Annotated in this window: 51 protein-coding genes, 1 tRNA gene and 1 other RNA gene (1 of these 53 running past the window's edge); 18 read left to right on the top strand and 35 right to left on the bottom strand. The window is 38.8% G+C overall.

The genetic code is table 11. The features are described 5' to 3' along the window. Positions 1-391 carry the 5' portion of a carboxy-S-adenosyl-L-methionine synthase CmoA gene (gene cmoA, locus V6W77_RS04450; RefSeq protein WP_334253908.1) on the bottom strand. Its footprint begins 338 nt before the window's first position, so only the first 391 of its 729 coding nucleotides appear in the window; its start codon is at positions 389-391; its stop codon lies off the left edge, out of view. Positions 392-394: 3 nt separating this feature from the next. Next, positions 395-1,177 carry an alpha/beta fold hydrolase gene (locus tag V6W77_RS04445; protein WP_334253907.1) on the bottom strand — a complete coding sequence of 261 codons (783 nt, stop codon included), beginning with the start codon at positions 1,175-1,177 and terminating at the stop codon, positions 395-397. A 118-nt stretch (positions 1,178-1,295) separates the two neighbouring features. Here V6W77_RS04445 and seqA point away from each other — a divergent pair, with 118 nt between their 5' ends. From seqA to V6W77_RS04405, 8 genes are all read left to right on the top strand, one after another. Further along, a complete protein-coding gene (gene seqA, locus V6W77_RS04440; protein WP_283385940.1) occupies positions 1,296-1,865 on the top strand; it encodes a replication initiation negative regulator SeqA in 570 nt (189 codons plus the stop codon). Positions 1,866-1,882: 17 nt separating this feature from the next. Beyond that, on the top strand, positions 1,883-3,316 hold the full coding sequence (gene menE / locus V6W77_RS04435; protein WP_334253906.1) for an o-succinylbenzoate--CoA ligase: 1,434 nt from the start codon (positions 1,883-1,885) through the stop codon (positions 3,314-3,316). Further along, positions 3,309-6,692 (top strand): mechanosensitive channel MscK, encoded by a 3,384-nt coding sequence (gene mscK / locus V6W77_RS04430; protein ID WP_283385942.1) that lies wholly within the window; start codon positions 3,309-3,311, stop codon positions 6,690-6,692. The genes menE and mscK overlap by 8 nt, the downstream gene beginning before the upstream one ends. A 2-nt stretch (positions 6,693-6,694) precedes the next feature. Next, positions 6,695-7,777: a chorismate synthase gene (gene aroC / locus V6W77_RS04425; RefSeq protein ID WP_334253905.1), complete on the top strand. Its 1,083-nt coding sequence runs from the start codon at positions 6,695-6,697 to the stop codon at positions 7,775-7,777. A 91-nt stretch (positions 7,778-7,868) separates the two neighbouring features. After that, positions 7,869-8,696: a penicillin-insensitive murein endopeptidase gene (gene mepA, locus V6W77_RS04420; protein ID WP_334253904.1), complete on the top strand. Its 828-nt coding sequence runs from the start codon at positions 7,869-7,871 to the stop codon at positions 8,694-8,696. 73 nt (positions 8,697-8,769) lie between these two features. Then, positions 8,770-10,689 (top strand): DNA topoisomerase III, encoded by a 1,920-nt coding sequence (locus tag V6W77_RS04415; protein WP_334253903.1) that lies wholly within the window; start codon positions 8,770-8,772, stop codon positions 10,687-10,689. A gap of 107 nt (positions 10,690-10,796) precedes the next feature. Further along, a complete protein-coding gene (secG, locus tag V6W77_RS04410) occupies positions 10,797-11,123 on the top strand; it encodes a preprotein translocase subunit SecG (RefSeq protein WP_025235881.1) in 327 nt (108 codons plus the stop codon). An 18-nt stretch (positions 11,124-11,141) separates the two neighbouring features. Then, a tRNA-Leu gene (locus V6W77_RS04405) sits at positions 11,142-11,227 on the top strand. A gap of 108 nt (positions 11,228-11,335) precedes the next feature. On the opposite strand, the gene V6W77_RS04400 is transcribed toward V6W77_RS04405, so the two are convergent. Next, positions 11,336-11,695 (bottom strand): hypothetical protein, encoded by a 360-nt coding sequence (locus V6W77_RS04400; RefSeq protein ID WP_334253902.1) that lies wholly within the window; start codon positions 11,693-11,695, stop codon positions 11,336-11,338. A gap of 221 nt (positions 11,696-11,916) precedes the next feature. Continuing rightward, positions 11,917-12,921, bottom strand: a complete 1,005-nt coding sequence (gap, locus tag V6W77_RS04395) for a type I glyceraldehyde-3-phosphate dehydrogenase (RefSeq protein WP_025235879.1) — start codon at positions 12,919-12,921, stop codon at positions 11,917-11,919. A gap of 219 nt (positions 12,922-13,140) precedes the next feature. On the opposite strand from gap, the gene msrB reads away from it, so the two are divergent. The 3 genes from msrB to cls all read left to right on the top strand — a co-directional run bounded on the left by msrB (position 13,141) and on the right by cls (position 15,986). Next, the gene (gene msrB, locus V6W77_RS04390; RefSeq protein ID WP_334229339.1) at positions 13,141-13,536 is read left to right on the top strand and encodes a peptide-methionine (R)-S-oxide reductase MsrB; all 396 of its coding nucleotides are present in this window, start codon (positions 13,141-13,143) and stop codon (positions 13,534-13,536) included. 85 nt (positions 13,537-13,621) lie between these two features. Continuing rightward, positions 13,622-14,476, top strand: coding sequence for an endonuclease/exonuclease/phosphatase family protein (locus V6W77_RS04385; protein ID WP_334253901.1), 855 nt, complete (start codon positions 13,622-13,624; stop codon positions 14,474-14,476). A 28-nt stretch (positions 14,477-14,504) separates the two neighbouring features. After that, positions 14,505-15,986 carry a cardiolipin synthase gene (gene cls, locus V6W77_RS04380; RefSeq protein WP_025235876.1) on the top strand — a complete coding sequence of 494 codons (1,482 nt, stop codon included), beginning with the start codon at positions 14,505-14,507 and terminating at the stop codon, positions 15,984-15,986. 66 nt (positions 15,987-16,052) lie between these two features. Here the strand turns inward: cls and V6W77_RS04375 are convergent, their stop codons facing one another. The 3 genes from V6W77_RS04375 to leuB all read right to left on the bottom strand — a co-directional run bounded on the left by V6W77_RS04375 (position 16,053) and on the right by leuB (position 19,593). Next, positions 16,053-17,426 (bottom strand): rhodanese-like domain-containing protein, encoded by a 1,374-nt coding sequence (locus V6W77_RS04375; RefSeq protein WP_334253900.1) that lies wholly within the window; start codon positions 17,424-17,426, stop codon positions 16,053-16,055. A gap of 8 nt (positions 17,427-17,434) precedes the next feature. Beyond that, complete coding sequence (locus tag V6W77_RS04370) at positions 17,435-18,427, bottom strand: YeeE/YedE family protein (RefSeq protein ID WP_334253899.1); 993 nt, start codon at positions 18,425-18,427, stop codon at positions 17,435-17,437. Between the two features lie 83 nt (positions 18,428-18,510). Then, on the bottom strand, positions 18,511-19,593 hold the full coding sequence (gene leuB / locus V6W77_RS04365) for a 3-isopropylmalate dehydrogenase (protein WP_334237352.1): 1,083 nt from the start codon (positions 19,591-19,593) through the stop codon (positions 18,511-18,513). A gap of 119 nt (positions 19,594-19,712) precedes the next feature. On the opposite strand from leuB, the gene V6W77_RS04360 reads away from it, so the two are divergent. Next, a complete protein-coding gene (locus V6W77_RS04360; RefSeq protein ID WP_334253981.1) occupies positions 19,713-19,943 on the top strand; it encodes a YceK/YidQ family lipoprotein in 231 nt (76 codons plus the stop codon). 42 nt (positions 19,944-19,985) lie between these two features. Here the strand turns inward: V6W77_RS04360 and V6W77_RS04355 are convergent, their stop codons facing one another. Genes V6W77_RS04355 through V6W77_RS04335 form a run of 5 tightly spaced genes read right to left on the bottom strand, consistent with a single transcriptional unit; the run spans position 19,986 to position 25,585 of the window. Then, positions 19,986-21,032 (bottom strand): peptide ABC transporter ATP-binding protein, encoded by a 1,047-nt coding sequence (locus V6W77_RS04355; RefSeq protein ID WP_025235871.1) that lies wholly within the window; start codon positions 21,030-21,032, stop codon positions 19,986-19,988. Between the two features lie 50 nt (positions 21,033-21,082). Further along, positions 21,083-21,976, bottom strand: coding sequence for an ABC transporter permease subunit (locus tag V6W77_RS04350; RefSeq protein ID WP_334229354.1), 894 nt, complete (start codon positions 21,974-21,976; stop codon positions 21,083-21,085). Continuing rightward, positions 21,963-22,928: an ABC transporter permease gene (locus V6W77_RS04345; protein WP_334253898.1), complete on the bottom strand. Its 966-nt coding sequence runs from the start codon at positions 22,926-22,928 to the stop codon at positions 21,963-21,965. The genes V6W77_RS04350 and V6W77_RS04345 overlap by 14 nt, the downstream gene beginning before the upstream one ends. A gap of 1 nt (position 22,929) precedes the next feature. Then, entirely contained in the window at positions 22,930-24,636 is a 1,707-nt protein-coding gene (locus V6W77_RS04340; RefSeq protein WP_334253897.1) for an ABC transporter substrate-binding protein, read from the bottom strand. Further along, positions 24,629-25,585 carry a sigma 54-interacting transcriptional regulator gene (locus V6W77_RS04335; RefSeq protein ID WP_334253896.1) on the bottom strand — a complete coding sequence of 319 codons (957 nt, stop codon included), beginning with the start codon at positions 25,583-25,585 and terminating at the stop codon, positions 24,629-24,631. Before V6W77_RS04335 ends, V6W77_RS04340 begins: the two co-directional genes overlap by 8 nt. Positions 25,586-25,784: 199 nt before the next feature. Here V6W77_RS04335 and lpcA point away from each other — a divergent pair, with 199 nt between their 5' ends. Continuing rightward, the gene (gene lpcA, locus V6W77_RS04330; RefSeq protein ID WP_025235866.1) at positions 25,785-26,369 is read left to right on the top strand and encodes a D-sedoheptulose 7-phosphate isomerase; all 585 of its coding nucleotides are present in this window, start codon (positions 25,785-25,787) and stop codon (positions 26,367-26,369) included. 36 nt (positions 26,370-26,405) lie between these two features. On the opposite strand, the gene V6W77_RS04325 is transcribed toward lpcA, so the two are convergent. From V6W77_RS04325 to mepM, 10 genes are all read right to left on the bottom strand, one after another. Further along, a complete protein-coding gene (locus V6W77_RS04325) occupies positions 26,406-26,861 on the bottom strand; it encodes a YcgN family cysteine cluster protein (protein ID WP_334253895.1) in 456 nt (151 codons plus the stop codon). A gap of 2 nt (positions 26,862-26,863) precedes the next feature. Further along, positions 26,864-27,184, bottom strand: a complete 321-nt coding sequence (locus tag V6W77_RS04320) for a YbjQ family protein (protein ID WP_025235864.1) — start codon at positions 27,182-27,184, stop codon at positions 26,864-26,866. Beyond that, positions 27,184-27,780, bottom strand: a complete 597-nt coding sequence (gene rdgB / locus V6W77_RS04315; protein WP_334253894.1) for an RdgB/HAM1 family non-canonical purine NTP pyrophosphatase — start codon at positions 27,778-27,780, stop codon at positions 27,184-27,186. The genes V6W77_RS04320 and rdgB overlap by 1 nt, the downstream gene beginning before the upstream one ends. 119 nt (positions 27,781-27,899) lie before the next feature. Beyond that, on the bottom strand, positions 27,900-28,418 hold the full coding sequence (locus V6W77_RS04310; protein WP_334229358.1) for a GNAT family N-acetyltransferase: 519 nt from the start codon (positions 28,416-28,418) through the stop codon (positions 27,900-27,902). A 41-nt stretch (positions 28,419-28,459) separates the two neighbouring features. Beyond that, complete coding sequence (narQ, locus tag V6W77_RS04305) at positions 28,460-30,151, bottom strand: nitrate/nitrite two-component system sensor histidine kinase NarQ (RefSeq protein WP_025235861.1); 1,692 nt, start codon at positions 30,149-30,151, stop codon at positions 28,460-28,462. Positions 30,152-30,154: 3 nt separating this feature from the next. Beyond that, positions 30,155-30,973: a pyridoxal phosphatase gene (locus tag V6W77_RS04300; RefSeq protein WP_334253893.1), complete on the bottom strand. Its 819-nt coding sequence runs from the start codon at positions 30,971-30,973 to the stop codon at positions 30,155-30,157. A 93-nt stretch (positions 30,974-31,066) separates the two neighbouring features. Continuing rightward, positions 31,067-31,927, bottom strand: a complete 861-nt coding sequence (locus tag V6W77_RS04295; RefSeq protein ID WP_428981773.1) for an OmpA family protein — start codon at positions 31,925-31,927, stop codon at positions 31,067-31,069. 117 nt (positions 31,928-32,044) lie between these two features. Further along, positions 32,045-33,766 (bottom strand): single-stranded-DNA-specific exonuclease RecJ, encoded by a 1,722-nt coding sequence (recJ, locus tag V6W77_RS04290; RefSeq protein ID WP_334253892.1) that lies wholly within the window; start codon positions 33,764-33,766, stop codon positions 32,045-32,047. An 82-nt stretch (positions 33,767-33,848) separates the two neighbouring features. After that, entirely contained in the window at positions 33,849-34,532 is a 684-nt protein-coding gene (dsbC, locus tag V6W77_RS04285; protein ID WP_334253891.1) for a bifunctional protein-disulfide isomerase/oxidoreductase DsbC, read from the bottom strand. 8 nt (positions 34,533-34,540) lie between these two features. Next, positions 34,541-36,073, bottom strand: coding sequence for a murein DD-endopeptidase MepM (mepM, locus tag V6W77_RS04280; protein WP_428981772.1), 1,533 nt, complete (start codon positions 36,071-36,073; stop codon positions 34,541-34,543). A 151-nt stretch (positions 36,074-36,224) separates the two neighbouring features. Between mepM and znuC the strand changes: the two genes are divergently transcribed. The 5 genes from znuC (at position 36,225) to sucD (ending at position 43,509) form a co-directional block, all read left to right on the top strand. Next, entirely contained in the window at positions 36,225-37,040 is an 816-nt protein-coding gene (znuC, locus tag V6W77_RS04275; protein ID WP_025235854.1) for a zinc ABC transporter ATP-binding protein ZnuC, read from the top strand. 157 nt (positions 37,041-37,197) lie between these two features. Continuing rightward, positions 37,198-40,008, top strand: coding sequence for a 2-oxoglutarate dehydrogenase E1 component (sucA, locus tag V6W77_RS04270; RefSeq protein ID WP_334253890.1), 2,811 nt, complete (start codon positions 37,198-37,200; stop codon positions 40,006-40,008). Positions 40,009-40,119: 111 nt separating this feature from the next. Then, positions 40,120-41,349: a 2-oxoglutarate dehydrogenase complex dihydrolipoyllysine-residue succinyltransferase gene (gene odhB, locus V6W77_RS04265; protein ID WP_334234386.1), complete on the top strand. Its 1,230-nt coding sequence runs from the start codon at positions 40,120-40,122 to the stop codon at positions 41,347-41,349. Positions 41,350-41,470: 121 nt separating this feature from the next. Beyond that, on the top strand, positions 41,471-42,631 hold the full coding sequence (sucC, locus tag V6W77_RS04260) for an ADP-forming succinate--CoA ligase subunit beta (RefSeq protein WP_334253889.1): 1,161 nt from the start codon (positions 41,471-41,473) through the stop codon (positions 42,629-42,631). 8 nt (positions 42,632-42,639) lie between these two features. Then, positions 42,640-43,509: a succinate--CoA ligase subunit alpha gene (sucD, locus tag V6W77_RS04255; RefSeq protein ID WP_283385971.1), complete on the top strand. Its 870-nt coding sequence runs from the start codon at positions 42,640-42,642 to the stop codon at positions 43,507-43,509. Between the two features lie 75 nt (positions 43,510-43,584). Here sucD and pepT read toward each other — a convergent pair whose 3' ends face one another. From pepT to V6W77_RS04190, 13 genes are all read right to left on the bottom strand, one after another. Continuing rightward, on the bottom strand, positions 43,585-44,835 hold the full coding sequence (gene pepT / locus V6W77_RS04250; protein WP_334253888.1) for a peptidase T: 1,251 nt from the start codon (positions 44,833-44,835) through the stop codon (positions 43,585-43,587). 304 nt (positions 44,836-45,139) lie between these two features. After that, positions 45,140-46,585 (bottom strand): alanine/glycine:cation symporter family protein, encoded by a 1,446-nt coding sequence (locus V6W77_RS04245; RefSeq protein ID WP_025236084.1) that lies wholly within the window; start codon positions 46,583-46,585, stop codon positions 45,140-45,142. 103 nt (positions 46,586-46,688) lie between these two features. Then, positions 46,689-47,702 carry a nickel/cobalt transporter gene (locus V6W77_RS04240; RefSeq protein ID WP_334253887.1) on the bottom strand — a complete coding sequence of 338 codons (1,014 nt, stop codon included), beginning with the start codon at positions 47,700-47,702 and terminating at the stop codon, positions 46,689-46,691. Continuing rightward, the gene (locus tag V6W77_RS04235) at positions 47,693-48,334 is read right to left on the bottom strand and encodes a DUF1007 family protein (protein ID WP_334253886.1); all 642 of its coding nucleotides are present in this window, start codon (positions 48,332-48,334) and stop codon (positions 47,693-47,695) included. Before V6W77_RS04235 ends, V6W77_RS04240 begins: the two co-directional genes overlap by 10 nt. A 57-nt stretch (positions 48,335-48,391) precedes the next feature. Next, positions 48,392-48,771: RNase P RNA component class A (rnpB, locus tag V6W77_RS04230), an RNA gene on the bottom strand. A gap of 122 nt (positions 48,772-48,893) precedes the next feature. Beyond that, positions 48,894-49,181 carry a 50S ribosomal protein L25 gene (rplY, locus tag V6W77_RS04225; RefSeq protein WP_025236087.1) on the bottom strand — a complete coding sequence of 96 codons (288 nt, stop codon included), beginning with the start codon at positions 49,179-49,181 and terminating at the stop codon, positions 48,894-48,896. Positions 49,182-49,322: 141 nt separating this feature from the next. Continuing rightward, positions 49,323-50,237, bottom strand: a complete 915-nt coding sequence (locus tag V6W77_RS04220; RefSeq protein WP_334253885.1) for a RimK family alpha-L-glutamate ligase — start codon at positions 50,235-50,237, stop codon at positions 49,323-49,325. After that, complete coding sequence (gene nfsA, locus V6W77_RS04215) at positions 50,234-50,959, bottom strand: oxygen-insensitive NADPH nitroreductase (RefSeq protein WP_112111044.1); 726 nt, start codon at positions 50,957-50,959, stop codon at positions 50,234-50,236. Before nfsA ends, V6W77_RS04220 begins: the two co-directional genes overlap by 4 nt. Before the next feature lie 15 nt (positions 50,960-50,974). Then, positions 50,975-51,748 (bottom strand): monofunctional biosynthetic peptidoglycan transglycosylase, encoded by a 774-nt coding sequence (gene mtgA / locus V6W77_RS04210; RefSeq protein ID WP_334253884.1) that lies wholly within the window; start codon positions 51,746-51,748, stop codon positions 50,975-50,977. Beyond that, on the bottom strand, positions 51,749-52,057 hold the full coding sequence (gene trpR / locus V6W77_RS04205) for a trp operon repressor (RefSeq protein WP_025236091.1): 309 nt from the start codon (positions 52,055-52,057) through the stop codon (positions 51,749-51,751). It abuts the gene before it with no gap. A 108-nt stretch (positions 52,058-52,165) separates the two neighbouring features. Next, positions 52,166-52,807 carry an outer membrane lipoprotein periplasmic chaperone LolA gene (gene lolA / locus V6W77_RS04200; RefSeq protein ID WP_025236092.1) on the bottom strand — a complete coding sequence of 214 codons (642 nt, stop codon included), beginning with the start codon at positions 52,805-52,807 and terminating at the stop codon, positions 52,166-52,168. Between the two features lie 119 nt (positions 52,808-52,926). Further along, complete coding sequence (gene polA / locus V6W77_RS04195) at positions 52,927-55,782, bottom strand: DNA polymerase I (protein WP_334253883.1); 2,856 nt, start codon at positions 55,780-55,782, stop codon at positions 52,927-52,929. Positions 55,783-55,902: 120 nt separating this feature from the next. Continuing rightward, a complete protein-coding gene (locus V6W77_RS04190) occupies positions 55,903-57,297 on the bottom strand; it encodes a YdgA family protein (RefSeq protein ID WP_334253882.1) in 1,395 nt (464 codons plus the stop codon). Positions 57,298-57,671: the final 374 nt, after the last annotated feature.

Genomic DNA, 57,671 nt, shown 5'->3' with positions numbered 1-57,671 from the left:
TTAACACTACCATTGAGGCATTCTTGATTTCAACTTGGCGAATATCATCAAGTAAAATCTCAACAGGAATATCAGACTGGTAAGCATTTAAATGCGTTTTGCAACGTTCAACCATCGGTTGTGAGTTATCCACCCCTATAATTTTTACATCTTGTGCTTTTATATTTCGGCGAATAGATAAAATTCCTGCCCCTCTTGAGCAGCCTAAATCATAAACTGTTGAATTATCTGTTACAAAGCGTTCCGCTAACATACCAATTGCAGTAATAATATTGGAATAACCCGGCACAGAACGTTGGATCATATCGGGGAAAACTTCCGCAACCGATTCATCAAAGGTAAAATCACCCAATTTTTCAATAGGTGCTGAAAATAAAGTATCTCTTTGCATTTTTTATTTCCCTAAAAATTTATTAATTGCTCGTACAACGGCTTCCGGTTTTTCAGCGTGAACCCAGTGATCGGCATTTGCCACAATAAAGGATTTCGCTTGCGGAAATTGTTTCAATATGGTTTCCGTATGCTCTGCCTGAATATAATCCGACAACGCTCCTTTAATAAAAAGCGTTGGTTTATCCACAAACACGCCATTCCAATCCATTAAATTTTGGTAATTTTGATGTAGTGCCGTTAAATTAAATCGGAAGGATTGTTCGCTTTGAGCATCAAAGGATTTCAGCATAAATTGCTGAACACCTTCATCTGGAATATGCTCTGCCATTATCAGTTTTGCTAGTTGCCGAGTTTGAGGCTTTGCCGCTTTTACCGCAAATAAGCCTTCAATAATCTGTTTATGGCGGTTTTGCGTATAGGTTACAGGGGCAATATCAATCACAATTAATTTATCAACCAATTCCGGAGCAAGATTAGCTAATGCCATCGCACTCTTACCCCCCATTGAATGCCCTACAATAATTGCATTTTGGATATTTTGTGCAATTAATAACGCTTTTAAATCTTGAGCAATCAAAGCATAATCCATTTCAGAGGAATGAAAAGATCCTCCGTGATTTCTGAGGTCCACTCTTAGCACAGCGTAATCTTCTGCAAACGATTTGGCAATAACACCTAAGTTATTCATATCACCAAATAACCCGTGTAAAAACACCATCGTTTGGGCGTTTGGTTTATTTGTAGGCGGTTGATAAAGAAAATTTAAACCTGATTTTTGTGTCATATAACTGTCTTTTTTAGCATAAATTTTCAAGCAAGATCCTCTATAAAAACGCAAAGAAATGCGTATAATAGCATACATAATTAATGCTATTTTATGTTTAAAAAGAATGAGGATCCCGATGAAAAGAATCGAAATTGATGATGAATTATATCAATATATTGCCAGTCGTACACAATCTATTGGTGAAACGGCATCAGATATCTTGCGTCGTTTACTAAGATTACCGCAATCGCCTCAGCCTTTTGTGTTAGTTCAAGAGCATATGATCAACGAGTTAAAAGAACTGGTTAAAACACCTTCTCGTGCAACAAGCAAAAAAGATGATTCAAATGCAGAGAAAACCGTCGCTAAATTGGAAGATATTTTAAAATCAGAACATTTTGTGAACGAAAATAAAAATGTTGTGCGTTTTATTATGTTATTAGCCGCATTATATCGCTCTAATCCTACCGCTTTTGCCAAAGCAACCGAAAATGTGCGTGGTAATGAACGCATCTATTTCTCTCAAAGTGAAGAAGAAATTTTAGCAACAGGCAGTGGTGTGAAAGCCAAACAAATTCCTGATTCGCCTTTTTGGGTGATTACCAATAATAATACGGCTCGCAAAGGGCTTATTTTAAAAGGCGTAATGGAATCTATGCAAGTGCCGACCAAACTGATTGAGCGTATTCAAGCCCTTTTTGTATAAAGCCTTTCATATAAGCAATGGTGCTTCACTCTTCTCTATTTCCTACTCAATTTTGGGCTGAAAACACAGCCCAAGATATTGCCGTTGTTAGGGAAAAGGGAAAAAACGATTATTTCCCCCACCTTCCGGCTCAACTGAGTTGGGCGGAATTTCAATATTTGCTTCAACAAGTTTGTTCTATTTTAAAAACTCAAAATGTTACTACTGAATGCTTAGTTGCTTACTGTGGTGTTAATCGTTTTTGCGGATTACTGACTTATTGTGCCACGCTTGCTCTAGGAGCAAAAATTTTAATGCTTAACCCGGCACAAACTCAACCACAACAGCAAGCTATCTTAGAGAAAACAAGCGTTGATGTTTTTATTACCGATGACACATTTGCAAATTTTCCAGCAAAAATGACCGCTTGTAGCCCGTTACCTCACCTTGATTTTGAACAACCTGCTACTCTCACCTTAACGTCTGGTTCAACAGGTATGCCTAAAGCGGTGGTGCATTCAATTTCTGCTCATTTATATAGTGCCGAAGGCGTGAGTGAATTGATGGAATTTGAAAAAACACATTCTTGGCTATTGAGCTTACCATTGTTCCACGTTTCAGGGCAAGGCATTGTATGGCGTTGGCTACTCAAAGGAGCAACGCTTTATGTGAATGAAAGCAAAGATGCCTTTTTTACTTTGCTTAAACAAGTCAGCCACGCCTCGCTTGTGCCAACACAATTACAACGCTATCTAGCTCAATTAGACTATCCGGTAAGTCAAAAATGTTTATTAGGTGGCACAGCTATTCCATCAGAACTTGTGGCTCAAGCCCAACAGAAAGGCATTACTACCTTTTCCGGTTATGGTATGACAGAAATGGCATCTACCATTTGTGCCGTAGAAAATGAGCTGGATAATGTGGGGTTCCCTTTAAAATACCGAGAAGTCAAACTGGAAAACAGCGAAGTTTGGGTAAGAGGTAAGCCACTGGCTTTAGGTTATTGGCAAAAAAGCCATTGTAAAAAAAATAGTAAAATTCGACCGCTTGTAAATGAACAGGGCTGGTTTGCCACCAAAGACAGGGGCGAATGGAACAGCAAAAAACAACTTGTAATAAAAGGGCGATTAGATAATATGTTCATTTCGGGTGGAGAGAATATTCAACCTGAAGAGATCGAACAGATCATTTTTCGATCTAATCTTGTGGAACAAGTGTTTGTTCTGCCGATTGATGATAATGAATTCGGGCAACGTCCGATTGCAATTGTACAATTCAAACAGCCTAATTTAGAACAAGAGGTTAATAAATTAAAAATTTGGTTGTCTGATAAGTTAGAGAAATTTAAACAGCCTGTTGCTTATTACTTGCTGGATATTGAACAATACCAAATGCAAGGGGCAATCAAAATTTCACGTAAACAATTACAACAAGATATACAGAATAAAAAAATAAAGGAAATCTATGCTTAAACCGATGTTAAAAACCGTTTTTCTCAGTTTGGGGCTGATATTCGCCACGAATAGCTCTGCCTTAGCTGAAATTCCGCTCCAAAAAGCAGTTCAAAGCCAACTTGATAATGCTAAAAAATTAGATCAAGCTGATGCAAACAATAAAGCCTTAGTTCAAACACTTGAGGATACCTTGTCGCTTCTCTCCCAAATTGAGAAACAAAAAGCGGACAATGAAGCATTGAGTAAATCTATTCAAGAATCTCAAAAAGCCTTAACTGCCAGTCAAAACAATCTTGAAAAATTGAAAGCGGTTGTCGTACCGAGCGTAGAAACTTTAACGCAAAAATCAACCACTGATTTACAAAAAGAACTCACTGCATCACAGGCTAAACTTGAAACGGTACAGCACGATTTAAGCCTAATCAATAATAATTTGGTCGCTCAAAATACTGCTCCTGACAAAGCTCAAACTGCATTAACTGAGATGGTAAAACGTAGGCAGGAAATTAATACCCAGCTTTCGACTGCCAATATTCAAAGCGAACTTCAAGCTAAGTTAGAAGCTGAGCTGGAACTCATTGAATTAAAAAACACCTATAACCAAGCATTACTAAATGGAAGTGATAGCTTAGCTGCGGTTTACTCTTCTCAACTAGAGGAAAAAAAGCAAGAACAGCAAAATCTACAAGCTGAAATTGCTAATTTACAAACAGCAATCAACAATCAGATTGTAGAAGAGTCTAAAAATAAATTAGAGCAAGCACAAGCGGTTCAAAATCAGCAAAATAATGCAACAGCTAACCCTATTATTTTGCGCGAATTGGATATAAACACAAAAGTTACACAAGAATTACTAAAACAAACGAAAGATATGACGCAATTATCACAAGATAATTTGCGTATTAAAAGTGTGCTTGATAACCTTCAACAAACCCAACGTAATATTGAAGAGCAAATTAGTTCATTACAAGGCACATTGGTGCTTTCTCGTATTATCAATAAACAAAAACAATCATTACCGCAAGATGAAATGATTTCGGGCATTTCTAAACAAATTACCGATTTGCGGGTGCGTGTTTTTGATATTACCGAGTTTAAAGATTCTTTCTCTAATATCAATGCCTATATTAGTAAATTGGAACAAGATGGTAAAACCACATTTACAGCTCAAGAAAAACAACAACTAACCACGATTTTGCAAGAGCGTTCAACAACTTTGTCTGAAATGATTAAGTCGTTAAACAATCAGCTTAATTTATTGATTAATATTGAATTGAACCAACAACAGGTTCAAACCATTAGTGATACGTTACAACAAAAACTGCAACAACAAAGTTTCTGGGTAAAAAGTAATAGCCCGATGGACTTAGAGTGGTTTAGTAAATTTATTGATGTCGTTCACTATCAAATTCTTGATATCGGTAAAAAACTCAACTTCTCAAATTGGCGTGATAATATTGTGCCGGCAGGTGTTTTAGTTACTATTTTATTATTACTTGCAACCTTTATTAACCGCCAAAAAGATAACATTAAGCAAAAGCTGCACCATATTAATAACCGATTAAAGATTGTTGCAACTGATAGCCAATGGAATACACCACTTGCTATTTTTTGGACTGTAGTGCTTTGCTTACCAAGTACATTTATTTTCTTAGCAGGGTTTATCGCCGTTACTTATATTTCATTAGAAAATCCACAAGAAGTCTGGGCTTGGGGATTAAAAATGGCGACTTATTGGCTTTACTTTGCTTTCTTAGTGGCGATGTTACGCCCTCACGGTATTGGGCATATCCATTTTAATATGCCGCAAAAAAGTAATGAAATTTTCCGAAATATTTTAAGACGCTCAGTTTGGTTAATTGCGTTATTGCTTAATACCTCTATTTTTACAAAATTAGAAACGGGTGTTTCTTACGATGTGCTTGGGCAAACAATGACAATCCTCGTCTTAATTTTAATGATCTGGATGATTGCCCCAGCCTTCAGGCAAGCTATTTCTACTTATGAAAATGTAACGCATCAAGAAACCAAAGAATCGAAAAGTATTCTTCTGACGATTGTGAAATTAGTCTTGCTCATTGCTCCGGTTGTTCTGATTATTCTTATTGTACTGGGTTATTACTACACAGCATTAGTGATTATTGAGCATTTAATTGCCTCCTATTTTGCAATTATTACTTGGATTATCGTCCGCAATGTTCTCTACCGTGCATTTTCTATTTCCGCACGTCGTCTTGCTTACAGACGTCTACAAGAAAAAAGAGAAGCGGCTGAAGCTAAAGCTCGTGCAAAGGCGGAACAAAATAATGAAAACCCGGATGGTGTGGAAATTCCGTTTGAGTTAAAAGAGGATTCTATTGCTGTAAGCGAAGTGAAAAACCAAATGTTGAAATTAACTGATTTCGTACTTTGGATTGGTTTATTCGTACTTCTCTACTGGGTGTGGTCAGATTTAATTACCGTTGCTCTCTACTTAGATGGCGTAACCTTGTGGCAGCAAAGTGTAACTACAGAAGCCGGCATTGTGATGGAATCTATCACGCTGCTGAATTTGCTTACTGCTATTCTCATTATTGTGGTGATGGTGGTGTTGATCAGAAACTTAGGCGGCTTACTCGAAGCCCTTATTTTCTCTCACTTCAAGTTATCGCAAGGTACACCCTATACAATTACCACGCTCTTAACCTATTTAATTATTGCGTTAGGAGCAATATTTGCCTTCGGTACATTAGGAGTATCTTGGAGTAAGCTCCAATGGTTACTCACCGCACTTTCCGTCGGTCTGGGTTTTGGTATGCAAGAAATCTTTGCAAACTTCGTTTCAGGTATTATCATCTTATTTGAACGCCCAATGCGTATTGGCGATACTATTACAATCGGCACATATAGTGGCACAGTCTCAAAAATTCGTATTCGAGCCACCACATTAGTTGATTTTGATGGTAAAGAAGTTATCGTACCAAACAAAGCTTTCGTAACCGAACGTTTGGTAAACTGGGCATTAAGCAGCACCGCAACCCGTATTATTGTTCAAGTTGGTGTTGCTTACGGATCTGATGTAGAGTTAGTTAAACGCTTGTTACTACAAGTAGCCGAAGAAAATCCGAAAGTGCTGAAAGATCCACAACCAAGAGCTTATTTCCTTACATTTGGGGCAAGCACATTGGATCACGAATTAAGGGCTTATGTGAATGATTTATCTGATCGTAACCCAACTATTGATGCACTCAATACGCGTATTCATCAGGTCTTTAATGAGCATAATATTGATATTGCATTTAACCAATTAGATGTTTATATCAAAAATAACGATACACAAGATGAAATTAAAGTAGGTTCAAAACGCTTTGATTTTGAACTACCTAATAACATAACAACAAAAGAAAAGGACTAAAAATGGCAGGCAACAGCATCGGACAATTATTTAAAGTAACCACTTTTGGCGAATCACACGGTATTGCATTAGGCTGTATCGTAGATGGTGTACCACCAAATATGGAATTAAGTGAAGCTGATTTACAGCCTGATTTAGACCGCCGTAAACCCGGTACTTCACGCTACACCACCCCTCGCCGAGAAGATGACGAAGTACAAATTTTATCGGGTGTGTTTGAAGGAAAAACAACCGGCACGAGCATTGGTTTAATCATTAAAAATGGCGATCAACGCTCGCAAGATTACGGCGATATTGCCGAAAAATTCAGACCGGGACACGCAGATTATACCTATCAACAAAAATACGGCATTCGTGATTATCGTGGTGGTGGTCGTTCATCTGCTCGTGAAACCGCAATGCGTGTTGCCGCAGGTGCTATTGCCAAAAAATATTTGCGTGAGCAATTCGGCATTGAAGTACGTGGCTATTTATCACAAATTGGTAATGTAAAAATTAACCCTAAAACAGTTGAGAATATTGAACAGATTGATTGGCAAGCTGTCAATAGTAATCCGTTCTTCTGCCCTGATCCTGTGGCGATTGAAGGCTTTGACACCTTAATTCGTGAGTTGAAAAAAGAGGGCGATTCCATTGGTGCAAAACTAACTGTAATTGCAGAAAATGTACCTGTTGGCTTAGGTGAGCCGGTGTTTGACCGCTTAGATGCCAATCTCGCCCACGCCTTAATGTCTATTAACGCGGTGAAAGCGGTCGAAATTGGCGATGGTTTTGCAGTGGTGGAACAACGTGGTAGTGAGCATCGTGATGAAATGACCCCTGAAGGTTTTTTATCTAACCACGCAGGTGGTATTTTAGGCGGGATCAGCTCTGGTCAGCCGATTATTGCAAACATTGCACTCAAGCCCACATCAAGCATTACTATTCCGGGTAAAAGCGTGAATAAAAATAATGAGCCTGTTGAAGTCGTTACTAAAGGCAGACACGATCCTTGTGTAGGCATTCGTGCTGTACCGATTGCAGAGGCTATGATGGCAATCGTCTTGTTAGATCATTTACTTAGATTTAAGGCTCAATGCCGCTAAACTAAGCTCAAGCGGTTGATTTCTTGCTCTTTTTTGCAAAAAAATCCCCAAATTTAACCGCTTGAATCACTTATATAAACTCGGAAAAACGATGAATTTACTTAAAACAGTCTTTATATCAAGCCTAGCAATCGTTGCTACCACAGCCAATGCAACCCAATGGGAAAAAATCAAAACCCCGGTGCAAGGTAAAGCTCAATCTATCGGTGGATACAGCAATGGTTGCATTATTGGAGCAGAGCCATTAGCTTTAAAAGGCGAGGGCTACCAAGTAATCCGTTCTGCAAGAAACCGCTATTACGGACATCCACAGTTGCTCGATTATCTCACCAACTTAGGGAAAAAAACGAAAGCAACAGGAATCCCGACTATTTTAATTGGCGATATGGGAATGCCTGCGGGCGGACGTTTTTCATCAGGACACGCATCTCACCAAACAGGGTTGGATGCCGATATTTGGTTAAGGTTTGGACCTATGGATGATGAAACCGCCAAAAATCCAGCCGGGCTAGCCACTATTATGGTTAATCGCAATACACAGCGAGTTGATGACAATTTATGGAATCAGCACCATACCCATTTAATTAAATTGGCAGCTTCAGACAGCCGAGTAGATCGTATTTTCGTAAACCCTGCGATTAAAGTAAAACTTTGCCAAACAGCAGGAAGTGATCGTGGCTGGTTGCGTAAAATCCGCCCTTGGTATGGACACGACTCGCATTTCCACATTCGCTTAACCTGCCCTGCTGATGCCGCAAGTTGTGAAAATCAAGCTCCTGTTCCAGCAGGCGATGGCTGTGGCGAAGAGCTTTACTCTTGGTTTGAGCCTAAACCGGATACAGGCACGCCAACTACAAAAGTATTACCCACACCACCTGTTCAGTGTCAGATGATTTTATCTGAACAAGGTTTAAATTAATTGCAAAACAACACCTTTTTTTAACCGCTTGTAAGCACAACAAGCGGTTAAATTTCTTGAAAGTTTTACTATTATGCGTTTATTTGTAGCCGAAAAACCCAGTCTTGCCAGAGCCATTGCTGATGTGTTGCCAAAACCACATACAAGAGGCGACGGCTTTATTCAATGCGGAGAACACGATACCGTAACGTGGTGTATTGGTCATCTATTAGAACAAGCCGAACCTGACGCCTATGACGAACGCTTTAAAATGTGGCGAATGGAACACTTGCCGATTGTGCCTGAACAATGGAAACTCATTCCCAAAAAAGAAACGCTAAAGCAATTTAAAATCGTCGAAAGGCTCATCAAGAAAGCCGATATTTTAGTGAATGCAGGCGACCCGGATCGTGAAGGGCAACTTTTGGTAGATGAAGTTTTTGGTTATCTCAATTTACCACCTGAACGTAAAAGCCAAATTCAACGTTGTTTAGTCAGCGACCTCAATCCAACTGCGGTAAGCCGTGCGATTGAAAAATTGCAAAAAAATAGTGATTTTATACCGCTTGCAACCTCTGCTCTTGCTCGTGCCAGAGCGGATTGGCTTTACGGCATTAATATGACAAGAGCTTATACACTACAAGGGCGTTGGGCTGGCTACAAGGGCGTATTATCTGTTGGTCGAGTGCAAACCCCTGTGTTGGGTTTAATCGTCCGCCGTGATCTGGAGATCGAAAACTTTATTCCAAAAGATTATTTTGAAGTTTTCGCTCATATTGTCGTGCCGGAAACACAAGAAAAATTCAAAGCTCAATGGCAACCGAGCAAAGCGTGCGAAGATTATCAAGACGAAGATGGGCGAGTGTTATCTAGTCCGCTTGCGGAAAATGTAGTAAAACGGATTATCAACCAACCTTCCAAAGTTATTGACTATCAAGACAAAATCGAAAAGGAAACAGCCCCACTTCCCTACTCGCTTTCTGTATTACAAATGGAGGCGGCAGGGAAATATGGGCTTTCTGCTCAAGCTGTACTTGATATTTGTCAGAAACTCTATGAAACACACAAGCTGATTACTTACCCTCGTTCAGATAATCGCTATTTACCGACAGAGCATTTTAATGATCGGTTTAAAGTAATGGCAGCTATAGCCCATCACCTGCCTGAATATCAAGAAAAACCGGAGGTTGTTGATCCTAATCGCCGTAATCGTTGCTGGAATGATAAAGAGGTCGAAGCACACCACGCGATAATCCCAACCTCTAGGCAAGGTACTGTACATTTAACGGAAAATGAAAAACGGATTTATCAGCTTATTGCCCGCCAGTATTTAATGCAATTTTGTCCTGATGCAGAATATCGCAAAAGCAAAATTGATCTTGAAATTGCGGGAGGGAAATTTACCGCTCAAGCTCGCAATTTAGCTGTTGCAGGTTGGAAAGCCTTGCTTGGTAAAGAAGATAATTTCGATGATGCAGAACCATTATTGCCTATTGTAAAAAAAGGACAGCTTTTACACTGTGAAAATGGCGAGATTATGAGCAAAAAAACACAACCGCCACGCCATTTTACTGATCGTAGTTTACTTTCTGCGATGACTGGCATTGCCCGTTTTGTACAAGATAAAGAATTGAAAAAAGTGCTAAGAGAAACAGACGGCTTAGGCACAGAAGCCACTCGTGCCGGTATTATCGAATTACTTTTTAAGCGTGGATTTTTAATCCGCAAAGGTAAAAATATTCACAGCACCGAGGCAGGCAGAACGCTGATTCACGCATTACCCGATTCCGCTACACAACCGGATATGACCGCCCATTGGGAAATGCAGCTTAACCAAATCAGTAAAAAAGAGACAAGTTATCAGCAATTTATGTTTGAGCTAAATCAACAACTACCCCATTTGTTACAAAGCCCAAATCGTCAAATTTTGCAAAATTTAGCGAAAATTACACCGCTTGCAGTCAACCCCAAAGCTCGTTATTCGAAAAAGACAGCACAAACTGTTGAAAATTAAATCAAGCGTTTAAAAATCAGCGTTTGCCTCTTGTCAAATAGGCGTAAATTCTATATTATTCACGCCATTGCAAATTTCGCATAAAGAATTATATAGAGAACAAATTAATGTTAATCAATGTTTTAACAATTGCTTATCTTGTTGTAGCCGTACTGCTTATCGCATTCGTATTAATGCAACAAGGTAAAGGAGCTGATGCCGGTGCATCTTTCGGTGCGGGTGCTTCAGCAACTGTTTTTGGTTCAGCAGGTTCTGCAAACTTCTTATCAAGAACAACTGCATTATTAGCAACAATCTTTTTCGCGATCAGCTTAGTAATCGGTAACTTAAGTTCAAATACAAAAGCACCAACAAGTCAATTTGAAGACTTAAGCCAAGTTGAACAAAAACAGGTTGAACCTGTAAAAACGGAAAATAGCGATATCCCTCAATAATCGCGTAAAAGAATAAAAGCTCTGGTGGTGGAATTGGTAGACACGCCATCTTGAGGGGGTGGTGGGCATAGCCCGTGCGAGTTCAAGTCTCGCCCAGAGCACCATTAAACTAAATTTAGCTCAACGAAGCTAAACTAAAAAACCTTAGAAAGCCTGTGAAATCAACGTTTGCAGGCTTTTTCTTATTTTCGGAATAATCAACCTATATTAAGCTATTTGGATCTGATATTTATTTCAATATCAAAAAGGTCTGTCGTTTTTCCCTCTTTATCTGTCCAACTTACTTTACCGGTAGCAATAGTGCTAATTTCATCATCAATATCATTTGGTGGTAGATGGCGTAGTTTATCTTGAACGACTGGACGTTTTAGTTCTTTTTCAAGCCATTCATTCAGCTCTTTTTCTTCTAAGTCTCGCGTTATTTCTTGGTTTTTACGCACTATCCAAGCAGCAAAGAAAGTGAAAAATACAACCACTAAAATTCCGGCATTTACCCAGCCTATCTTATTAAAGATTAAAATCGTAAAAAAGGTAATGATTAATAGCATAATAAAATAACAAAAATTACCCATTTTATTTTCCCCATAGTAGCCAACTTATGGCTCATATATAGCAATTTCGATTTCAAATTTCAATAAACTACCACTATAAATCAAAGAATTTCTTCAATTTCTTTTTCAATTTTACCGCTCGGGTTTATAAACCTAGAACGACATTAATAAAATATTACACAAAGCAAAAGGACCAAACTCTTTTCAGAATTTGGTCCTTAAATTTAGCTATAACTCATCAATTAACCTTTGTAGTTATATACGTGAGCAACTAAGTCTAATACTTTGTTTGAGTAACCAACTTCGTTATCGTACCAAGATACTAATTTAACGAATGTATCTGTTAATGCGATACCTGCTGCTGCATCGAATACAGAAGTTTCAGTCGCACCGTTGAAGTCTGTTGAAACTACAGCATCTTCTGTATAGCCTAATACGCCTTTCATTTCGTTTTCTGAAGCACGTTTGATTTCAGCACAGATTTCAGCATAAGTTGCCGGTTTTTCTAGGTTTACTGTTAAATCAACTACAGAAACGTTAGTTGTAGGAACACGGAAAGCCATACCGGTTAATTTACCGTTTAATGCAGGTAATACTTTACCTACTGCTTTCGCTGCACCGGTTGATGAAGGAATGATGTTTTGTGAAGCACCACGACCACCACGCCAGTCTTTCGCTGATGGACCATCTACAGTTTTTTGTGTCGCAGTTGTTGCGTGAACTGTAGTCATTAAGCCTTCTTTAATACCGAATTTATTGTGAATTACTTTCGCTAATGGTGCTAAGCAGTTTGTTGTACAAGAAGCATTAGAAACGATATCTTGACCTGCATACGCATCAAAGTTTACACCGTTTACGAACATAGGAGTTGCATCTTTAGATGGACCAGTTAAAACAACTTTTTTCGCACCTGCAGTGATGTGTTTACGAGCAGTTTCATCATCTAAGAATAAACCTGTTGCTTCAACTGCGATATCAACACCGATCTCGTCCCATTTTAAGTTAGCAGGATCACGCTCAGCAGTTACACGGATTGCTTTACCGTTTACTACTAATTGACCATCTTTAACTTCTACAGTACCGTCAAAACGACCGTGAGTTGAATCGTATTTCAGCATATAAGCCATATAATCAACATCGATTAAGTCGTTAATACCTACTACTTCAATGTCATCACGATGTTGTGCTGCACGGAAAACGATACGACCGATACGACCAAAGCCGTTAATACCAATTTTAATTGCCATAGATTTTTCTACCTATATTAAAGTTAAACAAAATTTGTTCTTTATGTACTACTAAAGATGTAGAGATTATAGCACATCTTTTCACTTTACTGACAAGCTAAAAGAACTCACTCAATATAACAGATAAATTTTTTGTGATCTATGTCAAATTTTGAAATTTATAACGATTTACAATGAAAAAAAAGTTACAATGTTTTTGATGATTTCAGGAGAAAAATAATGATTAAAGATATTAAAGACTTAACCGAACAGCAAATTGATATTTTAATAAATCACGGTACAGAACGCCCTTTTACAGGCAAGTTTTTAAATGAAAACCGTATTGGCATTTACCGTTGTGCAAGATGTCATCAAGAGCTCTTTCATTCTGATACTAAATTTGATGCGGGTTGTGGCTGGCCAAGTTTTTATCAAACAATTTCAGAAACATCATTACGCTATCTGGCTGATTACAGTTTCGGAATGCAACGGACCGAAATCCGTTGCGGAAATTGTGATTCCCATATGGGACACGTTTTTAACGATGGTCCGCCACCTACAGGATTACGTTTTTGCCTAAATTCTGTCGCATTAAATTTTAAATGGGCTGAAACAGGCGAGGAAATGGACGGCTAATTTTAGAGATACAAGCGGTTAAATTTGGGTAGCAATTTGCAAAAAACTATCTAAATTTAACCGCTTGTTTAACTGGCGATAAAATATGAAAAAACGCTTACTACTATTATTTTTTGTTTTATTAGGGAGTACTTTATTTTTGAACTACAGAAGTTTGAGCATTTACACTCCGCCCGAAGTTGTTTTTCAAGATTCTAAGAAAAGTATCTTCAAAGAAATGAAATTTTCTTCTTATTGGCAATGTTATCAAAATACCGGCATTACACCTGCCTCAAATAAACGTTTTCAGTTGCTTAATTGGAATATTCATAAAGGCAAAAATGCTAATTGGCAAGAAGATCTAAAGAAATTTACTGAGAAAAAAGATTTTGTGCTATTACAAGAGGCAACTTCGGGGCAACAGATTTCAAACTTACTTCCACAATTTGAAAGCTCTTTACATATTTTTGCGTTCCAGTATCAAGAGCAAAAATCAGGTATTCTCAATTTAAGCCGTTTAGATGCTGATCGCTATTGCCTAAATGGATCTCAAGAACCTTTGCTTAGATTGCCTAAACTGATGTCTGCAATGCGTTTTCCGTTTGAAAATGGCAAATCTTTGCTTATGATTAATGTACATTTAATTAATTTTGACTGGACGAACCATAGCTATCAGAAACAATTAGATGGCTTGAAAGAGCTTATCCAACAACATCAAGGTGCAATTGTTTTAGCAGGCGATTTCAATACTTGGAATGAAAAACGTAAAAAGAAGCTATTTGAATTAACGAATAAACTACAACTAACCGAAGTGCGAATCACACCCGATACTCGAACCACTGCGTTTGGTTATCCGATAGACTATATTTTTACTCGAGATATTATTGTACATTCAGCATCAAGCTATGCCGTGAAGAGTTCCGACCACAATCCGCTTGAGCTTGATTTTTCACTAAAATAGCATAAACCATTTTGATAAGGACTATCTTATGCCGTTTTCTTTTACTTGGAGTGGCGTTTTACTCCTGATTAACTTTCTGATTGTGCTAGTGTTTGCCACCAGAGTGTTATACACCCAGCGTAATATCGGTGCAGCAATTGCGTGGATCATCATTCTCTTCGTTTTACCCATAGGAGGAATTGTTCTTTACCTGTTGATCGGCGAACCTCGTGTCAGCAAACGCCGCCTTGCTCGAACCCAAAAAATGATCAAGTTCTATGATGAATTTGCAGAAGAATATTTACCTAGTGAACATTTCAACCCTGATGATCAAATTCCTTCCGCCTTTCGTGGCATTGAACGAATGGCAGAGAAAACCACTCGCTTGGGTGCAAGTGCGAATAATAGTATGAAGTTGCTCAGTACCACCGATGATATTTTGCATTCTATGATTGAGGATATCGAGCAAGCACAATACAGCTGCCTACTCGCCTTTTATATTGTAGAGCCTGAGGGCAAAATTAATAAGCTACTAGAAGCAATCAAAGCGGCGGCAGAACGTGGTGTGCATTGTGTGATTTTAGCTGATGATGTAGGAAGTGGTCCGTTCCTCAAAAGCGAATGGCGAGCAAAGCTAGAGCAAGTGGGTGTATTTATTCAAACGTCTCTACCTGTTGGGATTATGCAAACTATTTATGGGCGTAATGATTTGCGTAACCACCGTAAAATTTTAGTCATTGACTACCAAATTGGTTATACAGGAAGTTTTAACTTAATAGACCCTGTATTATTTAGAAAAGAGATTGGTATTGGCAGATGGTTTGATGTGATGATGCGTTGTACCGGTCCTGTTGTGCTTGAAATGGCAGCAGTTCTCTACGCCGATATTGCCGTAGAAGATGATGAAAACCTGCAAAAAGTAAAAGATTTCTTAAATCAACAGGCAAAGAAACACAATGGCTTAACACCACCTACTACCGGCAATGTTATTGCACAGGTCATTCCATCCGCTCCTGAACAAGAAGAAAGCATTATTTATGAAACCATTTTATGTGCAATTCATCTTGCAACCAAACGCATAGTAATTACTACCCCTTATTTTGTGCCAAATGAACCGCTATTATTGGCACTCACTACTGCCGCACGTAGAGGCGTTGATGTTACTTTAATTTTACCGAGAAAAAATGACTCAAAAATGGTGCATTATGCTTCAAGAGCTTACTTCCCGATGTTACTTAAAAACAATGTCAAAATCGCTCGTTTTGATGAAGGTATGCTTCATACTAAAACACTAGTGATTGATGATGAGTTCAGCCTATTCGGTACAGTAAATATGGATATGCGAAGTTTCTTCTTGAATTTAGAAATCAGCCTTGCTATTTATGATAAAGAAATGACTGAAGAGATTGCTCAACTTCAGCAAAAATACTTAGCACAAAGTGAATTGATTACGCCAAAAGGCTGGCGTTATCGCATCAAATTGTGGGGGTTAGTGGAAAACATTGTCAGATTGATGAGCCCACTACTCTAAATACAAGCGGTCAAAATCAGAACGTTTTTTGCAAATTTTTAACCGATTTTGACCGCTTGTTATTCATTAACTCTTACAAGATAGTCCTGTTCTTGGCGTTACACCAAAGAAATTTTTCGCATTTGGTTTTGTTTCGGTTGATTGTGCTTTTGTTGGTAACGAGCTATCCATTTGCCACGCATTCCAGCCTCCATCATACACAACGGCATTTTTCCAGCCTGCCATTTGTGTCATAAACCACGGAATACCTGCTCGCCAGCCTGTACCGCAATAGAATGCCAAGCTATCATTTGGCTTAATTCCTTGTTTTTCCCATAAGTCAAAAATCTCTTTGGGGTTTCGTAATGAACCATCCGGATCGTAATAATCCGCCACATTAGATGAATCTGTACCGGCATAGCCCCAAATTGCACCTTCCGGTTCGCCTTTGCCCGGAATGTAATCATAACCACTAATTGCACCTAAATGCTCTTCCCAAGCCCGAATACTGACTAATTTCATCCCCTCTTTTTGCTTCGCATAAGCCTCTTGAGCGGTCTCAATAGACAAATGTGGATTAGCCGGAATTTTCGTTCCGAAATCCGTTGCAGGCGTTGGCGTATTAACGGTGGTATCAATCGGAAATTCATTGTTAATCCACGCATTTACACCGCCGTTGAGAATTCTCACATCCTCCACCCCAGCCCATTTTAACGCCCAAAGCACTCGGAATGCGGCAAGCTGGTTTTCAGAATAAAGTACAACGGTTTTGTCTTTAGTAATGCCGTTTTTTAATAGATTTTGTTCGATAATTTCAGCTGAGGATAAATTCCATACGGGAGCATTTTCAATCCAATCGGTATCAAAATGATAAGCTCCTGTAACGTGCTGCTTGTAGCCTGTTGCTTGATCTACCGGTCCCCAAGAAACGTGAAAGACCATTGTATCATTACCCAAATGCGTTTCCGGCTGTTTGCCATCTAAAGCTTCTTTTAACCATTGTGCTGAAACCAACCAATGATAATTTGGGAAAGTTTCTAAAGGCATATTTGGATCTTGAGTATATTTTGCAAATTCTTTAAATAACTTGATCTTGTAACCTTTTGCTGCAAACTCAGCAGAAACTTTCTCTAAGTTGTCAAGATTGTCATCATAAAATACGAGAGTTTTATCTTTGGTAATCCCCTTATCAGCGGCAAAGCTCTCAAAATAGTCGGGGTGGATTGCTTCAATCCATTCTGCGGTAAATTGAATAGCATTAGGAATATGCCCGCCTCGTGCAGTTTGAGGGCTTTTAAAGCCGTTGTAAAAAGTATCGCCCCGTGTGTCAATAATCACAATATCAGGATTATCTTTTTGTTTAAGCAACTCAGTTTGTGAAATTTCACTGATTTTTTGCTCATTGCACGCAGCTAGAAAGCTAATGGCAATCGCCAATACGGAAAGTTTTAAAGGTTTCATTGTTACTCCTAACAAGTTGATTCTAAAGGATTTTTGCGAAGAATGAACACGCACCACACGCCAAACATCATAACGAATGTTGCAATCCACCCTTGCCAAGAGAAATAGGCTGTGCCGACAACCGCATTTGCCATCGTACACCCACCGGTAAGAGCCGCCCCAATACCCATTAACACACCACCGAATACGCTTTTACCGAAATCAGCGGTAGAAAGCGGTTTCCAGCGGAAATTACCTGAGAATTTAGCAGAGATAAACGAACCGAAAACGACGCCGATAACAAGATAAGTTCCCCAATTCAGATAGCGTTGTTGCCCAAGTGTGAGATATTGCAAGGCATTGCCAACAGGGATACTGAAGCTCAAACCAAATTCTCTCCCTGTTTCCGCACTCAATACCCAGCCTAAAATGCTGACAACACCCAATGAGAGTGCGGTAAAGTATGGAGACCAGATTTGCTGAAATGGCTGGCGAGGAACAAGCGGTTGATTTCTAAGCTTTTTTTGCAAAGCAAAAAAGGTTAGCAAACACAGAGGTACTATCAAAAATAGAGGAGAAATACCGAGTGTCTGCGGAATTGTAACAAGTGAACTTTCCGTTTCTAACTGTGAAGCAACCCAGAACTTAAGTACACCTGTTTGAGTAGCAACCGTTGTAATGGCAAACACAATCAACGTGATGATTGCCGCAATCATTCCCTCCCCAGCACGATAAAGTTGCCCCGATACACAACGGTTTGCCACCCCCATCCCAATACCAAATAAAAATGCACCAAACAAGGTCGCCCAAATCGGCATTGGCGAGGTTGGAAATCGGATCAACCCCTGCTGCTCAAGTAGAAAAAAGCCAACAGATTGCACCGAAATAACAAGGAGAAGTGGAGAAAATGAAGCGAGATCACGCTTAAACACAATATTACGCAACTGACCGGACAAGCAAAATTGCCCTCGTTGCAAAATGATGCCAAGCAATAGCCCGACAAAAAGACCTGAAATCAACATAGATTAAACCTTAATACTAAATTGAATAATGTTTATTTGAACGGGGCTAATTTTAATTTAATTAGCCCCTGTAGATGGTGGAATTATACCAAAATATTTTTTGCAATAATATCGCCCATTTCTGAGGTTGAAAGCGGTTTGTTATCATCGGCTAAATCGGCGGTACGATAGCCATCTGCTAATGCTTTTTGAATTGCAGCTTCAATTGCATCTGCTGCTTCACCTAAGTTGAAGCTGTAGCGTAACATCATTGCCGCTGATAAAATTTGAGCAATCGGGTTGGCAATATTTTTTCCTGCGATGTCAGGAGCTGAGCCGCCTGCCGGTTCATACAAACCAAAGCCTTGTTCATTTAAACTTGCTGAAGGTAACATTCCCATTGAGCCAGTAATCATTGCTGCTTCATCTGAAATAATATCGCCGAAGATGTTTGAGCATAATAAAATATCGAACGATTCAGGGGCTTTGATAAGCTGCATTGTTGCATTGTCAATATACATATGCTCAAGCGTAACTTCCGGATACTCTTTGGCAATTTCCGTTACAGTTTCACGCCATAAAATAGAGCTTTGTAATACGTTCGCTTTATCTACAGAAGTAACGTGTTTTTTACGTTTCATTGCAGATTCAAACGCAACTCGGGCGATACGTTCAATTTCATATTTATAATACACTTCGGTATCAAACGCACGGGTTTGTGAACCTTCGCCATCTCTGCCTTTTGGCTGACCGAAGTAAATTCCGCCTGTCAATTCACGCACTACCACCATATCAAACCCTTTTGCGGCAATATCTGCACGCAATGGGCAGAATTTTTCTAAGCCTTGATAAAGTGCCGCTGGGCGTAAGTTACAGAAAAGCGAAAAATGTTTACGCAGTGGCAATAATGAACCACGCTCAGGCTGCTCATCGGGCGGTAGATGCGTCCATTTTGGTCCACCTACCGATCCAAATAAAATCGCATCTGCTTCTTCACAACCTTTTAATGTATTTTCCGGAAGAGCTTTACCTTGTGCATCAATTGCTGCTCCGCCAATGTTGTATTCATTGAAATTTAATTTAAACCCGAATTTTTGCTGCGTTGCTTCAAGTACTTTGATGGCTTGAGCCATTACCTCAGGTCCGATCCCATCGCCGGCTAACACCGCAATATTGTAAGTTTGCATATAGTTCCTCTTAAAATTATCAGTATAAAATTCTGTTACATTCTGCCTGAAAACAATATTTTTTCAAATGCAATTTTGGCGAAATAGCGTAAAATAACCGCTTATTTGGAGATTTTTTGATGAAATTAACCGCTTGTAAAATACTCGTCCTACTCTCTTTGGTCGTTAATTTAAGTGCTTGTGGCACGATGATTAGCTTGGTCGAACAAGACTATAGCGTGTATGCAGGTGTAACCAGAGATTTCCAAGCAATGCAACAAGGTGGTCTTTTAGCTGTGCTGGCAGTTGTTGATTTACCGTTGAGCTTTGTATTAGATACGCTGATGTTGCCCGTAACTCTCAGCCAATAACAAGCGGTCATATTTTAGGTTACTTTTGCAAATCGCTTGTTTTTATTCCTTCTCACTCAATTCTGCCACCACAAATGGCGTATTTTCGACTTTATTTTTCAACAAATTCTGTTCTCTGAAATTAATCGGAAAATGGCAGGCAAATTCGTGTTGTTTTACTTTTACTAACGGCGGCTTGTTTATACACTTTTTCTGAGCAAAAGGACAACGTGGTCCTAAACGGCAGCCAATCGGCATTTCGTTTAACATTGGAACAGAGCCCCGTAGCGTATTTAAACTACTTTTAAACGCCAGCGGTTGAGAAAAATCGGGCGAGCTGTTGAGCAACACTCTGGTGTAGGGGTGGTAAGAAGATTCTAAAATGCTCTCTTTATCCGCAATTTCTACCGTTTGCCCACAGTAAAGCACATTATAAGAATCCACCCAGTTTTGGATACTTTTCATATCATTGCTAACCAGCAAAATCGATGTCCCCAGATTTTGATTCATACTGGAAAGCAGGCGATAAATTTGCAATTGAGTGGTGGATTCCATAATATTAGTTGGTTCATCAGCCACTAATAAACGTGGTTGATTAGCCACCGCCATCGCTATCATTACTTTCTGTGCTTCGCCTTCAGTAATATCGACGGGGTAACTGTTCATAATATCTTGATGATCCCGAACACCCACACGGTGCAGTAGTTCAATTGCTTTTTTCTTTTTCCAGCCGAACCATTGCCACCATTTGCCTTTAAAATTAATCGCCTGCATTAGTTGTTTACCGATGCGTTGGCTTGGGTCTAGGCTGGCTAGTGGATCTTGGAATACCATTGAAATATGATCGCCCACTAATTTCCGGCGTTCATTAGGGGTTAGTTTAAGCAATTCAATATCATCAAAGCGAAAACGGTCTGCACTAACAATCCATTCATCTTTTACAATGCCGCAGATCACTTTCGCAATCAGACTTTTACCTGAGCCAGACTCTCCGACCAATCCGCAAATTTCGCCTTCATCAACGGTTAGATTGATGTTATCCACCATTTTCACTCGCCCTTTGGGTGTGTCGATTTCAATGCTTAAATGGCGAATATCCAGTAATGCCATAGTGTTCCTTAATGTGTAAAAGTTTTCTTAAAAATGCCCGCTTGTATCAGTTACGCATTGCGGTACTTTTCAAAAACATCGGTTAATCGAGTACCAAGCATTGTGATGGTAAAAATGCTGAACATAATGGCTAAGCCGGGCAGAATAACCGTCCAAGGGGCGATATAAATAAGCTCGATTGATTCTCGGATCATTGCTCCCCATTCCGGCGTTGGATTTTGAGCCCCTAACATAATAAAGCTCAAGGCACTAATATCCAGCACGGCAATCACAAAAATATGTGAAAGTTCTTTAATTGCCACTCCTGTTAAATTAGGGATAATCACTTCTTTGATTAAATACCAACGAGTTGCCCCATCTAACCTAAGAGTAACAATGTATTCTTTTTTCAATTGTTTTTCGGTAGCTTGATAAATTTTATGGATAAAATGCGGCAACATTGCCAAGAAAATAGCTAACATCGCATTCATCAAACTGGCGTCCATTAGTGTTGCGATAATAATCGCAATCAGCAAAATCGGCATAAATAAGAAAGTATCAAACAAATGGCTAATAAACCAAACCGATTTTCCTTTTTTCAAGCCTGCAAAAATGCCGATAACACCGCCGATGAGTGCAATCAACACAGTAATAATCAAGGCGGAACCAACGGTATAATAAAATCCGTACATAATTCGGCTGAGAATATCCCGTCCTAAATCATCTGTGCCGAGAAAGTAACGAATTTGCCCATTATCGTCCCAAGATGGAGGCATTAGTTCTAAGCCCGCAAACTGTTCATTATAATTATACGGAGCGAGTAAACTGCCGAGAAAAACGAGCGTAAGTAGCACTAAAAACAGATAAAAACTCCCGAGAGCGATTTTATCTTGGCGGAAATATCGCCAAAATTTTTTAATTGATTCAGTTTCTCTAAACTGTTCCGGTTCTTTAATAAGAGCCATACCAATCCTTTTTCTCTGAAGGGTCTAACACTACCCGAATAAAGCCTGTAAACATATCCACAAACAAGACAAAAACGCCAATCGCTACAACGCCTGCTGAAATCGCATTGTAATCTTGAATAGCAAGTGCATTAATTAACCAACGCCCAATGCCACTCCAGCTGAAAATATTTTCAATCAACATACCGAAAGCAAAAATCAGAATAAAGGTTCGGGCAATCATCGGTACAAGTGAAGGCAAGGTGTTACGAATAATATGCGTTGTCCAAATTCTAAACTGTGTCCAGCCTCTGGTTTTCGCAATTTTAATGTAATTTTGCTTCATTACATAAGCGGCTCTCGCTTGAGTAACGTGCATAATTTCAAGCGTTGCAGGAATCGCTAACACTAAGGTTGGTAAAGCTAAATGGTGCAACGCACTTTGTAACATTTTTAATTTATACGGACTGTCTGACAACCAAATATCCAATAACAAAAAACCTGTTACACTCTGTTTAGGATAAAGTGGGTGAATTTCCCCAATCGCAGAAATCGCCCATTGATTGAGTGAAGCATAATACATTAACACTAATGCCAGCCAAAATACCGGCACGGCTAAACTGAGTGAGCCTAAAATATTTAGCATTTTCCCAATCATATTTTTCTGCTGAGTAGCCGCAAAAAAGCCGAGTGGCACACCTACAATAAGCGAGAGTATTAACGCCGATAAGCAAAGTGTAATAGTCGCTGGGAATACTTGTAAAATCTGCTCGGTTAATGGCTGCCCGTTGCTAAAACTAATGCCGAAATCACCTTTTAATAAGGATTTCAGATAGTTAAAATATGCCCCGAACCAATTTACATCAGTAAGATGATTTAGCGGATCCCGTAACAAAATATGAAAGCTGATAATAGATAGACAAATCAGCGTAATCAAAGTAAGAAATACTTTTCGGATAAAAGCTGTTAGCATACTAATTCCTTTCTTTGCTATCCGAACTCAAACGTAGTTCCGATAATTTCACCTGTCCGAAAGGCGAAATTTCTGCCTGTTGAATGCCTTTTTTGACCACCAATACCCGATTTACATTAATCAAAGGTAAAATCGGTAACTGCTCTTCCAGCAATTTTTGTGAAAAGGCATACAATAAGTTAGTCGATGCCGAATCATCACTTAAACGAGCCGTTTCTAACCAAAAATCAAAATCTTCATTACACCAATTTGATAAATTAGTTACGGTATCTGCGGTTTTACAACTTAATAAGGCAGACAGAAAACTGTTTGGATCAAGATCTGATGCCAGCCAACCGCCTAAAATCAAGTCATAATCTGCGGTTTTGCTTTCAAGTTGTTGCACTAAATAGGCTCGGCTTACTTGATGAATTTCCACCTCTAACGCTTGAGCCGCCAGGTCTGAACGGATCATCTCTGCCATTTTAATTGGGTGTGGATTATAAACCCGTTTTTCATCAATCACCCATAGGATCAAGCGGTTATCTTTTGCAAATTTTTTACCATTTTCGACCGCTTGTTCTCTTGGTTTTGGAAAGGTGTAAGGGTAACTCTCGCTGTTTTTTTCTGCCCATAATGCGGTAGGTAACACATTATCCGCCACTTCGCCTGTACCATAAAATAATTTTTCGGCTATGCGTTTTCGATTAATACTACTCGCAATTTGTTGGCGTAAGGGTAAATTTTGTCCTATCTCTTTTTGCATATTAAAAGCTAAATAAACTAAATTTGCCCCTTTGCTTTCAATTAATTGTTCATCAGTTAAAACCGAGAGTTGGCTCGGCTCAGGAAAGGCAACTACATTGCATTCATTATTCAAAAATTTCGCCATTCTGCCTGTTGCCTCAGTTGAAAAATCAACAATCATATTTTGAATATGAGCCTTTTTCCCCCAGTAATCGCTGTTCGGTTTTAATCTCACATAGTTATTGTTTTCATAGCTTTCAAGCTGATAAACGCCTGTGCCAATAGGGAGAAGATCGAGCTGCACCAAGTTTTCATCAGCATTAAGTTGCAGAGCGTATTCTTTGGAAAGAATAACCGCATATTGGCTGGCTAAATGAGCCAATAACGAAGAATCTGGCTTGGTTAATTCAATTTTCACAATATGATTTGAAGGCGAGCTAACATTGGCAATTTTGCCGGCTAACCCCACACTCTCAAAATAAGGGAAATAAATCTGGCTTGTTGCTTTTTGATAAATATAGTTCTGGCGTTGATGGTGCAAAGCACGTTCAGCTGCCGTCTCAACTTCGGGTAAATCACTTTCTTTACCAATCATTCGCTTAAGCGAGAAAACCACATCTTCCGCATTTAATTTACGGGTCGGCGTAAACCAGCTTGTGGTGTGAAAAGCCACATTTTTTCTTAAACGTAACGTAATCACTAACCCATCATCACTAATGGAATAACTTTCGGCTAAGGCTGGCTCAAGGCGATTTTTCTTTGGGTTAAATTCAAATAACTTATCGTAAATTTGCTCTGTTACCACATTCATATTGGAACTCACGTCTGCCTTTTGCGGATTAAACGAGAAGCCCGATGAGGTAGTACAATAAACCAAGCTATTTTCCAATAACGGTTTAGGAATACTCGGTGCTGCACAAGCGGTCGAATTTAGCCAAAAATTTGCAAAAACCGCTGAGAAAATGACCGCTAGTTTATTCATCTTTATTTCCATTTTTGGTTAAGCCATATTGACGCAATTTATTTGCAACCGCTGTATGGGAAAGCCCCAGCCTTTGGGCTAATTTCCGTGTACTTGGATATTGTGCATAAAATTTTCGCAGTAGCTGAGCTTCGTATTGGTTCATCATCTCTTCTAAAGTTGCATTTTCCGGCTCAACATTGGTATCTTCTACCTCATCAGGTAAATTCAAATCTTTTACTGCCAAACGATAGCTAGGAGAAAGGGAACAAGCTCTATAAATCACATTGTAAAGCTCACGCAAATTGCCCGACCAGCGATAATTTTGCAAGGCTTGCAAGAAGGCTTCGTCGTATTCTAATTTACTCACGCCGAGCTGTTCGCTCACTTGAGCAATGAAGTAATCTGCCAGTAATGGGATATCCTCTTTTCGCTCACGCAATGGGGGTAAATCAAGGGTTAGCACGTTCAATCTGTGGTAAAGGTCTTCCCGTACTTTGCCCTCCGCAACGAGCTGAGATAAGGTTTTTTGCGAAGTGCAAATCACTCTGACATCAACTTGAATTTCTTTATCTTCTCCCACTCGGCGAAAAGAGCCATCATTTAAAAAACGGAGTAATTTTGCCTGCATTTCAAGTGATAACTCGGAGATGGAATCCAATAAAACCGTGCCGCCATTCGCATATTCAAAAAAACCAACCGCTTCACTACCATTACCACGATGCCCAAACATTTCTGTTTCGGCTTCTTCTTGCGGTAGCCCTGCACAATTTACCGCAATGAATTTTTGCATTTTACGCGTACTAAAATTATGGCAAGCTTTTGCAAATAAATCTTTGCCTGTGCCTGTTTCGCCTTGAATCAGCAAAGGTGCATTAAGATTGGCAAATTTTTTTGCTTGAATAATGACTTCTTGGATTTTCGCAGATTTTCCAATAATCTTCTCGAAGCATTCTGGCTGTGCAGTCATATATTTTCCTTTCGTCGCAATGGCAAAATTTTGCTGATCATACCGCTATTTTTACTTTTTGGAAACTTTTGTTTACAATAAAAAGAGAGTTATTTGATCTAAGCCGATTTACAATATCAGCTGATTCTTCTAAACTTATCGCACTTTTGGCTGAGCAAGCGGTCTTAATAACAGATTTTTTTGCAAAAAGGAGCAAACAATGTATTTACAACAAATTAAAGCTGAACTTCAAGAAGCTGCCGATGTATTAGACAAATTTATGTCTGATGAAAATAATATTAAACTCATTCAAGAAGCAGCATTACTTATTGCGAATAGCTTTAAACAAGGCGGGAAAGTGATTTCTTGCGGCAATGGAGGTTCTCATTGTGATGCAATGCACTTTGCTGAAGAATTGACAGGTCGCTATCGTGAAAATCGCCCAGGCTACCCTGCAATTGCGATTTCTGACGTAAGTCATTTAAGCTGTGTAAGTAATGATTTTGGTTATGAGTTTGTTTTCTCCCGCTATTTAGAGGCAGTTGGGCAAAAAGGCGATGTATTGTTTGGATTATCGACCTCAGGCAACTCTAAAAATGTATTAAATGCAATTAAAGTTGCAAAAGAGAAAGGAATGAAAGTCATTGCAATGACAGGTAAAGACGGCGGCGAAATGGCAGGACTTGCCGATGTAGAAATTCGTGTGCCGCATTTCCGCTATGCAGATCGCATTCAAGAAATCCACATTAAAGTGATTCATATTTTGATGATGCTCATTGAGTTTGAAATGGCAAAATCTGAATAATGATAAAAAAGGCGTTTTGATAAACGCCTTTTTAGACTAAACTTCATCAATCACAAATTCAAACCAATCAATCACATCTTTTTCGTGAATGCTGTTCGAAATTAAGATGCCTGCATTTTTTACCGAATTAGGATCTTTTGAGATCAAAGGGTGCCAGTCATATAAAGGCTTTCCTTCATATAGCAAGCGATAAGCACACGTTTTCGGTAGCCAGCCAAAATCAGGTAAATTCTTTTTGGTTAGCTTGGTACAATCTTTCTCAATTTTGAAGCGTTCAGAATAATTAGTACAACGCCCAGTGTTTACATCTAACAAATTGCAAGCAACTGAAGTGTAGTAAAGCCGCTCTCGCTTACCTCTTCCTTGAATATATTTTCGATAACAGCATTTACCGCAACCATCACAAAGTGCTTCCCACTCTGCTTCATTCATTTCCAGCAGTGATTTTTCTTGCCAGAAATAAGGGGGTAATTCTTGTTGATGCGAAAACATAGTTAGCGAAGCACCACCGCCGTACCTGTTGCAACCACAATAAACATTCCTTTGTCGCCCCCCATAGATTGATATTCCATTGAAACACCCACTACGGCATTTGCACCAACTTTTTTCGCTTCTTTTTCTAACTCTGATAAGGCTTCTTTCCTTGCGGAATTTAATTTGCTTTCGTACGCACCTGAACGCCCACCGATTACATCGGTAATACCTGCTAAAAAATCACGTACAAAATTCGCACCGGACACGACTTCTCCAAATACTAAGCCTTTATATTCAATGATTTGTTTGCCTTCAATGATTGGTGTTGTGGTAATAATCATTATTTGTTTCCTCTTAATTGCTCTTTTAAGTGTGCTAATGCGATAGCTCGGTGTGAAATCGCTTTTTTCTCTTTGGTTTCTAGCTCTGCAAAGCTCAGATTTTTAGGCGGATAGAAAAAGAGGGAGTCATAACCAAAGCCATTTTCGCCTCTTTCTTCTGTTAAAATTTCGCCAAAACATTCCCCTAATGCAATATACGGTGTAGGGTCTGTTTCGTGTTTTAACAATACAATACAACTAACAAACTTCGCTAAACGATTTTCTTTATCTTTCATCGCAGCTAACAATTTTTTGCGGTTATCTGCATCTGTTGCTTGCTCGCCCGCATAACGAGAAGAATATAAACCCGGCTCACCACCCAATGCTTCAACGGCTAAGCCTGAATCATCAGCAATAGCCGGAAGCCCTGTTATTTTAGACGCAAATCGAGCTTTAATTAACGCATTTTCAACAAAGGTTAAGCCTGTTTCTTCCGGAGATTCAATACCAAATTCACTTTGGGCGATAACCTCAAACCCAAATTCAGCTAATACATCTGCCATTTCTTTCACTTTACCTGCATTGCTCGTTGCAAGTACGATTTTTGTTTTTTCCATATTTTCCTTTTGTAAAAAATCACTCAAAAATTATTCACAATCCCTTGAAGGATTGTTCACAGCTTTGCTGCCGTTGGCAAAGCCAACGTTCAAAAAGCAATGCTTTTTGTAACCGCTTATTACTCAATGCCTTTTTGGTAAGACATCATCAGTAACGTTCGCCATTTATCATTTCCCTTCTCATCTTTTCCCATATTGGCAATATGCGGAAAACGCCCCCATTGTTCAAATCCGTGTTTTTTCATTAGATTTTGACTAACAGTATTAAGTTCAAAGACATACGCCATTAAAGTGTGAATATTATGATTTAACATTTCCGCTTGCATAAACTCAATAATTTTCGAGCCATAACCTTTTCCTTTGGCATTACCATCTAAATAGATACTAATCTCAGAAGTATGCACAAAAGCTGGTCTTTCATAAAATGGCGAGAAACTAAACCAACCGACAATGCCCGTTTCGTCTTCTACCACCCAGATCGGATACTGGATGCTTTGAAGATGAAAATCAAACCACTTTCGGCGGTTTTCTATGGTTGCTAATTCCAAATCAGCCGTAATTTGATGAGTTGGAATAGCTTGATTATATATCGCTAGTATGGTTTCAAAATCCGCTTCGACTGCTTTTCGGATCTGCATTTTTATCCCTTATAAATCATTTGCAAATAATTAACAAAAAACTACCGCTTGCTGAGCATACTCGGTAAAACTACTTTAACCCTTACACCACCGCTTTCCACATTCTCAATGGAGAAATCAGCTTTTAGTTCTGCTGCTCGCTCTTGCATAATGGTTAAGCCATAATGCCCTTCCGGTTCGGTATGGCTGGCTAAGCCAATGCCGTTATCTTGAACGATTAAGCAATGCTCGCCATCATCATTCGTTTCAGCAATAACCTTAATTTCAGTTGCTTGCGAGTGTTTAATGGCATTAATGACTGCTTCCCGTACAATTTGCAACATATGCACCTGTTGCTGTGCATTGAACATATGTGAGGGTAATTTACAACTTAAGCAAAGCTGTGCTGACGTTTTCGGGCGTAAACTTTCTAAAATTTTCTCTAATGCCTGTTGTAGATTTGCCTCTTGAATAGTTAATCTAAACGTTGTTAGTAGCTCTCTTAATTGGCTATAGGCATCATTTAATGCTTTTTCAAATACCGATAAAATTTCGTTGCGTTTCTCATCACTTTTTGCCAATTTGAGCAGACTTACTTGAATTTTGAAAAAGGTTAGCGATTGAGCTAAAGAATCGTGCAACTCACGAGCAATAATCGCCCTCTCTTCCATTAGCACTAATTGCTGCTGCTGCTTTTGCACTTGAACGACATAAATACTTCGTCCAATCATTTCTGATACATTTTGCAGTAACCTCTCATCAGGACAAAGTAAAGATGGCTTCCAACTTAATATACCTAGCTTTTCATTTTCTATCGCAATTTCAGTTGAGATCCACTCCGCTTCAAAGGCATTATCTATAGAGACGTTCCAATGTTCTGCACCATAAATATGTAATTTAATACCAAGCAAATGTTCGTTATCAAATACTGTTTTCAATACTTGATTAAGTACTTCTTTATTAATCGGTTTAGCGGTTAATAATTGAGAGCATTGATACAATACAAGCAAAGAACGATTAACTGCTAATAAACGGCGGGTTTTTTCCTGTACTTTATCTTCCAATGAGGTATAAAGTTTTAATAATTCATTCGACATTTCAGTAAAAGTAGAGGAAAGCAAACCTAATTCATTCGGTTCATCAACCGCTAATTTTATATGATCGAAATCTTTATTTTGAATTTGCCAACTGGCTTTAACTAATTGCTTTAATGGGCTGATAATTTTTTTCCGTGTATACCACACGCCAATGTACGCAAGTAAAATAATCAATAACATTGAAACGGCAATTACACCTGTGGCAATTTTTAGTTTTAACTCCGCAAACTCTTGCAAGCGAAAGACAAAGTTATCCACTTTCCGCACATAATCTTCAATGTGTGTTGCGTAACTGGCTTTATCACCTTGATTGACATAAGACTGCATCGCATACCAATCTTTCAGTAATTGTTGGTAGCTATGTATTACATTATCAGGTAACAACCAGCTTTGCTTAAGAGAACTCAGCTCGGTTGAGTGTAAAGTACGATGATATTCCAACAAACGCTCGGCTAAAATTTCTTGCCTTGAATCCATTTCCGACAAAAGGCGATAGCTTTGCATACGCAACGAACCCGATACATTAATCAAACTGGCATCAGATTTATTACTCCACATAATCCCAAGTGAAATGCCACTAATGATAGAAGCAAAGACGATCATAATTAAAAAATAGAGTCCGATACGCCTTGCGATGGAATATTTAGGTTTAATCATAGGTTAAAGATTAAATTGTGCTTTTAATTCATTGGCGATGCTGTCTTCGTTATTTGAACCAATTGTTTTCTTCGCTTTTTGCTGCACTTCCTCTTCCGAACCACCCATTGCAATACCAAGTCCAACTGCTTCCAACATAGAGATATCGTTAAAATTATCACCAAATGCGATAACTTGTTCTAATTCAATACCTTCTGTTTTTAATAACTCCGCCAGCCTTGCTCCTTTACTATTGCCAACACTGGTAATATCAACACGATCGACCCAAGACCATTCAGGGCTTACTTGATCAAGCGGTAGTTTTTTCACAAAATTTTGCATTTTGACTAAATCAGGATCGCTGATTAACACTTTCCAAACGGTTAAACCTTTATCGATTTCTTGCTGAAATTTCTCAACTTGGTAAACATTTGGGCGAACAGTTTCAGGGCAAGATGCGACCCATTTTTGAAATTTTTCAAAGTGAACATTTAGCGTTTCATAAGTCATTGCATCTTCAAAATAAACAGCAGTATGAATACCTTGAGCTTGTGCCTCATTGATTAATTTAGATGCGACTTCAGGTGGCAACGGATTACCAATAATTGCTTTTTCATTTTTAAAATCATATACATAAGTACCATTACAGCATACAACTGGCGTATCTAAATCTATCTCCTTATAATAAGGACGAACCGCTGTGTGATGTCTGCCAGTAACAAAATAAACCTTTATGCCTTTTTCTCTTATTTTCCGAATTGCCTGTTTACTGGATTCTAAAATCGTAGCATTTGATGAAAGTAATGTGCCATCTAAATCAAAAGCAACTGCTTGGTAAGTCATAGTATTCTCCTGAAAAATAAAAGCTAAAAGAAAAGGCAATCTTATCAATAAGATTGCCTTGCTATTCTACTCTAAGTTAATTAAAACCAGAAATTATTTACCATTGTTGTATGCAGGAGTTTGGTAAAGTGGAGCCGGACCGTTAGGACCTGCTACATTACCACCTTCGTTTTGTTTAAGCACACCACCGTTTGCAGAAATTTCTACACGACGGTTAGGACGTAAACAATCTTTTTCAGCTTGACTTGCGTGTGCATAACCTTCACAAGGTTTAACTTGGTTCGCTTTACCGTAACCTACTGCTTCAATTTGAGCATTTACACCTTGTTGGATTAAACGTGCTTTAACAGTGTTAGAACGACGTTGTGATAAATCTAAGTTGTATTCAACAGAGCCTAAACGGTCTGTGTAACCCGCTACTTTAACTTGTTGTGCTTTAGATGATTTTAATTGCTCTGCAACATTATCAACTACTTCTTTACCTTTAGCTGTTAATGTATCTTTATCGAAGTCGAATAAGAAATCACCTGTTAAAGTAAATGATGAGTTGCCGTTACAGCCATTTGGATACCAGAAGAAGCTTTGAGCATTCATATTTTTGTCAAATAAAATTTTGTATTGACAAATTTTGTGTACGCCGTTTTCACGGTAGTTGAATGCGTAATCCCATTCACGAACACTATATAATCCTTCTTCAAAATGTGGGCGACCAATTAGGTTATATAATTGATCTTTATTCATACCTTTTTCGATTTGACGGACATTTTCCCAGTTTGGCCAAGAACCAAATTGTGAACCATCGTGGTTGAATTCAGACTCTGAAATTTTTGGGAATACCGGGTTTTCAGTTGTGCCTTCATCACTCACTTTGCTTAAGTTACCACACGCAGCAACTGCTAATGCTGCACTTGATAATAAAAATGTACGGAAAAGCGCTTTTTTTTCCATTTTCATGTTAAGTTTCCTTATAAGTAACTATGTAATTAATTGTTTTACAACCTATTTGGTTGCAATCAGAATAATTCTACAATACAAATATAATTAATTCTATTAAATTTATGTAAAGTAATATTAAAGATAATACATATATTCTACCTTCAATTGTAAAGTTTTGTTATTTCTGAATTCATTGATATCTAATTTGTATACAATTTTAGCTTTTTTAATCGATAAGTCTGGAAACATTCTAACATCAACATTAAACCAAATGGCGTCTAATAATTGCCCTCTATCCGTTTGTAACATTAATTTCAGATGCTTACCTGCCAGCAATTTTTGTTGAAGTACACTAAATTCTCCCTCAAAACTGGGTTCAGGAAAGTTCTGTCCCCAAGGTCCCGCACTATGAAGGATTTCTGCACTGGTAATGGTAAATTCATCTGCTGAAAGCTCGCCATCAGTATAAACTATGCCTTGTAATTGTTCCGGCTCAACTCTTTCATTAATTGCCTGATCAAACAATTGTTTGAATAGCTCTAGTTTTGAATGGTGAATAGTCAAGCCGGCTGCCATAGCGTGTCCACCAAATCTTTCGATTAATTCGGGATATTGCATATCAATATATTCGAGTAAATCTCGCATATGCACGCTCGAAATAGATCGAGCCGATCCTTTTAAATATTCACTTTCTTCACTTTCCTGTGCAAAAGCTATCACAGGGCGATTGAATTGATCTTTAATTCGAGAAGCTAAAATACCAATTACACCTTGATGCCAATCTGCTTGATATAGCACGATACCGTGAGCTTGTTCTGACTGAGCAAGTAACGGTAATTTTGCACAAATCGCCAGAGCTTCTGTTTTCATCTCCTGCTCAAATTCTTTTCGAGTTTGGTTCAAAGAATCTAGTTCAAGAGCTAGTTGACGAGCAAGTTCCATATTTTCACAAATCAGTAACTCAACCCCTAACGACATATTTTCCAGCCTGCCTGCGGCGTTCAATCTTGGTGCAACAGCAAAACCTAAATCAGCAGCTTGCAATGTTGAAAGCTCCCTTTTGCTTACTTCTGTTAAAGCTTTTATCCCCAAACGACAATGCCCTGAACGCATTCGTTGTAATCCTTGATGGACTAAAATGCGATTGTTTTGATCAAGTGGCACAACATCAGCCACTGTACCTAATGCTACTAAATCCAAAAGCTCAGCAAAGTTTGGCTCTACTTTATTCTGGAAGTATTGTCGCTCACGCATTCGTGTTCGAAGAGCCATCATCACATAAAAAATGACCCCAACACCCGCCAATGATTTGGACGGAAAAGTACAAAACGGCAAATTGGGGTTTACCATTGCATCCGCATTGGGTAATGTTTCCGGTGGTAAATGATGATCGGTAATCAAAACTTGAATACCGTGTTGTTTAAGTAACTCAACACCTTCAAATGAAGATATACCATTATCTACGGTTAAAACTAAATCAGCTCCTTTTGCTAATACCATTTCTGCCACCGCAACACTTAAACCATAACCCTGTGAGAAACGATCCGGAATCAAATAATCAATTTGCTCGAAGCCCAACTGTTTTAACGCAATTATGGCAAGTGCCGTGCTGGTTGCCCCATCAGCATCAAAATCGCCAACAATTACAATACGACTTTGTTCATCAAACGCGTTGGTTAATAAATCCACTGCTTGTTCAATATTAGCCAATTGTTGTGGTCTATGTAAATGTTGGAGATTATGCTCTAGCTCTTTCGTCGTTTTTATACCCCGACTTTGATAAATTCGATTCAATAAAGAATTTTCAGATAAGGTTGCTGTTGTTAATAAAGGACGTTTTTTAATTAGTTTTTCCACGATAATTTTCTTTTTATAATAGCAAGCGGTCGTTTTTTGCAAATTTTTTACAAAAAATGACCGCTTGTATTCTATCTATCAGTTATTCACTTAACATTTTCGCTAATTCTTTCGGCTCGACATAACCACCGATTAATTCGCCTTCTGAGGTAACAATATTAGGCGTGCCTGTTACACCAAACTTAACGCCTAGTTGGTAATGTTTTTTCACAATCTCAGGCGTTTTTAACTGGGTTGGTAATTTGCCATTTTCCGCATCATTTAAGGCTTTCATTTTATCTTGAGCAGTCCAAATCGCTTCCATTTGTTTTGCGGTTTGTGTATTCATTCCACCACGGGGAAACGCCAAATAACGAATGGTAATACCTAAATCATTATATTCTTTAATCTTTTGATGTAACAGATGGCAATAATGGCAAGTAATATCCATAAAAACCGTTACAACGTGCTTTTCATTTTTGGCAGGATAAATAATCATTTCATTCGCATAAGAATTTAACTCTGCCATTAAACCTTGATTGGTTATATCAACTGCTTTGCCGTTTTTTAGCTCAAAAATTTTGCCTTGAATGATATATCGTCCATCTTCACTGATATAGACAATACCTTCATTTGAGGTTGCCATTTTAAAACCTGATAATGGCGATTCAGAAATTTTAACCTCTGTTGCCCCAATTTTTTCAAGCTGATTCTTCAATTTTGCATCAGATGCAAAGGTAAAGGTTGATAAACCGATCAAACTTAACGCAATAATATTTGTTTTCATTGGATTCCTTACATTTTTAGTTTTGCTTCCACACTCTTCGCTTTATTTAAGAATGTTTGGCGTTCTTTATTATTCATACCCGAACTTGAACCTGGTAATTTGACCGTAATTGGATTAACCGGTCGTCCGTTAATATGAAATTCATAGTGTAAATGTGGACCGGTTGAACCACCTGTATTGCCTGATAGTGCAATACGCTCTCCCTTTTTCACACTTTGTCCGGGTTTGACTAACGTCTTGCTTAAGTGCATATATACGGTGGTAATATGCCCGTGTTTGATTTTGATGTAACGCCCTGCTCCACGAGCTTGATAAGCAACGTGTTCAACCACACCATCACTCGGTGCAATGATTGGCGTGCCAATTGGCAATCCGTAATCCACACCTTTATGTGGGCTAATCCGACCTGTAATTGGGTGTTTACGTTTAGGGTTAAAAGAAGATGTTACCCTTGCAGCATACAATAATGGGTGTCGAGCAAAGCCACCACTTAATGTTTCACCGTGTCTGCTATAATATCGCCCATTATCTGCTTGAATAGCGTAATAGCTTTTTTTACTGCTAATAACGTGAATACCTTCCACATTTCCTAAATCTGTTACTTTACCATTTATATATTCACGCTTAATTAAAATGGCAAATTTATCGCCTTTTCTCAGCTTATTCGTCGCAATTTGCGATTGTAATCCTACCGCTAATTGGTTGATTTGGCGATCAGATAGTCCAACTGCTTTTAAACTCGTAGCAAAGCTGTTCTGAATCGTACCTCGCACAACGTCTAACTTCCATTCGCCTTTTTTCTCAAATTTTTGGTAGGTAAATTTACCATTGGCTTGGCGTTCATAAACACGTTCTTCTTTCTCAGAAACTAACCAGTTTAAATATTCTAACTCACCTTCATTATCTAGCACCCAATAAAATTGCTGTCCGGCTTCTAATTGTGCTAATAATGAATGTTGTTTAACTAAATTAGAGGCAACTGAAGCACTTAAACCTGATTGCTCCAATACGTCTCTTAGTTTATCTCCTCTTGCAACCGTATAACTAAATTGATCTTGAATTCGTAATGCCTGATCTGCTACATCAAGAATATCCTCCAACACTTTCTCTGCTTCTGCCGGAAGTTGCTCTTCTGTATTGACATTATCTGCCGTATCAATAGGTTCTTCAACTTCATCGTCTTCATTAGTTAAATCATCTTCATAAGATGTCGCTGTTTGATCTTCAAAAACAATTTCTTCGTTTTCTATAGAAAGAGAGGATTGAGTAATTAAATCTGTAATATACTCAATAAAACCCGTATTTTTCTCAATGTTATCTGCTTGTAACTCAACTTTACCACTTGAAGTATTTTGATATTCTTCATCTTGCTTATCTAAAACAACTACATTTTCTCGTGTAGCCATCATACTTATTGAAGATTGTTCTTTTAATGCGAGAACAATACCGACAAGTAAACTAAAAACAGCCAATAAAAAAATCACTATTTTCAAGTGTTTCTTATGCCGTTTACGATCTCTTGCTAAAATTACGTGCTGCAAATTATATCCTGCTATTTTTCTTTAATTTATTTACTAAAATTTACATAATCTCTTGATAGACTATTTTACCAAGAAAAAATTCATTTATTCTATTGTCAGAAGATAAAAAATCCGCTAATTTTATTTCAATACTCTCAAATTTTTTGTAGTAATGAAAATTAACCAACTAGCCCCTAATCCAACGACAACGCAATTTACGTTGATAAAAAAAACTCAACCTTTAGTCTCGCTAAAAGATATTGAAGTAATCTTTAATGGTCAAAAAGCGTTACAAAACATTAATCTATCAATTTATCCTAACTCTATTACAACCATAGTAGGTCCAAATGGTGGGGGTAAATCCACATTATTGAAAGTGTTGCTAAAATTAATTACGCCAACTAAAGGACAAATTATTCACCAAAAAGGGCTAAAAATTGGCTATGTCCCGCAAAAGCTACATTTAGACCCATCTATGCCAATAACAGTTACGCATTTTCTCGGGCTCAAACCCCATACTAATAAAGCAATGATTGAGGAAGCATTATCTCTCTTTGCTATTCGCCATCTGGCACATAATAGTATGCAAAAGCTGTCCGGTGGAGAACTTCAACGTGTTTTACTCGCTCGAGCTATCTTAGATAAACCACAGCTATTAGTATTAGATGAGCCAATGCAAGGGGTAGATATTACAGGGCAAACCGAACTGTATCAACTATTAAATCAAACCCGCTCTTGGTTGAACTGTGCTATTTTAATGGTTTCGCACGACTTAAACATTGTAATGGCAAATACTGATGAGGTGCTTTGTGTAAACAAACATATCTGCTGTGCCGGTACGCCAGAAGTGATTACGAATGATCCTAGTTTTATTCACTTCTTTGGAGACCAATTTGCTCGTAATGTAGCGTTCTATTCACACCGCCATAACCACCATCACAATCTACACGGTGATGTTTGTTTAGAAAAATGTGAGTGCAACCACTAAAATTTCCTTGCATTGTTTAGAATTTGTAAAAATTTTGCTAAAAATAACCGCTTGTAAGTAAACAATTATGTAAAAATCAGACTTATATCACATTTTCTTTACTTTATTTGAAGTATAATAAGATTATGTTTCAACACCATAAATAGGTCAGGTCTTTATGCAATATAAACATTTTGATGATTGGATTGCGTCATCCCCTTTCGGCGGTTCAAACCAATCTTATGTCGAAGAAATTTATGAACAGTATTTAGAAAATCCGGCAAGCGTTGATGAAAGCTGGAGAAGCATTTTTGATTCATTCCCTAAAACCTCTCATATTGAACAACCCCATTCAAAAGTACGTGAGTATTTCCGTAAGTTAGCCCGCGAACAACAACCACAATCCGTAACTGTTGTTGATCCAGAAGCAGGAGCAAAGCAAGTTCGTTTACTTCAATGGATTAACGCACATCGTTTCAGAGGCTATTTAGAAGCAAAACTTGACCCTATTAACTATTACCGCTGGAAAACTTCCAGTGTGCCTGAGCTAGATTATAAATATCACGGTTTTACCGACGAAGATCTAAACGAAACATTTGCCGTTGGTCGTTATGTTTATAATAAAGATACAATGAAGCTCAGCGAACTCAACGAGGCATTAAAAGAAACTTATTTAGGTCCTATCGGCTTAGAATTTATGCACGTTCAAGATATTGAACAGCGTAACTGGCTACAAGCTAAAATGGAAAGTGTGTTAAATAAGCCACTTTTCACCAAAGAAGAAAAACTCAATTTACTCACTGAATTAACGGCTGCTGATGGTTTAGAACGCTATTTGGGAGCAAAATTCCCAGGTGCAAAACGCTTCTCTTTAGAAGGAAGTGATGCGTTCATTCCGATGATGAAAGAAATTATTCGCCACGCTTCCCGTCAAGGAATGACAGATGTCGTATTAGGTATGGCACACCGTGGTCGTTTAAATATGTTAGTGAACGTATTCGGTAAACGCCCTGCGGAATTATTTGATGAATTTGCAGGTAAACACGCTGATGAAAGCCGTACAGGTGATGTGAAATACCATCAAGGTTTCTCATCTAACTTTGCGGTAGATGATAAAAACGTTCACCTCACTTTAGCATTCAACCCATCGCATTTGGAGATCGTAAGCCCTGTGGTGATTGGATCTGTTCGTGCAAGACAAGAACGTATGCGTGATACCGAACACGAAAAAGTATTAGCGGTAACTGTTCACGGCGACTCTGCCGTTGCCGGTCAAGGTGTGGTGCAAGAAACCTTAAATATGGCAAATGCCCGTGGTTATAAAGTGGGAGGAACAATCCGTATTGTGATTAATAACCAGATCGGTTTTACCACCTCTAACCCGAACGACACTCGCTCAACCGAGTTCTGTACCGATATTGCGAAAATGATCCAAGCACCGATTATTCACGTAAACGGTGATGACCCGGAAGCGGTTGCTTTTGCAGCAAGAATGGCAGTGGAATATCGCACTAAATTTAAACGTGATATTTTCATTGATTTAATCTCTTATCGTCGCCACGGTCATAACGAAGCCGATGAACCATTAGCAACCCAGCCAATGATGTATAGCATTATCAAAAAACACCCTACACCACGTAAAGTTTATGCTGACCGCTTAATTGAAGAAGGGGTATTAACCAGCGACCAAGAAATTGAAATGCTAAATCTTTATCGTGATGCGTTAGATAATGGTGAGCGTGTTGTACCTGAATGGCGTGAATTAGATATGGCAGCTGTTGATTGGTTGCAATATCTCAATTATGACTGGACTGCACCTTATGAGAGCAAATTCCCGGAAGATCGCTTCTTAACTATTGCTAAGCGTGTTTGTGAATATCCGGAATCATTGAAAGCTCACTCTCGTGTTGAGAAAATCTACGCTGATCGTAAAGAGATGTACGAAGGCAAGAAATTATTCGACTGGGGAATGGCAGAAACAATGGCGTATGCAACCTTGCTTGATGAAGGCACACACGTTCGTTTATCAGGTGAAGATGCCGGTCGTGGTACATTCTTCCATCGCCACGCCGTTATTCATAACCAAAATGATGGTACAGGCTATGTTCCATTAACACAGTTACACGCAAATCAAGGTCGTTTCCAAGTATGGGATTCCGTACTTTCAGAAGAAGCGGTTCTCGCCTTTGAATATGGCTTTGCGACAACCGATCCGAAAACCTTAACCATTTGGGAAGCTCAATTTGGTGATTTCGCCAACGGGGCACAAATTGTAATTGACCAATTCATCAGCTCTGGCGAACAAAAATGGGGCAGAATGTGTGGTTTAGTAATGCTTCTTCCTCACGGTTATGAAGGTCAAGGTCCGGAACACTCATCTGCTCGTGTTGAGCGTTATTTACAACTTTGTGCACAACAAAATATCCAAGTTTGTGTGCCATCAACACCGGCTCAGGTTTACCATATGTTACGTCGCCAAGCAATTCGCAAAATGCGTCGTCCATTAGTTGCGATTACGCCAAAATCATTACTACGCCACCCTCTTGCGGTTTCAACACTTGATGAAATCATTAATGGTTCATTCAAAAATGTGATTGGCGAAATTGATAATATCGATCCGAAACAAGTGAAACGTGTGGTAATGTGTTCAGGTAAAGTTTACTACGACTTGATTGAAAAACGCCGTGAGAATAACCAAACAGATGTTGCGATTATTCGTATTGAACAACTCTACCCATTCCCACTTGAGGAAATGAAACAAATTCTTGAACCTTACGCCCACGTTACTGACTTTGTATGGTGTCAAGAAGAGCCATTAAATCAAGGAGCCTGGTATTGCAGTAAGCACAACTTTGAAGCTTCTATTCCGGAAGGGGCAAAATTAACTTATGCAGGTAGAGCCGCCTCCGCTTCGCCGGCAGTTGGCTACCCATCACTACACGCAAAACAACAAAAACAACTTGTTGAAGATGCTTTAACGATTGCTTAAAAAGATGGGCGTAGCTAATACGCCCTGCAAGCGGTTCATTTTCAACAAAAATTTACCAATTTAAGTATAAGGTGTAAAAATACACCTTTATTAAAAGAAAAGGATAATGAAATGGCAATTGAAATTTTAACTCCAGACCTTCCTGAATCAGTAGCTGATGCAAGCGTTGCAACTTGGCACAAAAAAGTGGGCGATCGTGTAAAGCGTGATGAAATTCTCGTCGAAATTGAAACCGACAAAGTCGTTTTAGAAGTGCCTGCTACAAGTGATGGTGTGCTTGTTGAAATTACACAAACGGAAGGTGCAACGGTTGTGTCAAAACAAGTTTTAGGTAAATTAGATACGGCACAAGCTGGCGATATCAGCTCTGCCACTATTGAGCAAAAAACAGAATCTACTCCGTCAGATCGCAAACACGCTGCGATTGAAAACAGCCACGCTAACGCAGACGATCAAGGTCCTGCCATTCGCCGTTTATTAGCCGAACACGATTTACAAGCGGCTGATATTCAAGGCAGCGGTGTAGGAGGCAGAATTACTCGTGAAGATATCGAAAAAGAGATCGCAAAACGAGTTCAACAAAATCAAGTAAAAGAATCCGCAACAAATCAAAACACCGTAAGCTCCGTTGCATTTAGTAGCCGGAGCGAAAAACGTGTCCCAATGACTCGTTTACGCAAACGTATTGCAGAACGTTTACTTGAAGCCAAAAATACAACGGCAATGCTCACTACATTCAACGAACTGGATATGCAGCCGATTATGAATCTACGTAAAACTTACGGTGAGAAGTTTGAAAAACAACACGGCGTACGCTTAGGTTTTATGTCATTCTACATTAAAGCAGTGGTTGAAGCACTTAAACGTTATCCTGAAATCAATGCGTCTATTGATGGCGATGATGTGGTTTACCACAACTATTTCGATGTGAGTATTGCGGTCTCTACCCCTCGCGGCTTAGTAACGCCAGTGTTACGTGATTGCGACAAAATGAGTATGGCGGAGATTGAGAAGAAAATAAAAGAGCTTGCGGAAAAAGGGCGTGATGGCAAATTAACGGTTGAAGACTTAACCGGCGGTAACTTCACTATCACTAACGGTGGTGTGTTCGGTTCATTAATGTCTACCCCAATTATCAATCCACCACAAAGTGCCATTTTAGGTATGCACGCAATCAAAGATCGCCCTGTGGCGATTGACGGACAAGTGGTAATCCGCCCGATGATGTACTTAGCCTTAAGCTACGACCACCGTTTAATTGACGGCAAAGAGTCTGTTGGTTTCTTAGTGGCTGTAAAAGAGTTATTAGAAGACCCAACTCGTCTGCTTTTGGAAATTTAATCTGAAATTTGACCGCTTGCAAGACTACAAGCGGTCTATTTTTACTTATTTTTTACAAATTTTAGTTATTTAAATTCACACAAGTAAAGAAAAGTAGCATAAAAACCAACGAGGAAACTCTATGAATCTACACGAATACCAAGCCAAACAAATATTCAAACAATATGGGCTGCCTGTCAGCGAAGGGATTGCTTGCTTTTCTGTAAATGAAACCGCAGAGGCAATCTCACAACTAAAAGGTGAAAAATGGGCTGTAAAATGCCAAGTTCACGCAGGTGGTCGGGGCAAAGCCGGTGGTGTAAAACTAGTGAGTAATGCTGATGATGCCAAAGCCTTTGCTGAACAATGGCTAGGTAAACGCTTAGTTACCTTCCAAACAGATGCTAACGGGCAACCGGTTAATACTATTTATGTGGAAGAAACCTGCAATATCGACCGTGAATTATACTTAGGTGCAGTGGTGGATCGCTCTGCACAAAAAGTGGTATTTATGGCATCAAGTGCAGGTGGTATGAACATTGAAGAAGTGGCTGAAAAAACACCTGAATTAATCCATAAGGCAACAATTGATCCTCTCACGGGTGGTCAGGGCTATCAAGGGCGTGAGTTAGCTTTTAAATTGGGATTAAAAGGTGATGAAGTCAAACAATTTGCGGATATTTTTGTAAAACTAGCGAAGTTATTCGTAGAGAAAGATTTAGCCTTATTGGAAGTCAATCCGCTTGTTGTTACCAAAGACGGAAAACTGCTCTGCCTAGATGCTAAAATGTCTATCGATAGCAATGCTCTCTACCGCCAGTCGGATCTTAAAGAACTACAAGATCTCTCGCAAGATGACGAACGTGAAGCCGAAGCAGAAAAATGGAGCTTAAACTATGTTGCTTTAGACGGTAACATAGGTTGTATGGTAAACGGTGCAGGTCTTGCAATGGGAACGATGGATATCGTCAAACTCTACGGAGGTAAACCGGCTAACTTCCTAGACGTAGGCGGTGGTGCAACCAAAGAGCGTGTTGCAGCGGCATTCAAGCTGATTTTATCAGACCCAAATGTAAAAGCGGTTCTGGTTAATATTTTCGGCGGTATCGTACGTTGTGATTTAATTGCTGACGGTGTAATCGCCGCAGTAAACGAAGTGGGCGTGAACGTGCCTGTTATTGTACGCTTAGAAGGCACAAATGCAGCACAAGGTCGTGAAATTTTAGCGAATAGTGGGCTGAGTATTTTAGCGGCATCATCACTGAAAGAAGCGGCTGAATTAGCGGTAAAATCTGCAAATTAGGAGGAAAAATGTCGATTTTAATTGATAAAAATACAAAAGTAATTTGCCAAGGTTTTACCGGCGGACAAGGCACATTCCATAGCGAACAAGCTCTAGCTTATGGAACACAATTAGTTGGAGGTGTTTCACCTAATAAAGGTGGTACAACCCATTTAGGCTTACCCGTATTTAATACCGTGCGTGAAGCAGTAGAAGCAACCGGTGCAACTGCAACCGTTATCTACGTTCCCGCTCCGGGCTGTAAAGATGCCATTTTAGAAGCCATTGATGCAGGTATTCAGCTGATCGTTTGTATTACTGAAGGCATTCCAACACTGGATATGCTTCAAGTGAAACAACGTTTAAACCAAACAGGCGTGAGAATGATCGGTCCTAACTGTCCGGGTGTGATTACCCCAGAGGAATGTAAAATCGGCATTATGCCGGGCAATATTCACAAAAAAGGCAATATTGGTATTGTTTCACGTTCAGGTACATTAACTTATGAAGCCGTTAAACAAACAACAGATGAAGGCTTTGGACAATCTACTTGTGTGGGGATCGGTGGCGACCCAATTCCGGGTTCAAACTTCATCGATATTCTAAAACTCTTCCAAGACGATCCTGAAACCGAAGCTATTGTGATGATTGGCGAAATCGGCGGTTCAGCAGAAGAAGAAGCAGCTGCCTTTATCAAAGAAAATGTAACGAAACCAGTGGTTAGCTACATTGCAGGTGTAACCGCACCAAAAGGCAAACGAATGGGACACGCAGGTGCAATTATCAGTGGTGGTAAAGGCACTGCTGATGAGAAATTCAAAGCCCTCGAAGATGCAGGTGTAACAACGGTAAGAAGCCTTGCTGAAATCGGCTCAGCCTTACGCAAAATTTTAGGCTAATCCTAATGTAAGCGGTCTAATTTGTAAGTTTTTTTGCAAATTAGACCGCTTTTTTATTGGTATATAGTTTGCTAATTATACTTTTCGTTCAGCCTTTAAGCCTTTAGCTGCTAGTTGAATTAATTTCAATGTTAGTTCACAAGATTTCACGAAAGATGGGATTGGCAAAAACTCAAATTTTGAATGAAAATTATGTGCCCCGGTAAAATAATTCGGGGTTGTAATACCTTTGACTGATAATGCTGCACCGTCCGTACCTCCACGCATTGGTATCACTTTAGAGGGAACACCAATTTCTTCCATTGCTGCAAATAACAAATCAATGGAACGGCGATCTTCTGTTAAGCTATTCGCAATGTTGCCGTAGATGTTATTGATTTTACATTCTATTTTCGCTCGAGGATAACGAAGCTGTATTTCTTTCACTGCGTTTTCTATAAAAGTTTTACGCTTTTCAAAAGACTGTTTGTCAAAATCACGTATCGCAATACGCAGCGTGGCTTGAGTATAATTTGCCTCCATTCCATTTATCCACCAATAGCCTTCTTTATTTTCAGTGCATTCCGGAGTTTGGCTACGATCAAACAAGCTAATGAAATCTTGTGCCACTAAAATCGGATTCAATAACACACCTTTCGCCGACATAGGATGTGCACTTACTCCTTGAATTATTACAGTTGCAGCCGCCGCATTAAAATTTTCATACACAACCTCACCTAATTCGCAACAATCAATCGTATACGCAAAATCCGGTTTAAATTTAGTTAAATCTAATAGTTTTGCTCCACGTAAGCCGATTTCTTCATCAGACACAAATGCTATGTAAATATCGCCTGTCGGAATTTGGTATTGTTTTAAGACTGAAAGTGCAGTCATAATGTTGGCAATTGCTGCTTTGTTATCTGCTCCCAATACGCTAGTCCCATCACTGAAAATAATCTCTTGATTCAAATAAGGTAAGATTTCAGGGTGCTCTGCTACACGAAGCCAAATATTTTCCTTTTCATTTAATTGCAGATCTTCACCATAAAAAGTTTTAATTTGTGGGTGGATATCTTCTGCAAGAGCTACATCTACAGTATCTAAATGAGCAACAAAACCAATCGGCACAGCATTTTTCAGTGCTCCTTTCCAAATGGCAGTTACATTAGCATGTGAATCAATTTCTACATTTTTTAATCCAAGTTGCTTTAATTCGTCTACCAATAAACGAGCTAATTCCCATTGTCCTTTGCTACTTGGTACTGTGGTTTCCGACGCTTTACTTTGGCTACTTACAGCTAAATAACGAAAAAAACGTTCTACTAATGGTTGTTGTAACTCCATCTTTATCTCCTTTGTGTTAGCAAATTAATGACCATCTAAACATAACAGTTTAGATAAGTGCATTCAATTTATAGCGTTGATGAAGTTGAGGTAAATCATAATAACTGCACTTTTACTCGTTATTGAATGTTTACAAAACTGTTTATAGAACTTTTTACAAAATGCAATTAAATTTTGAGAAGACAACGTATTTTAAGGGAGTTATTGGAGAGAATTATAAGTAAAAAGTTAGTTTGTTATTTTTCTAAAAGAGGCTTAAAGCCCATATAAGCACTTAAACCTCTTTTATCTATTATTCTTTAAATTACTCTTTTGACTTCCAAATAAGTGGATCAACACCTTTGTGAATTAAATCTTGGTGTTCTTCAATTCTAAATACCGGCTCTTTGCCTTGTTTTAGTTGGCGAATATAGTCTTTCATAATAACCCATACAATCGGAGCAAGAATTAAAATTGCGACTAGGTTGATAACCGCCATTGATGCCATTACAGTATCAGCAAATGCCCATACAATACCACCATCTCGAACTGCACCAAAGTAAACGAAGAATAATACCACTGCACGGAAGCTCCAGACAAACCACGCTTTGTTTTTGATGTAACGAATGTTAGTTTCTGCATAAGCGTAATTACCAATAATAGAGGTAAAGCAAAATAGTAGAATAACAAAAGCTAAGAAGTGTAAACCAAACTCGCCTAAGTGGAATTGCAATGCTGTTTGAGTAAGAGAAATACCTCTTAAACTTTCTCCGCCATAATTGTCCGACATTAAAATAATAATTGCGGTACAGGTACAAACAACAAGTGTATCGACAAATACACCTAACATTTGGATTAAACCTTGACTTGCCGGGTGTTTAGCATCTGATGTTGCTGCAGAGTTTGGAGCAGAACCCATACCTGCTTCATTTGAGAATAAGCCACGCTTAATCCCCATTAACATCGTTTTTGAAACCAATGCCCCGAACATACCACCCGCTGCGGCTGAGAAGTCAAAAGCACTTTCAATAATTAAACCGATAATATGTGGTACTCGTTCAATATTCATACCTAAAATAATAACGGCAATAATGAGGTAGAATAATGCCATCATTGGTACTACTTGTGCGGACACTTTACCGATACGTTTTACCCCACCGGAAATAATAATTCCGGTAATCACTACTAAGGTAACACCGACATAAACCGGATTCCAATCCCACGCATTTTTAGTTGCTTCTACAATAGAATTTGATTGCACCGCATTGAAGGCAAAACCAAAGGTAAAGATTAAGGTTACCGCAAACGCAATGGCTAATGAAGGAAGTTTTAAACCACGAGTAATGTAGTAAGCCGGTCCACCACGAAACATACCGTTCGGATCTTTGGTTTTATATAACTGAGCAAGAGAGGACTCAGCAAACGCAGAGCTCATACCCATTAATGCAGTTACCCACATCCAGAAAACTGCACCCGGACCACCTAATGCAATAGCGGTTGCAACCCCACCGATGTTACCAACCCCAACACGACTTGCTAAACCCGTCGTAAAAGCTTGGAATGGCGTGAGAGATTGACCTGAAGCAGAACGACCACCCCACATTTCACGCAAACTTTGAGGGAAAAGACGAAGCTGAACAAAACCTGTGGTAATAGTAAAAAACAGACCTGCACCTAGTAATAGAATAATAGTAATATCCCAAAGTGGAGCATCAATCGTATTGACGACCCAAGTGAGAATACCTTCAAAGAATAAAATAATAGAATCCATAAAGACCTCTTAAATTAAAATAAAAACGAGTTAGTTTAACCGATTTCACTTTTTTAAACAGTTTTTTTGATACTTTATATAACAATTTTTAATCGGTATTCAATTAACGTCTAAATAAAATACCGGTACCGGTATCAATAAAGCTACTATGAACCAGCGTAGTTCCCAATAAAATCAATGCTATCCCTAAACCAAATTTGAATAATCGAACCGCATTTTTATTCATTTGAGCGGAAAAATACCAACCACTCACTTTAACCGCTTTATTCCTTGCCACAATCACTAAATAAGCAAATAGGCTTAAGGTAAAACCTGTCCCGATTGCCATTACTAAGGCTGAAATTACGCCCCAAAAATAAAGATCTAAAGTATAAGAGAGGAATAAGACTAAAATTGCCCCAGAGCAAGGTCTCGCACCAATACTCAAAATCAGCATTAGCTGTGTTTTCCAATCTTTGGCTTTCTGCATTTCATTTGAGGTGGGTAAATGTTTATGTCCACAGCCACAGTGTTCATCGTGAACGTGGTGATTATGCTGAACAAGCGGTCGTTTTTGTGGAATTTTTTGCACAATGGGTTGTTGTGCCACTTGTTGAGAGAACCGAATTGATTTAATTTTAGGTTTACTCACTTTCTTTGTCTCTTTGAAAACCTGATAGCACCAATAAACCCCAAGCAAAATCATAATGGCGAAGCTAGCACGCTCTACCCATTTCAAAGTTAAATTAAAATATTGGCGGGAAAGTGTAAAAATAACCACAATCACAGTAACGAGGAAAACCGCCACTAATCCTTGCACTAAAGCTGAGGCGAAGGTAATTTTCATTGCTTGATTGAGCTTCGTTTTTTCAAGAGAAAGGTAACTCGTTAGAATAAACTTACCGTGCCCGGGACCTACAGCGTGAAATACGCCATATAAAAAGCTGATAAAAACTAAAGTAAGCCCCGCTTTGGTCTGATTATCGCTCAATGCGTTTAACGAGCCGGAAAGAGCCGAATTAAATACCTTTTGCCACTCCATCACTTTAAATAGCAAAATCGGATAAAGTTGATAAAGTGCAAAAAATGTGAGAAATCCGACCGCTAGTATTCCCCATTGTTTTGACTTCAATCGCATACAATCTCCACTTTCTGTGCAAATTGTGCCCCTAATGAATAATCTTCATTATTTAGCATATCCGGCGACTGAGTTTTATCCAAGCTCGAAGCATATAAACGTAATTTGCTATCCACCTGTGGCTGTACTAATGCAACTTTACAGCCGGTATTACTGATACTAATCTCATTAGCACGGTTATATTCCATTGCAATATAGTAACTTGGTTCATAAGTCGAAAATCTTGCCTTATTTTGTTTCAAGTCATAAGGCTGACTTAAATGAAAGGTAATATAAAACACGACTCGATTATTTTTGATTTCAAAACGCGTATCTGTCGGTTGAGTGGTAAATTTTATCGGCTGATTTTTACTATCGTATAACACGCTGAAATAATGGTTTTGCAGGGCGGACTGTACCATTTCTGCGGTAATATCTTTACGCGTTTTCTCTTTATCCGCACTATTATTCATCTCATAAATCAATTCAGAAGAGGCAATTTCATCAAGCATCCATTCCATTTGGAATGATTGCAACATTGTGCCGTCTACAATCACTTTATTTTTTAGATCGACAAACGAATGTGGGTGAGAAAACGCATAACTAGAACATAACGTAGATAATGCAATAATAAAAGATTTTAATAATTTCATATCCATTCACTGTAAAAAATAAAAAGCGAACAAGTTGCCCTGTTCGCTTTCAGAAATTTGGTGAGTCGGTCGATAAGCCGAGTTCTGTCGTGGACAATCATTCCTCTAGGCGTATATTTACACATACGCTCAAGCAACCTACCCGAACTCTCGGCGGGCAACCGATTGAGTTCCTATTTGGTCTTGCTACGAGTGGAGTTTACCCTGCTGCCGAATGTTACCACCGGCACGGTGTGCTCTTACCACACCCTTTCACCCTTACCTGCCGAAACAGGCGGTCTGCTCTCTGTTGCACTGGTCGTAGGCTCACGCCTCCCGGACGTTATCCGGCACTCTGCCCTGTGTAGCTCGGACTTTCCTCTCGTTTACTTGTCCCCCAGTTCTCGTTTTCACGAATTTAGAGGCTTCAATAAACCAGCGATTGTCTAACCAACTCAGGACTTAGTATAGCAGATTTGCAAAATTTTGCAAAAATTTAACCGCTTGTACTTTATTAGAAATGCAAAAAAGGATTAAGTTTCAAAAACTTAATCCTTTTATTTAATTCACTAACGAGCGATTACGCACGTTTGAAGTCTAAGTGAACTAGTTTTGGTTTAGTTGGGTGGCGTTGAATTGCTTGTACTTTAACTTGCTCTTCTTTGCCCGCAACAACGATAGTTAAAACTTCGTTGTAGAACGCATCGTGTACTTGTGCGTTGTTTACATCATCGTGGTTTAAGATGATTGATACAGGTTCTGCACTACCACCGTAGATGATTGCAGGAACTTGACCATTATGACGCAGGCGGCGGCTCGCACCCTTACCTTGCGTTGAACGAACTTCAGCTTCAAATTTGAATGACATTGTTTTATTCTCTTAAATATTGGGATTATCCCGTTAATAGAAAAACAGCAGGCGACCCAGCTGTTTGTTAAAAAACTTCGGCATACCAAGAGATATGCCGAGTGCGTATTTTACTGAAATTGGCGAGAAATGCAACGTAAATTAAGATAATTTGCGGATTTTCTCTATAAAATAGTTCACCATTTCTCCCGCAATATTGACTTCATTCACTTGCTCAATGCCTTCAAAGCCCGGACTTGCATTGACTTCTAAAATAACTATCCCATTGTCTGCCCGCAAAAAATCCACGCCTGCAACATCAAGCCCTATCGCTTTAGTTGCTTTAATTGCTAATACGATTTCCTCTTTGGTTAATTCAATACGTTGAGCAATTCCACCTTGATGAAGATTGGATCGAAAATCTTCTGCCGAATTATTTCTACTCATTGCAGAAACTACTTTATCCCCAATCACAAAAGCACGAATGTCTTGTCCTTTTGCTTCACTCAAAAAGTGTTGGCATAGATAAGGTTCTTCGACTTGTCTAAAGGTAGATAGCACAGCTTCCGCATTCCGTTCATTTTCAAACAACATTACCCCATTGCCTTGCGAACCATTCAGCACTTTGGCAATAAGCGGAAAAGTGAAATGATTTAATTGCGATTTAACCGAAACTAAATTCCCTGCAAAATTGGTATGTGGTATAGGTAAAGTATGTTCGGCTAATTTTTGCAACGATCGCCATTTGTTTCGGGCTAAAGCAAATGCTTCAGAGTGATTCAAAACAGGAATACCTTTCGCTTCAAAATGGCGTAGCACAGCACAGCCCATTTCCGTACTACTTGTACCAAAACGAGGTAAAATACCATCATAATCCTTCAATAAAATAGGCTCAGGGCGATGTTTCTCGTAGCTTTCTCCTTCTTGGTAAAAAATCTCAAATTTTCCATTATTTAGAGAAAGTAACATTCTGTTAGGATCTAAAATATCCAACTCGATCCCTCTTTCTACACAGGCTTCTCGAATTCGCTTGCAGCTATATAAGCGAGGCTCACGACATAGCATTAGCCATCTCATTTTTTCAATAATCCTTTCTGATTAAAAAACGGCAGAATATGTGGACGAACGGGTTTATCTAAGGTTTTATGAATTGCGACTTGCCATTGCTGAGGTTCGCCAATTCTCGCTTGGTAGTAAGCGGTCAAATTTTCGTTATATTTTGCAAATTCTACCTCATCAAAAGGCTGATACTGATTAGTATGACAAATCAAAGTGTTTGGTAAACGAGGTTTTAAATCAGGATCTTGTGCAGGATAACCCAAACACATTCCGACTAATGGTACACAGTATTCAGGCAAATTTAATGCTTCGGATACACGTTTAATATCATTACGCAATGCACCAATATAAACACCACCTAACCCTAAAGACTCTGCTGCTAACAGTACATTTTGAGCAAAAATTCCCGTGTCAACCGCTCCAATAATAGACACTTCCGCCCATTCCAATTGCGATTCCGGCACAAGCTGTTTGTGTTTATTAAAATCAATGCAGAACACCAAAAACTCTGCACAATCTACCACATATTGCATACCAGAAACGGCTTTTAAGGTTTCACGAATTTGTTTATCCGTTACACGGATAACGCTTACGCATTGTAAATGGTTAGAGCTTGAAGCCGCTTTTCCCGCATTAATTAAGGTCTGAAATACCTCTTCTGAAATCGGTTGTTCGGTAAATTTACGAATCGAACGATGAGATAAAATCGTTTCAAGTGTTGCTTTGCTTTGTGTTGTCATCTTTACTCTTTCCACCTAAAGTTTGTCTAAATAGCTTTTTCCATCAAGTTGGTTTACTTGTCGCATAATCCACGCTTGGCGTTTTCGCATAGTTGGTCCGGGCTTATCTACTTTAAATATATTTGGATTAGGTAAGGAAGCAGCTAATAATGCAGCCTCTTGCAAATTCAATTTTTTTGCCGATTTCTTGAAAAAATGTTGAGCCGCGGCTTCAACGCCAAAAATACCGTGCCCAAATTCCGCAATATTCAAATAAACTTCTAAAATGCGAGGCTTTGTCCAAACATATTCCACTAACACAGTCAGCGGAGCTTCAATCCCCTTTCTTACCCAGCTTTGTCCGTGCCATAAAAACAGGTTTTTAACTGTTTGTTGTGAAATAGTTGAACCTCCACGCACTTTGCCGGATTTTGCATTCAACTTTAAGGCAGTTTCAATCGCAGTAAGATCTAAACCAAAATGGCTTTCAAATTTCTGATCTTCAGACGCAATCACCGCCATCTGCATCTGCCAAGAAATTTCATCAAGGCTTACCCAATCTTTTTTGATGTTATAGGTTTTTCCTTGTAACATATTTTCCACTTTTTTCTGAATCATATAAGCCGAATACGGCACGGGTAACACCGAAAAAAGCAACGTTCCTATTAAGAAAAAACTCCCGAAAAAAGAAAATAAGCGGCTAAAACCAAACCAAAGCCAACCCGCTTTTGATCTTATTTTTCGAGGAATAAAAAAAAGCCCTATTTTCTTCAAAAGAGAGCTTAGAAAACGGTTCTTATACTTTGCCATTTACTTCATACCGTTAAGTTTACTATTTACCCATTGCAAGAAATCCGGGTCTAGTGTTTTGAGCATATTTGAGCCACGCGTAATAGTTGCTGCACTGGTATTCAAATTTTGCTGAATTTCACGTTGTGAATCTTCAGCTTTTAATAAAGCTTGCACAATTTGAACTCGCAACCCCAAAGATTCTCTCTCATCGGCGGTCAAAAACATCGAGAAAAAGAGCTCCAATCTATCTTCAGCAACGGCTTGTTTAAGCAAAACTAAAAATTGCTCCCACTCTTTTGGATCTCGTTGATTATAAAGCGTTTTCATTGATATTCCTTAATATACAAGAATATACAAGCGGTCGTATTTTACTCGTTACGCTCAAACGCAAGCATTTGTGTAAAAAATTTACTAAAAAAGACCGCTTGTATTACCTTATTTTTTCGATTTCTTGCCACCACGTTGATCATCTAACTCAGCCCCTTTCGGTACACTGAATTTGAATAAGTCATTTGAAACACCGCCTGTGGTAATGTTACGCAATACATATAAATTGCTTTGTCCATCACGCTCAATAGTGCTGAAACCTTTTAATAAACCGCTTTGGTCGATACGCACATCAAACTGTTTTAAATTACTTTTTTTCGATTTTGGTTTTAATACGAACGTATCGGCATTTTGAGTTACGTCATATTGATCCCAATGGTTTTTATCACTGCTGGTTAAAAGCACAAACGGCGTATTGTTCACTGCATCTTGCACTGTATTTACCGTTACTTGTGAAACAAATGGGTCGTAAAACCATAGATCTTTACCGTCAGAAACAATTAAATTTTCTTGTGGCGATTTTGTATCCATTCTAAATAAATTCGGGCGTTTTACTTGGAATTTACCCTGCCCTTTTTGGATCTCTTTCCCTTTGCTTGAACGGACCGTTTGGTCAAAATCCGCACTATATTGGCTCACTTGCTCTAAACGGCGTTGTAATTCCGCTACCGATTGTGCATCAGCAAATGCTGTGCCGGCTAAACCTAATAAAGCTAAACTGAATACTGATTTTTTGAATAATGTTTTCATCTATTTTCCTTATTTATCAAAGAAGATTTGTTCTTCTTTGACAATGAAATTTTGAAAAGTTTCACATTAACGAACTACTACAACAATACATTAAAAAGGGATAATTGTATAGCCTTAGATTAATGAGCCTCGTCCCAATTATCGCCAATGCCAACTTCAGCAATTAATGGCACTTTAAGCGAAATAGCTTTTTCCATTTCTGCTTTGATTAGCTGGCTATAATGCTCGATTTTATCGGCTTTCACTTCAAACACCAATTCATCGTGTACTTGCATAATCATTTTGATTTCATCATCACCGTGAATAGCTTTATCAATGCCAATCATCGCAACTTTGATAATATCCGCCGCCGTGCCTTGCATTGGTGCATTAATTGCCACTCGTTCTGCCGCTTTACGCAAAATAGCATTGCTTGATTTAATATCAGGTAAATATAAACGACGACCGAATAAAGTTTCTACATAGCCTTTTTCTGCGGCAACTTCACGAATATCCGTCATAAACTGCTGTACTGCCGGGTAACGTTGGAAGTAGAGATCCATATATTTTTGGGCTTCAGCTCGCCCAATCCCCAATTGGTTTGAAAGCCCGAATGACGACATTCCATAAATCAGCCCGAAGTTGATAGCCTTCGCACTGCGACGTTGCTCGCTCGTTACCTCATCTAATGCCACACCAAAAATTTCTGCTGCCGTTGCTCGGTGAATATCTTTACCTTCAGCAAAGGCTTTAATCATTCCTTCGTCATTCGCCAAGTGAGCCATAATGCGTAGCTCAATTTGGGAATAGTCGGCTGCTACAATTTTATAGCCTTCTCTTGCCACAAAGGCTTGGCGAATACGTCTGCCTTCTTCGTTTCGGATCGGAATGTTTTGTAAATTCGGATCACTTGACGAAAGCCGCCCTGTCGCCGTTACTGCTTGATTGTAAGAGGTGTGCACTCGCCCTGTTTTTGCATTAATCAACTGAGGTAATTTGTCTGTGTAAGTAGATTTCAACTTACTTAAGCCACGATGCTCCATTAATAATTTCGGCACAAGATGACCTTGTTGAGCCAATTCATCAAGCACCTCCTCGTTAGTTGAAGGAGCTCCTTTCGGGGTTTTCTTCAGCACCGGTAAGCCTAATTTATCAAACAAAATTTCTTGTAACTGCTTGGTTGAAGCAAGGTTAAACACCTGCCCTGCTTCGGTGTGAACTAACTGCTCAACTTCACTTAAGCGTTTTTCAATTTCTGCCGATTGCGTTAATAATTTCTTAGGGTCAATCAATACGCCATTGCGTTCAATGCGAGAAAGCACGCTAACCAATGGCATTTCGATTTCGTTAAAGAGTTTTACCAATTCAGGCTCTTGTGATAATTTCTGCCATAGCACTTGGTGCAGTTTCATCGTTACCTCGGCATCTTCGGCGGCATATTCTGCCGCTTTAGCGATCTCAATTTTATCGAAAGTAAGTTGATTTTTGCCTTTACCTGCTAACTCTTCAAACGGAATGGTTTTATGCCCTAAATAACGGTAAGCTAAGTCGTCCATATTATGACGACCTGTGCTGTTTAGCGTATAAGACTCAATCATCGTGTCAAACTCAACGCCCTGTAACTCAATGCCGTAATTAGCAAAAATAGTTAAATCATATTTAATGTTCTGCCCGATTTTTTTAATGGCACTATTCTCTAAAATCGGCTTGAGTTGGGTTAAACAAGCGGTCAAATTTAGCTGATTTTTTACCAATTCGTCTGCGATTTCGGTTTCTGCCTCGTCATCGCCAAACATATCCGCTTGTTTTGGCAGGGCTTTTTGCTTATGCCCAAGCGGAATATAGCAAGCCTCGCCATTTTCAAGAGCAAAGGAAATTCCCACCAAATTGGCTGACATAGAATCTAAACTATCCGTTTCGGTATCCACCGCAATGATATTGGCTGATGTGAGCTTTTCAATCCAAGCCACTAATTTGGCTTCCGTATCCACCGTTTCATATTTGCTACGGTCAATAATGATAGGATCTACAAAATTTTCCTCGTTTTTAACCGCTTGCGTTGCTTGGTAATTATTCGGCACTTTTTCAGCTGAGGTTTGTGTAACAGGGTTCGCATTGTTATTTACTTCATTTAACCAACGCTTAAATTCATAATGCTCAAATAATGTAGCAAGCTCTGCACGATTTTGTGCTTGGGTTAAAAGTTGATCGTGGGTAACGTCTAATTCCACATCAGTTTTGATGGTGGCGAGCAGGTAGGATAAATCCGCATTGGCTTTTTCTGCCTCTAATTTCGGGGCAAAGTTTTTTGCTCCACGAAACGAAAGTGTCGCAATCTGATCTAAATTTTCATAAATCTGTTTAAGGGAACCAATCCCTTGTAATAAGGCTAACGCCGTTTTTTCACCCACACCTTTTACACCCGGAATATTATCGGCGGAATCGCCCATTAGGGCTAAGAAATCGATAATCAACTCGGGCGGAATGCCGTATTTTTCGATGACGCCTTCACGGTCAAGCAAAGTGTTGTTCATCGTATTTATCAACATAATGTGATCGTTCACCAGTTGTGCCATATCTTTATCGCCTGTGCTGATTAACACGTCTTTGCCATCTTTGGCAGCTTGCACGGCAAGGGTGCCGATCACATCGTCCGCTTCTACCCCTTCAATGGAGATCAACGGAATACCTAAGGCTTTGATAATAGCGTGTAGTGGTTGAATTTGAGCTCGTAACTCGTCCGGCATTGGTGGGCGGTGAGATTTATATTGCTCGAACAGCTCATCACGGAAGGTTTTACCCTTCGCATCAAACACTACCGCAATGTGGCTTGGGTTTACTTGTGAAATCAAGCTTTTTAACATATTCAAAACACCATACATCGCCCCTGTCGGCTCGCCATTGCGATTCGTTAGCGGAGGAAATGCGTGAAATGCTCGATATAAGTAAGAAGAACCGTCCACCAGCACCAGTGGATTTTTTGCGATAGTTGCCATAAAAAATCTCTTGAAAATCAAATAAATATTTCTGTTATTATACAAGAATAGTGAAAGAAAGGGATAAAAAAAGCGTATTTCAGCCATAGCTAAAATACGCTTTCTATCTGATATTTACGATTATTGACCGAGCGAACCTGCTCCCATCATAATCACAAATAACGCCATTTGGATTTCATCTTCAGTTAATTCACGACCATTTAAGATTAATTTCTCATTTTCAACCGATAATTCAATCTTCACATTGTTTTCATCTACTTTTCTTAATCCGTACTGTTCAACTCCTGCATTAAGAAAAGCGGCATCAACTTGTTGTTTGGCAAACGCTTTTGCCTCTTCTTCGCTTAATTTTTCTGTAACCATCGAGATTTGGCGAATAATATCTTCTGCATATTCACGGTTAATATTTGAAGTAAATTTACTACTTGAAAGAGCTTTTAATACCTCTTGCATATTGCTCATATTTTGTGGATCAAATTGAGCCATATTCAATAATAAAGCTAAATTAAATTTACCTTTGCTATTTTCAAGTGAGAAGTTATTAATATGGAACTTCACCGATTTTGCCAACAACTGCATTAAAAGTTCATCTTCAAATCCTTCAGGATTAGATAATAAAGGCGTAATATCATTGGTTAATTTAGCATCTAAATCGTATGCCATATCCATTTTTAATTTACCCAGTTCAACACCTTCAATGTTGAAAGAAGCCGCCTCTAAATCTCCTGTCGAAATCACACGCTCGCCTTTTAACAGGTTATCACCCTTAACCATAATATCTTTAATTTGAGATAATTTGCCATCTTTAGACTTAAACTCAATAGCGTTGATTTTTCCACTTCCTTTGCCGAAAGTTAAATTAGGATAACTTTCATTACTTTCAGTTTGAACATCATAAGCTATACCTTGAATTTGCAAATCAAGTTCTTCTGCTTTTATTTTAAAACTCTCTAGCTCAACAGTGCTATCAATGCCTTTCAATTTTTGGTCGTAACTATATTGCACTTTGACAGGGGTTGTTTCAATAGTGCCTGTTTCATCGCTATATTTAATTGGCGAGAAATCAAAATATCCTTTTGTATCTCCAGAATAGCTGATATTAGCCACCCCCGAACCAATTTGTTCACCGACAAATTTTTTAAATATCTCTGGTCCTTGAAGGCTATTTTCCATACTCATCATCACAGGAGCAAAATTAAACTTCGCTAAACGATTAAGCGGTAGCGGACCGTGATGAAGTTTATCATTACCGATAAAATCTAATTTTTTATCATCGCCAAAATCCACTTCTAAACGATATTTCGCATCAGAACTAAAGAAATGGCGATCAATTTGCACATCTTTGAGCTCAATATTTGCTCCAAACTCGCCACTTAGTTGCTTAAGTTGGTTATTGGCTTGAACGACTAATGCTTGATATTTTTCTTCAACTTGTTTGCCCGTATACCAGCTACCGCCAACTACAGATACACCAATTACCGCTACAACTGAAAGAGCAATTTTGCTTAATTTCATAATTTTCCTTTATCTGTAAAAAATATTAAAAAAATGACCGCTTGTTATTTACCGACATATCATTTTGCAAGTTTAGATATATCGTAATTGAGTTTACCATAAATAAAAAATGACTTATATCACTGAACTTAACAAAATAGTGTAAATTAATAAAACTCGCTTGATTATTAAGATAAAAAGCATACAATTTAAGTGGTTATTTCTAACTTAACGAGGTTCGATATGAAAAAAACAAATGTTGCATTAACCATTTTAATGGCTCTTGGCTTAGTGGCTTGTGGTAGCAGTGGTGGTAGTGGTAGTGGTAGCAATAGCAACACTACTGATAATAAACAGGTATCACCGGTACAACCTACTCAACCAGCACAACCTGC

The organism is Mannheimia indoligenes (genome assembly GCF_036880405.1).
Lineage (GTDB): Bacteria > Pseudomonadota > Gammaproteobacteria > Enterobacterales > Pasteurellaceae > Mannheimia > Mannheimia indoligenes.
The sequence above is the reverse complement of the archived record's forward strand: the minus strand, read 5'-3'. Positions and strand labels throughout refer to the sequence as shown.

What these genes read in the sequence shown, in the direction of transcription:
- sucC (WP_334253889.1), top strand. Translation starts at nt 41,471, where the DNA reads ATGAATCTACACGAATACCAAGCCAAACAAATATTCAAACAATATGGG.
- dsbC (WP_334253891.1), bottom strand. Translation starts at nt 34,532, where the DNA reads ATGAAAACAAATATTATTGCGTTAAGTTTGATCGGTTTATCAACCTTT.
- mepA (WP_334253904.1), top strand. Translation starts at nt 7,869, where the DNA reads ATGAATTTACTTAAAACAGTCTTTATATCAAGCCTAGCAATCGTTGCT.
- V6W77_RS04245 (WP_025236084.1), bottom strand. Translation starts at nt 46,585, where the DNA reads ATGGATTCTATTATTTTATTCTTTGAAGGTATTCTCACTTGGGTCGTC.
- V6W77_RS04220 (WP_334253885.1), bottom strand. Translation starts at nt 50,237, where the DNA reads ATGAGATGGCTAATGCTATGTCGTGAGCCTCGCTTATATAGCTGCAAG.
- V6W77_RS04400 (WP_334253902.1), bottom strand. Translation starts at nt 11,695, where the DNA reads ATGGGTAATTTTTGTTATTTTATTATGCTATTAATCATTACCTTTTTT.
- polA (WP_334253883.1), bottom strand. Translation starts at nt 55,782, where the DNA reads ATGGCAACTATCGCAAAAAATCCACTGGTGCTGGTGGACGGTTCTTCT.
- V6W77_RS04300 (WP_334253893.1), bottom strand. Translation starts at nt 30,973, where the DNA reads ATGACTTACCAAGCAGTTGCTTTTGATTTAGATGGCACATTACTTTCA.
- V6W77_RS04340 (WP_334253897.1), bottom strand. Translation starts at nt 24,636, where the DNA reads ATGAATAAACTAGCGGTCATTTTCTCAGCGGTTTTTGCAAATTTTTGG.
- aroC (WP_334253905.1), top strand. Translation starts at nt 6,695, where the DNA reads ATGGCAGGCAACAGCATCGGACAATTATTTAAAGTAACCACTTTTGGC.
- seqA (WP_283385940.1), top strand. Translation starts at nt 1,296, where the DNA reads ATGAAAAGAATCGAAATTGATGATGAATTATATCAATATATTGCCAGT.
- V6W77_RS04375 (WP_334253900.1), bottom strand. Translation starts at nt 17,426, where the DNA reads ATGAAACCTTTAAAACTTTCCGTATTGGCGATTGCCATTAGCTTTCTA.
- sucD (WP_283385971.1), top strand. Translation starts at nt 42,640, where the DNA reads ATGTCGATTTTAATTGATAAAAATACAAAAGTAATTTGCCAAGGTTTT.
- V6W77_RS04360 (WP_334253981.1), top strand. Translation starts at nt 19,713, where the DNA reads ATGAAATTAACCGCTTGTAAAATACTCGTCCTACTCTCTTTGGTCGTT.
- V6W77_RS04385 (WP_334253901.1), top strand. Translation starts at nt 13,622, where the DNA reads ATGAAAAAACGCTTACTACTATTATTTTTTGTTTTATTAGGGAGTACT.
- mscK (WP_283385942.1), top strand. Translation starts at nt 3,309, where the DNA reads ATGCTTAAACCGATGTTAAAAACCGTTTTTCTCAGTTTGGGGCTGATA.
- V6W77_RS04325 (WP_334253895.1), bottom strand. Translation starts at nt 26,861, where the DNA reads ATGTTTTCGCATCAACAAGAATTACCCCCTTATTTCTGGCAAGAAAAA.
- V6W77_RS04320 (WP_025235864.1), bottom strand. Translation starts at nt 27,184, where the DNA reads ATGATTATTACCACAACACCAATCATTGAAGGCAAACAAATCATTGAA.
- msrB (WP_334229339.1), top strand. Translation starts at nt 13,141, where the DNA reads ATGATTAAAGATATTAAAGACTTAACCGAACAGCAAATTGATATTTTA.
- mtgA (WP_334253884.1), bottom strand. Translation starts at nt 51,748, where the DNA reads ATGGCAAAGTATAAGAACCGTTTTCTAAGCTCTCTTTTGAAGAAAATA.
- V6W77_RS04335 (WP_334253896.1), bottom strand. Translation starts at nt 25,585, where the DNA reads ATGACTGCACAGCCAGAATGCTTCGAGAAGATTATTGGAAAATCTGCG.
- trpR (WP_025236091.1), bottom strand. Translation starts at nt 52,057, where the DNA reads ATGAAAACGCTTTATAATCAACGAGATCCAAAAGAGTGGGAGCAATTT.
- V6W77_RS04235 (WP_334253886.1), bottom strand. Translation starts at nt 48,334, where the DNA reads ATGAAATTATTAAAATCTTTTATTATTGCATTATCTACGTTATGTTCT.
- lpcA (WP_025235866.1), top strand. Translation starts at nt 25,785, where the DNA reads ATGTATTTACAACAAATTAAAGCTGAACTTCAAGAAGCTGCCGATGTA.
- V6W77_RS04310 (WP_334229358.1), bottom strand. Translation starts at nt 28,418, where the DNA reads ATGCAGATCCGAAAAGCAGTCGAAGCGGATTTTGAAACCATACTAGCG.
- menE (WP_334253906.1), top strand. Translation starts at nt 1,883, where the DNA reads ATGGTGCTTCACTCTTCTCTATTTCCTACTCAATTTTGGGCTGAAAAC.
- V6W77_RS04240 (WP_334253887.1), bottom strand. Translation starts at nt 47,702, where the DNA reads ATGCGATTGAAGTCAAAACAATGGGGAATACTAGCGGTCGGATTTCTC.
- lolA (WP_025236092.1), bottom strand. Translation starts at nt 52,807, where the DNA reads ATGAAAACATTATTCAAAAAATCAGTATTCAGTTTAGCTTTATTAGGT.
- gap (WP_025235879.1), bottom strand. Translation starts at nt 12,921, where the DNA reads ATGGCAATTAAAATTGGTATTAACGGCTTTGGTCGTATCGGTCGTATC.
- sucA (WP_334253890.1), top strand. Translation starts at nt 37,198, where the DNA reads ATGCAATATAAACATTTTGATGATTGGATTGCGTCATCCCCTTTCGGC.
- cls (WP_025235876.1), top strand. Translation starts at nt 14,505, where the DNA reads ATGCCGTTTTCTTTTACTTGGAGTGGCGTTTTACTCCTGATTAACTTT.
- narQ (WP_025235861.1), bottom strand. Translation starts at nt 30,151, where the DNA reads ATGATTAAACCTAAATATTCCATCGCAAGGCGTATCGGACTCTATTTT.
- znuC (WP_025235854.1), top strand. Translation starts at nt 36,225, where the DNA reads ATGAAAATTAACCAACTAGCCCCTAATCCAACGACAACGCAATTTACG.
- nfsA (WP_112111044.1), bottom strand. Translation starts at nt 50,959, where the DNA reads ATGACAACACAAAGCAAAGCAACACTTGAAACGATTTTATCTCATCGT.
- V6W77_RS04345 (WP_334253898.1), bottom strand. Translation starts at nt 22,928, where the DNA reads ATGCTAACAGCTTTTATCCGAAAAGTATTTCTTACTTTGATTACGCTG.
- V6W77_RS04295 (WP_428981773.1), bottom strand. Translation starts at nt 31,927, where the DNA reads ATGAAAATGGAAAAAAAAGCGCTTTTCCGTACATTTTTATTATCAAGT.
- V6W77_RS04370 (WP_334253899.1), bottom strand. Translation starts at nt 18,427, where the DNA reads ATGTTGATTTCAGGTCTTTTTGTCGGGCTATTGCTTGGCATCATTTTG.
- rplY (WP_025236087.1), bottom strand. Translation starts at nt 49,181, where the DNA reads ATGTCATTCAAATTTGAAGCTGAAGTTCGTTCAACGCAAGGTAAGGGT.
- pepT (WP_334253888.1), bottom strand. Translation starts at nt 44,835, where the DNA reads ATGGAGTTACAACAACCATTAGTAGAACGTTTTTTTCGTTATTTAGCT.
- V6W77_RS04350 (WP_334229354.1), bottom strand. Translation starts at nt 21,976, where the DNA reads ATGGCTCTTATTAAAGAACCGGAACAGTTTAGAGAAACTGAATCAATT.
- V6W77_RS04190 (WP_334253882.1), bottom strand. Translation starts at nt 57,297, where the DNA reads ATGAAATTAAGCAAAATTGCTCTTTCAGTTGTAGCGGTAATTGGTGTA.
- odhB (WP_334234386.1), top strand. Translation starts at nt 40,120, where the DNA reads ATGGCAATTGAAATTTTAACTCCAGACCTTCCTGAATCAGTAGCTGAT.
- V6W77_RS04415 (WP_334253903.1), top strand. Translation starts at nt 8,770, where the DNA reads ATGCGTTTATTTGTAGCCGAAAAACCCAGTCTTGCCAGAGCCATTGCT.
- rdgB (WP_334253894.1), bottom strand. Translation starts at nt 27,780, where the DNA reads ATGGAAAAAACAAAAATCGTACTTGCAACGAGCAATGCAGGTAAAGTG.
- secG (WP_025235881.1), top strand. Translation starts at nt 10,797, where the DNA reads ATGTTAATCAATGTTTTAACAATTGCTTATCTTGTTGTAGCCGTACTG.
- leuB (WP_334237352.1), bottom strand. Translation starts at nt 19,593, where the DNA reads ATGCAAACTTACAATATTGCGGTGTTAGCCGGCGATGGGATCGGACCT.
- V6W77_RS04445 (WP_334253907.1), bottom strand. Translation starts at nt 1,177, where the DNA reads ATGACACAAAAATCAGGTTTAAATTTTCTTTATCAACCGCCTACAAAT.
- V6W77_RS04355 (WP_025235871.1), bottom strand. Translation starts at nt 21,032, where the DNA reads ATGGCATTACTGGATATTCGCCATTTAAGCATTGAAATCGACACACCC.